This window comes from Microbacterium sp. SS28 (genome assembly GCF_022761035.1).
Taxonomy (GTDB): Bacteria; Actinomycetota; Actinomycetes; order Actinomycetales; family Microbacteriaceae; genus Microbacterium.
The window spans coordinates 1-57671 of sequence record NZ_JAKWJP010000005.1 but is presented as its reverse complement, the minus strand read 5'-3'; the positions used below and the strand labels follow the sequence as shown (position 1 = coordinate 57671).

The 57671-nt window shown below is 66.3% G+C and carries 46 protein-coding genes and 1 tRNA gene (1 of these 47 running past the window's edge); 39 read left to right on the top strand and 8 right to left on the bottom strand.

Annotated elements, in window-relative coordinates; translation table 11 throughout:
- The 3 genes in view from MJ607_RS14435 to MJ607_RS14425 are tightly spaced (at most 15 nt apart) and all read left to right on the top strand, a layout consistent with a single transcriptional unit that may run on beyond the window.
- Positions 1-1558: the 3' portion of an alpha-L-rhamnosidase gene (locus MJ607_RS14435; RefSeq protein ID WP_243076308.1), read on the top strand. 1010 nt of this gene lie to the left of the window's left edge; only the last 1558 of its 2568 coding nucleotides appear in the window; the start codon falls outside the window, past its left edge; it ends in the stop codon at positions 1556-1558.
- Positions 1555-3084: a glycoside hydrolase family 43 protein gene (locus MJ607_RS14430; RefSeq protein ID WP_243076307.1), complete on the top strand. Its 1530-nt coding sequence runs from the start codon at positions 1555-1557 to the stop codon at positions 3082-3084. Before MJ607_RS14435 ends, MJ607_RS14430 begins: the two co-directional genes overlap by 4 nt.
- A gap of 15 nt (positions 3085-3099) precedes the next feature.
- On the top strand, positions 3100-4830 hold the full coding sequence (locus MJ607_RS14425; protein WP_243076306.1) for a DUF5605 domain-containing protein: 1731 nt from the start codon (positions 3100-3102) through the stop codon (positions 4828-4830).
- Positions 4831-5088: 258 nt separating this feature from the next.
- Here MJ607_RS14425 and MJ607_RS14420 read toward each other — a convergent pair.
- The 4 genes from MJ607_RS14420 to MJ607_RS14405 all read right to left on the bottom strand — a co-directional run bounded on the left by MJ607_RS14420 (position 5089) and on the right by MJ607_RS14405 (position 12260).
- Positions 5089-6016, bottom strand: a protein-coding gene (locus MJ607_RS14420) for an IS5 family transposase (RefSeq protein ID WP_243076305.1) whose coding sequence is annotated in 2 segments (ribosomal slippage) — positions 5089-5643 and positions 5645-6016 — 927 coding nt in all. Because the reading frame shifts where the segments join, the coding sequence is not laid out codon by codon here.
- A 50-nt stretch (positions 6017-6066) separates the two neighbouring features.
- On the bottom strand, positions 6067-8769 hold the full coding sequence (locus tag MJ607_RS14415; protein WP_243076304.1) for a family 78 glycoside hydrolase catalytic domain: 2703 nt from the start codon (positions 8767-8769) through the stop codon (positions 6067-6069).
- A gap of 86 nt (positions 8770-8855) precedes the next feature.
- Positions 8856-10019: a serine hydrolase domain-containing protein gene (locus MJ607_RS14410; protein ID WP_243076303.1), complete on the bottom strand. Its 1164-nt coding sequence runs from the start codon at positions 10017-10019 to the stop codon at positions 8856-8858.
- A 99-nt stretch (positions 10020-10118) separates the two neighbouring features.
- Positions 10119-12260 carry an OmpL47-type beta-barrel domain-containing protein gene (locus tag MJ607_RS14405; protein ID WP_243076302.1) on the bottom strand — a complete coding sequence of 714 codons (2142 nt, stop codon included), beginning with the start codon at positions 12258-12260 and terminating at the stop codon, positions 10119-10121.
- A 422-nt stretch (positions 12261-12682) separates the two neighbouring features.
- Here MJ607_RS14405 and MJ607_RS14400 point away from each other — a divergent pair, with 422 nt between their 5' ends.
- From MJ607_RS14400 to MJ607_RS14335, 15 genes are all read left to right on the top strand, one after another.
- Complete coding sequence (locus MJ607_RS14400; protein WP_243076301.1) at positions 12683-13666, top strand: glycoside hydrolase family 43 protein; 984 nt, start codon at positions 12683-12685, stop codon at positions 13664-13666.
- A gap of 181 nt (positions 13667-13847) precedes the next feature.
- Positions 13848-14252 (top strand): RraA family protein, encoded by a 405-nt coding sequence (locus tag MJ607_RS14395; RefSeq protein WP_243076300.1) that lies wholly within the window; start codon positions 13848-13850, stop codon positions 14250-14252.
- A 23-nt stretch (positions 14253-14275) separates the two neighbouring features.
- The gene (locus MJ607_RS20330) at positions 14276-14464 is read left to right on the top strand and encodes a PfkB family carbohydrate kinase (protein ID WP_374238062.1); all 189 of its coding nucleotides are present in this window, start codon (positions 14276-14278) and stop codon (positions 14462-14464) included.
- Positions 14461-15207: an SDR family NAD(P)-dependent oxidoreductase gene (locus MJ607_RS14390; RefSeq protein ID WP_243076299.1), complete on the top strand. Its 747-nt coding sequence runs from the start codon at positions 14461-14463 to the stop codon at positions 15205-15207. The genes MJ607_RS20330 and MJ607_RS14390 overlap by 4 nt, the downstream gene beginning before the upstream one ends.
- A 346-nt stretch (positions 15208-15553) precedes the next feature.
- A tRNA-OTHER gene (locus MJ607_RS14385) sits at positions 15554-15637 on the top strand.
- Positions 15638-15924: 287 nt separating this feature from the next.
- A complete protein-coding gene (locus tag MJ607_RS14380) occupies positions 15925-17376 on the top strand; it encodes a DUF3375 domain-containing protein (protein WP_243076298.1) in 1452 nt (483 codons plus the stop codon).
- Positions 17373-18032 carry a DUF4194 domain-containing protein gene (locus MJ607_RS14375; RefSeq protein ID WP_243076297.1) on the top strand — a complete coding sequence of 220 codons (660 nt, stop codon included), beginning with the start codon at positions 17373-17375 and terminating at the stop codon, positions 18030-18032. The genes MJ607_RS14380 and MJ607_RS14375 overlap by 4 nt, the downstream gene beginning before the upstream one ends.
- Positions 18029-21382, top strand: a complete 3354-nt coding sequence (locus tag MJ607_RS14370) for an ATP-binding protein (protein ID WP_243076296.1) — start codon at positions 18029-18031, stop codon at positions 21380-21382. The genes MJ607_RS14375 and MJ607_RS14370 overlap by 4 nt, the downstream gene beginning before the upstream one ends.
- Entirely contained in the window at positions 21379-22500 is a 1122-nt protein-coding gene (locus MJ607_RS20245) for a Wadjet anti-phage system protein JetD domain-containing protein (protein ID WP_243076295.1), read from the top strand. Before MJ607_RS14370 ends, MJ607_RS20245 begins: the two co-directional genes overlap by 4 nt.
- Positions 22501-22613: 113 nt before the next feature.
- Positions 22614-23138: an excisionase family DNA-binding protein gene (locus MJ607_RS14360; protein WP_243076294.1), complete on the top strand. Its 525-nt coding sequence runs from the start codon at positions 22614-22616 to the stop codon at positions 23136-23138.
- Positions 23139-23156: 18 nt separating this feature from the next.
- Positions 23157-23750, top strand: coding sequence for a PIN domain-containing protein (locus MJ607_RS14355; RefSeq protein WP_243076293.1), 594 nt, complete (start codon positions 23157-23159; stop codon positions 23748-23750).
- An 828-nt stretch (positions 23751-24578) separates the two neighbouring features.
- Positions 24579-25508, top strand: coding sequence for an ABC transporter ATP-binding protein (locus MJ607_RS14350; protein WP_243076292.1), 930 nt, complete (start codon positions 24579-24581; stop codon positions 25506-25508).
- A complete protein-coding gene (locus MJ607_RS14345; protein WP_243076291.1) occupies positions 25505-26350 on the top strand; it encodes an ABC transporter permease in 846 nt (281 codons plus the stop codon). Before MJ607_RS14350 ends, MJ607_RS14345 begins: the two co-directional genes overlap by 4 nt.
- 92 nt (positions 26351-26442) lie before the next feature.
- Positions 26443-27636 (top strand): histidine kinase, encoded by a 1194-nt coding sequence (locus MJ607_RS14340; protein ID WP_243076290.1) that lies wholly within the window; start codon positions 26443-26445, stop codon positions 27634-27636.
- Positions 27633-28304 carry a response regulator transcription factor gene (locus tag MJ607_RS14335; RefSeq protein WP_243076289.1) on the top strand — a complete coding sequence of 224 codons (672 nt, stop codon included), beginning with the start codon at positions 27633-27635 and terminating at the stop codon, positions 28302-28304. The genes MJ607_RS14340 and MJ607_RS14335 overlap by 4 nt, the downstream gene beginning before the upstream one ends.
- A 269-nt stretch (positions 28305-28573) precedes the next feature.
- Here the strand turns inward: MJ607_RS14335 and MJ607_RS14330 are convergent, their stop codons facing one another.
- Complete coding sequence (locus MJ607_RS14330; RefSeq protein WP_243076288.1) at positions 28574-28876, bottom strand: hypothetical protein; 303 nt, start codon at positions 28874-28876, stop codon at positions 28574-28576.
- Here MJ607_RS14330 and MJ607_RS14325 point away from each other — a divergent pair.
- From MJ607_RS14325 to MJ607_RS14270, 12 genes are all read left to right on the top strand, one after another.
- Positions 28875-30008 carry a glycosyltransferase gene (locus MJ607_RS14325; protein ID WP_243076287.1) on the top strand — a complete coding sequence of 378 codons (1134 nt, stop codon included), beginning with the start codon at positions 28875-28877 and terminating at the stop codon, positions 30006-30008. The two genes, MJ607_RS14330 and MJ607_RS14325, sit on opposite strands and share 2 nt — an antisense overlap.
- Positions 30005-31051, top strand: a complete 1047-nt coding sequence (locus tag MJ607_RS14320) for a glycosyltransferase (RefSeq protein WP_243076286.1) — start codon at positions 30005-30007, stop codon at positions 31049-31051. The genes MJ607_RS14325 and MJ607_RS14320 overlap by 4 nt, the downstream gene beginning before the upstream one ends.
- A gap of 239 nt (positions 31052-31290) precedes the next feature.
- On the top strand, positions 31291-32388 hold the full coding sequence (locus MJ607_RS14315; RefSeq protein ID WP_243076285.1) for an acyl-CoA desaturase: 1098 nt from the start codon (positions 31291-31293) through the stop codon (positions 32386-32388).
- 43 nt (positions 32389-32431) lie between these two features.
- Positions 32432-33178: a GAF and ANTAR domain-containing protein gene (locus MJ607_RS14310; protein ID WP_243076284.1), complete on the top strand. Its 747-nt coding sequence runs from the start codon at positions 32432-32434 to the stop codon at positions 33176-33178.
- 217 nt (positions 33179-33395) lie between these two features.
- Positions 33396-34412: a LacI family DNA-binding transcriptional regulator gene (locus MJ607_RS14305; RefSeq protein WP_243076283.1), complete on the top strand. Its 1017-nt coding sequence runs from the start codon at positions 33396-33398 to the stop codon at positions 34410-34412.
- A 62-nt stretch (positions 34413-34474) separates the two neighbouring features.
- Positions 34475-36142, top strand: coding sequence for an ABC transporter substrate-binding protein (locus tag MJ607_RS14300; RefSeq protein ID WP_243076282.1), 1668 nt, complete (start codon positions 34475-34477; stop codon positions 36140-36142).
- A gap of 61 nt (positions 36143-36203) precedes the next feature.
- Complete coding sequence (locus tag MJ607_RS14295; protein ID WP_243076281.1) at positions 36204-37181, top strand: ABC transporter permease; 978 nt, start codon at positions 36204-36206, stop codon at positions 37179-37181.
- Between the two features lie 39 nt (positions 37182-37220).
- The gene (locus MJ607_RS14290; RefSeq protein ID WP_374238066.1) at positions 37221-38234 is read left to right on the top strand and encodes an ABC transporter permease; all 1014 of its coding nucleotides are present in this window, start codon (positions 37221-37223) and stop codon (positions 38232-38234) included.
- Positions 38231-39148 (top strand): ABC transporter ATP-binding protein, encoded by a 918-nt coding sequence (locus MJ607_RS14285; protein WP_243076279.1) that lies wholly within the window; start codon positions 38231-38233, stop codon positions 39146-39148. The genes MJ607_RS14290 and MJ607_RS14285 overlap by 4 nt, the downstream gene beginning before the upstream one ends.
- Positions 39145-40179 carry an ABC transporter ATP-binding protein gene (locus MJ607_RS14280; RefSeq protein WP_243076278.1) on the top strand — a complete coding sequence of 345 codons (1035 nt, stop codon included), beginning with the start codon at positions 39145-39147 and terminating at the stop codon, positions 40177-40179. Before MJ607_RS14285 ends, MJ607_RS14280 begins: the two co-directional genes overlap by 4 nt.
- Complete coding sequence (locus MJ607_RS14275; protein ID WP_243076277.1) at positions 40176-41660, top strand: glycoside hydrolase family 32 protein; 1485 nt, start codon at positions 40176-40178, stop codon at positions 41658-41660. Before MJ607_RS14280 ends, MJ607_RS14275 begins: the two co-directional genes overlap by 4 nt.
- 216 nt (positions 41661-41876) lie before the next feature.
- Positions 41877-43298 carry a glycoside hydrolase family 32 protein gene (locus MJ607_RS14270; protein ID WP_243076276.1) on the top strand — a complete coding sequence of 474 codons (1422 nt, stop codon included), beginning with the start codon at positions 41877-41879 and terminating at the stop codon, positions 43296-43298.
- A 71-nt stretch (positions 43299-43369) separates the two neighbouring features.
- On the opposite strand, the gene MJ607_RS14265 is transcribed toward MJ607_RS14270, so the two are convergent.
- Both MJ607_RS14265 and MJ607_RS14260 read right to left on the bottom strand, forming a co-directional pair.
- Positions 43370-44866, bottom strand: a complete 1497-nt coding sequence (locus tag MJ607_RS14265; protein WP_243076275.1) for an MFS transporter — start codon at positions 44864-44866, stop codon at positions 43370-43372.
- Entirely contained in the window at positions 44866-45915 is a 1050-nt protein-coding gene (locus MJ607_RS14260) for a zinc-binding dehydrogenase (RefSeq protein ID WP_243076274.1), read from the bottom strand. The genes MJ607_RS14265 and MJ607_RS14260 overlap by 1 nt, the downstream gene beginning before the upstream one ends.
- Positions 45916-46048: 133 nt before the next feature.
- Between MJ607_RS14260 and MJ607_RS20325 the strand changes: the two genes are divergently transcribed.
- The 3 genes from MJ607_RS20325 to MJ607_RS14245 are packed head-to-tail and all read left to right on the top strand — an operon-like array spanning position 46049 to position 47131.
- On the top strand, positions 46049-46339 hold the full coding sequence (locus tag MJ607_RS20325) for a hypothetical protein (RefSeq protein WP_374238061.1): 291 nt from the start codon (positions 46049-46051) through the stop codon (positions 46337-46339).
- Positions 46340-46347: 8 nt separating this feature from the next.
- Positions 46348-46782 (top strand): cupin domain-containing protein, encoded by a 435-nt coding sequence (locus tag MJ607_RS14250; protein ID WP_243076273.1) that lies wholly within the window; start codon positions 46348-46350, stop codon positions 46780-46782.
- Complete coding sequence (locus MJ607_RS14245) at positions 46766-47131, top strand: DUF2255 family protein (RefSeq protein ID WP_243076272.1); 366 nt, start codon at positions 46766-46768, stop codon at positions 47129-47131. The genes MJ607_RS14250 and MJ607_RS14245 overlap by 17 nt, the downstream gene beginning before the upstream one ends.
- Positions 47132-47401: 270 nt before the next feature.
- Here the strand turns inward: MJ607_RS14245 and MJ607_RS14240 are convergent, their stop codons facing one another.
- A complete protein-coding gene (locus tag MJ607_RS14240) occupies positions 47402-48361 on the bottom strand; it encodes a LacI family DNA-binding transcriptional regulator (RefSeq protein ID WP_243076271.1) in 960 nt (319 codons plus the stop codon).
- Between the two features lie 125 nt (positions 48362-48486).
- Between MJ607_RS14240 and MJ607_RS14235 the strand changes: the two genes are divergently transcribed.
- From MJ607_RS14235 to MJ607_RS14210, 6 genes are all read left to right on the top strand, one after another.
- Positions 48487-49848, top strand: coding sequence for an MFS transporter (locus MJ607_RS14235; RefSeq protein WP_243076270.1), 1362 nt, complete (start codon positions 48487-48489; stop codon positions 49846-49848).
- 84 nt (positions 49849-49932) lie between these two features.
- Complete coding sequence (locus tag MJ607_RS14230) at positions 49933-52233, top strand: glycoside hydrolase family 3 N-terminal domain-containing protein (protein WP_243076269.1); 2301 nt, start codon at positions 49933-49935, stop codon at positions 52231-52233.
- Complete coding sequence (locus MJ607_RS14225; RefSeq protein WP_243076268.1) at positions 52230-54002, top strand: family 43 glycosylhydrolase; 1773 nt, start codon at positions 52230-52232, stop codon at positions 54000-54002. Before MJ607_RS14230 ends, MJ607_RS14225 begins: the two co-directional genes overlap by 4 nt.
- Entirely contained in the window at positions 53999-56437 is a 2439-nt protein-coding gene (locus MJ607_RS14220) for a glycoside hydrolase family 2 TIM barrel-domain containing protein (RefSeq protein WP_243076267.1), read from the top strand. Before MJ607_RS14225 ends, MJ607_RS14220 begins: the two co-directional genes overlap by 4 nt.
- Positions 56437-57474 (top strand): Gfo/Idh/MocA family protein, encoded by a 1038-nt coding sequence (locus MJ607_RS14215; RefSeq protein ID WP_243076266.1) that lies wholly within the window; start codon positions 56437-56439, stop codon positions 57472-57474. Before MJ607_RS14220 ends, MJ607_RS14215 begins: the two co-directional genes overlap by 1 nt.
- Positions 57461-57671 (top strand): dihydroxy-acid dehydratase (locus MJ607_RS14210; RefSeq protein ID WP_243076265.1); only part of this gene is annotated, 211 nt, incomplete at its 3' end. The genes MJ607_RS14215 and MJ607_RS14210, both read left to right, overlap by 14 nt.

Here is a 57671-nt window from a genome sequence, read left to right as displayed (position 1 = left end):
CGCGTCCACCGCGGGCCAGCAGATCCTCATCCGCCACGCAGAGGTGCTGGAGAACAACGAACTCGGGACGCGGCCCCTGCGGGCCGCCGAGGCGACCGACAGGTTCATCTTGAGCGGCCAGGGGAGCGAGATCCTCGAGCCGCTGTTCACGTTCCACGGCTTCCGCTACGCAGAGGTCACGGGCGTCGATGACCTAGAGGAAGCGGACATCGAACTCGTTGTCCTGGGCAGCGAGCTGCGGCGCAAAGGATGGTTCACCTCTTCAGATGCCGACCTCAACCAGCTGCATGAGAACGTCGTGTGGGGGATGCGGGGCAACTTCCTCGATGTGCCGACAGACTGTCCGCAGCGCGACGAACGGCTCGGGTGGACCGGCGACATCCAGATCTTTGCGCCCACCGCCTCCTTCTTATATGACGTCAGCGGCTTCCTCAGCTCGTGGCTCGCCGATCTGTCCGCGGAGCAGCTGCCGGACGGCACGGTCCCGCACATTATCCCGGACATCTTCAAGAGCGGCGTGTCTGCCTGGCCAGCGGCGGCATGGGGCGACGCGGCTACCGTGGTGCCCTGGGTGCTCTACGAACGCACCGGGGATCGCGGCATCCTCGAGCGCCAGTTCGACAGCGCCCGACAGTGGGTAGATGCGGTGCGGGATCGATCCGGATCCGACTTGCTCTGGCGCGGTGACCGTCAGTTCGGGGATTGGCTCGACCCGACCGCGCCGCCGGATGACCCTTTCCGCGCGAAAGCGGATCCTGACGTGGTGGCGAGCGCGCATTTCGTACGTTCCGCCGAAATCGTCGCCAGAATGGCAACGGTGCTCGGCCGCGCTCACGAAGAAGCGCTCTACTCTGACCTCGCTGCAGCAGCCCGCACGGCATTCATCCGGGCGTTCGTCGAACCCGGTGGCGCCGTTCACTCCGACTCGCAGACCGCGTATGCCATGGCGATCCTCTGGGACCTCCTCCCCGACGAGAAGGCGAGGGATGCCGCGGGGGAGCGCCTTGCCCAGCTCGTCCGAGACAGCGACTGGCGCATCAGCACGGGATTCGTCGGCACGCCGCTGGTCTGCGACGCGCTCGAGATCACCGGTCACATCGACGACGCACATCGACTGCTGTTCCAGTCCGAGCTGCCATCCTGGCTCTACCCCGTCCGGATGGGCGCCACCACCATCTGGGAACGGTGGGACAGCATGTTGCCCGACGGCACGATAAACCCGGGCGAGATGACCTCGTTCAACCACTACGCGCTGGGCGCGATCGCAGACTGGATGCATCGCAGCGTAGCCGGTCTCGCTCCCGCCGCACCGGGATACCGCGCGATCTCCGTCCGGCCACACCCACCCGCGCAGCTCGACTTCGCCGAAGCCCGACACGGCACTCCCTATGGCGAAGCGATCGTCCGATGGCACCGCACGCACGTCGGCATCGAACTCGCGGTCACCGTACCCGTCGGTACCACCGCCGTTATCGAACCGCCCGGCACCGACGAGATCCACCGCGTCGAGGCCGGCGTCCACCGCTACACCTTGCCGAACAGGAAAGCGCATCGATGACCGCCAGCGAACCTCAGGTCGCGGTTCCCGGACCGCAAGTCGTGACACACGGCAGCGGCGCGGTCCGCCCCATCATTTCGGGCTTTCATCCCGATCCGACCATCTGCCGGGTCGGGGAGGATTACTACCTGGCGACGTCGAGTTTCGAGTACTTTCCCGGAGCGCCGATCTTTCACAGTCGCGATCTGGTCAGCTGGCGGCAGATCGGCAACATCCTTGACCGGCGGTCCCAGTTCCGGCTCGGCAACGGCGGGCCTTCGACCGGCATCTACGCCGGCACACTGCGGCATCACGGCGGACGATTCTGGTTCATCACGACGAACGTGAGCGAATTCGGCGAAGGGCACCTGCTTGTCCACGCCGAAGACCCGGCCGGCCCATGGAGCGAGCCGATCCTCATCCCCGAAGCGATAGGAATCGACCCTGACCTCGCGTGGGACGAGGACGGTACGTGCTACCTCACTTGGCACGTGCTCGATTTCACCCGCGGCGGATATGGCATCCGTCAGGCGCCTATCGACCTCACCACCGGTCGCTTCCTGGAGCCCGCCTACCCGGTATGGCAGGGGAGCGGCATGTCCGCCGCCGAGGGTCCGCATCTGTACCGGATCGGCGAGTACTGGTACCTCGTCCTCGCTGAGGGAGGGACCGAACGAGGCCACTCAGTCACCGTCGCTCGGGCGTCCAGTCCGCGCGGTCCGTTCGAGGCGTGTCCGCGGAACCCCGTCTTCACCCACCGCAGCAGCATTCACCCGGTCCAGAATGTCGGCCATGCCGATCTCGTGCAGGCCCCCGACGGCGACTGGGCGGCCGTCTACCTCGGCGCGCGCACCCGTGGCTCGACCCCGGGCTTCCACGTGCTCGGGCGGGAGACCTTTCTCGCCGGTGTCGACTGGTCAGACGGCTGGCCTGTCTTCGATGAAGCAAGATTCGACGTTCCCGAAGCGGATTCGGGATTCACAGACCGATTCACTCATCCGCGCCTCGACCCGCGGTGGGTCGTACCGGGTGGCGAGCCCAGCGCCGTCGCCTCGATCGACGCCGACGGCCTCCGGCTGCTCGTTCCAGAGCGAGGTACGGCTCTCCTGTGTGCTCGCGTGCGGGACCTCGCCTGGTCAGCCGATGTCGTACTCCACGGTTCGGGACGGTTCTCTCTGCGTGTGGACGAACGCCATTGGACAGGACTCACCTATGACGGCAAGAAGGTGGTGGCGGAAGTACGAATCGGTCAGATGCACCAGGTGCTCGCCACAGCCGATGTGCCGCCCGGCGAGGTGACGCTCCGCATCCAGTCGACCACGCCTCTTTCTCCGCCTGTCCCGATCGGCAACGCCGGGCCCGACGACATCGTCCTGTCCCTACTCCGCCTCGACCGCAACCAGGAACTCGCTCGACTGGACGGGCGCTACTTCTCGACCGAAGTCGCGTCCGGATTCACGGGACGAATGCTGGCGTTGAGTGCCGTGCGAGATGACAGCCGAGTGCGCCAAGTCAGCTACCGCCCCACGATTTCTGTCGTTGACTAATAGGAAGGATCAATGATGGCAACTTTCCACTCACGCTCCGCACTCAAGGATGTGCTTGCTCAGGCAGATTCGCGCGCTGTCGTCGGAGAGATCGCACCGGAAGTGCTCGACTCGCCTTTGGCGAGCGGCGATTCCTTTCCCCTCCGGTCGATTCTGGGCGTGATTCTGGAGCCTTCGGACCCCCGTATCGCGCAACTCCTGGGTCACCTGACCCAGATCGAGGATCTGACCCCACGCCCACAGGAAGTCTCGCCGATCGTGCCGCCCGCTGATTACGAGAGCGCGGAGACCGCGCGAGCGAGCGCCTCGGTGCTTCTCCCGTCCGGTGCCTCCGCGAACCGGATGCTGGAAATCGCCATCGCCGGCCCGTCGCACGGCAACCCCTTCACCGACGTCGAGCTGACAGCCCGATTCTCTAGGGCCGGCCAGAGCGTCGACGTGGGCGGGTTCTACGACGGCGACGGACGCTATGCGTTGCGGTTCCTTCCCGCGGAGGCAGGGACGTGGGAGTTCGTCACGAAGTCCAACGCACGGTCACTCGACGGGTTGGCCGGCTCCGTCGAGGTCGCCCCGTCGGATGCTCGAGGTGCTGTCCGCGCCGACGGGTTCCACTTCTCGTTCGCCGACGGCACACCGTTCACTCCGATCGGCACCACTGCTTACGCGTGGACTCACCAGGACGACGCGCTCCAGCAGGAAACCCTCGACTCTCTCGCGAAGACATCATTCTCGAAGTTGAGAATGAGCCTGTTCCCCAAGCATTTCCTCTATAACGCGAATGAACCGGACCGGTTCGTCTTTCCTCGAACGCATGACGGCTGGGACCTGGAGCGTTTCGACCTGGCGTACTTCCGGACGCTCGAGCAGCGCCTCGAGCAACTCGCCGCCCTCGGAATCGATGCCGATCTGATCCTCTTCCACCCGTACGACCGCTGGGGCTTCTCTCATCTCGGAAAGGCGGCGGACGACCGGTACGTGAGCTATGTCGTGCGCAGACTCTCGGCATTTCCGAACGTCTGGTGGTCGCTCGCCAACGAATACGACCTGCTGCTCGACAAGAGCCCCGAGGACTGGGACCGAATCGGGCGGCTCGTGCGTACCAACGACCCCTACGGCCACCCGATCTCGATTCACAACTGGGTGGAGATCTGGGACTACGCATCCGAATGGGCGACCCACTGCAGCATCCAATGCGGAGAAGGCCTGGGCGGTCTGGTCCGTGAGTGGCGCCGGCGATTCAATAAGCCGGTCATCATCGATGAGTGCGGGTACGAGGGTGACCTCGATCAGGGATGGGGCTTCCTCACGGCCGAAGAGCTCGTCAGCCGTTCCTGGGCTGTCGCGATGAGCGGAGGCTACGTCACCCACGGTGAGACCTACTACTCCGACGACGAGACGGTGTTCTGGGCCAAAGGTGGACGGCTTCGCGGTGAGAGTCCAGCACGGCTCGCGTTCCTGGGACGGATCATCGAAGAGTCGCCCACCGGCCGGATCGACCCGTTGCCGTCGGACTTCGATGCCCAGCACGCCGGCGCGCGCGGGGAGTACCAGCTCATCTACTTCGGCGCCGGGCAACCCTCGTTCCGCAACGTTGTAATCCCGCAGGGTATGACGGCGCACGTGGATGTCATCGACTCCTGGAACATGACCGTCGAGCGACTTCCCGGCGAGCACAAAGGGACCGTCCGGTTCGATCTCCCGGGCCGCCCGTACTGCGCGCTGCGACTGGTGTCGGTGGATCGCTGATGGAAGCCGCACTGCGACGCCCGACAACTCTGAATCGGCTTCGGACGCACGTCCGCATCTGCGCTCGCTGGGTCACTCTGGGCCCCACGTTTCCGAGCTGTGCATAGGGACCAGCAGCTCTGCAGTTCTCTACAAGGGATAGACGGCCAGTTCCACTGTGGTGGGCGTTTCCTCGCCCGCCCGGGTTATGGAAGTCGTGCACAACAGCGCGACGCCGATTCCCTTCGAACTCTGGGCTGAGCTCGAGGAAGTTGTGAACTAGGGTGTGTCTCCTATATGGCGTAGCCAGGTGAGGATGGCGCTGAGGGTGACGGCGGCGCGGTAGGTGATCGCGAGCTTGTCGTAGCGGGTGGCGAGGGCCCGCCATTGCTTGGCGAGAGCGAACGAGCGCTCCACGACGTTGCGGCCGCGGTAGGCGTCGGCGTCCAACCCGGGCGGCCTTCCGCCGCGGCGGCCGCGGCGTTTGCGACCCGCGATCTGGTCGCTCTTCTCCCGAATGACGGCCCGAATGCCTCTGCGGCGCAACGCGGTCCGGGTCACCCCGGATGTGTAGGCCCGGTCGGCGATGACCGCGTCGGGGCGGGTCCGTGGACGTCCCGGACCAAGCCGGGGGACGTGGATCTCGGCGAGCACGTGAGCGAGCATGGCCCCGTCGTTGCGCTGCCCGCCGGTGATCACCATCGCCAACGGCCGGCCGCGACCGTCGACGGCCTGGTGGATCTTCGTGGTCAACCCGCCGCGCGAGCGTCCGATGCCGTGCCCGGCCGGTTCAACCTCGTGCCACGGCAGCTTCTTGTGATTCGATCCCGCCCCCCGTGTCCTGCTCGGGGCGGGTCGTGTTCGTCGCATGTTGATGCGCACGCGCGATCGTCGCGTCCACCGACACCGACCAGTCGATCTTCCCTGCCGCGTCCGCGTCGGCCAGGATCCGCACCAGTACCCGATCCCAGGTGCCGTCACCGGCGTATCGGCGGTGCCGCTTCCACACCGTCTGCCACGGCCCGAACTCCTCCCGCGGCAAGTCCCGCCACGGGATTCCCGTCCGGTACCGGTACGCGACGCCCTCAACCACGCGGCGACTGTCACCGAACGGGTGGCCGCGCCGGCCCTCATTCGAGGGCAACAACGGCGCGATCCGCTCCCACTGCTCGTCCGTGAACACTCGATGCCGCGAATCCGCTCTCACCCAATCAGACTGCCGCGGACCTCACCATCCATATGGGAGACACGCCCTAGTCAACCCCGTACGGGATGCTCGCTACGCGCCCGATGATGGTGATGCTGGCCAGGACCCAGCGCTATGGTTTCGCGGCCATGTCGGACCCGGGCGGTGCTGTCCGGGGGCACGTCAATGTCAATGTCAATGCCTTCGGCGGTGCGCCTCCACGCGAGGGCTGCCTCGCCGGCGGGTGTGATGTGCCGGATGCTGGCGCGGGCGACTCGCGGGTCGTCAACAGGATCGATGTCAATCACCTCCCAGCCTGGTGCCGCCGCGCGCATGCCTCCGACTCTCTGGTGCACCCAACTCAGCGCGCCGCCGAGAAAGTAGTGGTTGCGAGACCGGGCGCTGGCGTCCCACGCCTCCATGAGGGTCTGCTCGCCGGCCGCGTACCAGGCTCCCCACCCCGGCGCGCTCTGCTGGGTCAGTACGTCCAGCGCGAGGTCATCGCGGTTGATCAGGCTGAGTGCATCCGGAAGGTAGCGTGCACCCACTGCGCCGGTGTCGAGGTGACCTAGGGTTCTCTCCTCTATGTCCGCGGCCAGGCTTTGTGCGACGCTGGCCCGGCATCCTTCTGGTACGACGTCGAACAGGAGCGGCAGTGCGTTCATCGTCTGCCGGTACCCGGCATGCCCAGCGGTGTAGAACCCTAGCTCAGGATCGAAGTAGCCCGAGTGATATGCCTTGGCTGTGCGGCGGGCGGCGCTGGCGAAATGATTCGCCGTGTCAGCAGCTCCCAGGGTGCTCATGATCTTGGCAGCGTGCTGCAGCACCGTGACCATCATGAGCGTTCCCGTCGGCGCCGTCCCTTCCGGAGGGATTTCGTAGCCGGGTGCCAACCAGTCGCCCCAGCTTCGAGAGGGCCACACGCCGTCCCCGGCGATGCGGATCAGTGCCTCCGCATACCTCTCCACCATCGTTGCGGCTTGCTGCAGGTGCTCTATATCGCCGTACTCCCAGTACAACTGCCAGGGGATGATGACGGCGGACCCGCTCCACGCGGGATCGGCGGCTTCCCCGAATCCCGGGGACGGGACGATCTGGGGGATTGACCCGTCGAGGCTCTGGGAGTCCGCGTGGTCCTGCATCCACTTTCCGAACAGCGCCCGCCCATCCACATGCTGCAAGGAGGCTTCCATGGCCAACATGGCATCGGCGGTCCACCCGTTCTTCTCGTACACCGGGGTGTCCGTGGGGTATCCCTGGAGATTGTTCAGGAGCGTTCTCCTGAAAGCCGCGTCTGCCCACCGCAACACCGGCTCGTCGGTCTCGAACGTGCCCGCCTGTGCGACGTCCGTGTGCATCACGACTGCGACGGGCGCCGCGGCCGACGAGTCGCCGTGGGTTTCGACTTCCACCCACCGGAAGCCGCGGTACCCGAACTTCGCCGACCAGCCGGCCACCGCTGCGGCCGTGTGGAAAGTGTGGGTGTCAAGCTGCGGCACGTCAGCCACGAGGGGGTTGTGCACCGTCACCCGACCTTCAGACGAGACGTTCTCGCCGTACCGAACAGAAACGCTGCTGCCCGGCGGGCCCTGGATATCGACGATCACCTTGCCTGCCACAACAGTGCCGAAGTCGTACAGAGTGCGCTCAGCGGCAGAGGACCGAGCCGAGGCGGGCGAAATGCGCCGGATCTCCCGGACCGGCGGGAGGGCCGCGGGGGTGAGGGTGCCGCTGGGCCCGGAGACGACGGTGGCGGTCTGCCAGTCAGGCTTGTGCGCACTGGAGACGGAGTGCTCGCCGCCGTACAGCGTCTCTCGCAGTGTGGAACCAATCGCTGCTTCCCACTGGCGGCTGGTCCCGTCGCTGTGAATGCGATCGCGATCCTGCCACTGGAGAAGAAGGCGCGTCATCGGCTCGGCGTGCCACGGGGCGACGTGCCAACCCCACACGTTGGCGCCGCGCGCTCCGAACATTCCGCGGCCTGCCTCTACCTCGATGGTGTTGCGTCCTAGCCGCAGAAGATGCTCGACGTTCCAGGTCCGATACAAAACGCGAGCGGTATAAACCGTAGGAGCAGGGTCGAGCATTTCCGGTCCGACCGGAGTGCCATTGATGGTGATGATGCCGTTGCCCAGGATGGTTCCTGAAAGAAAGGCGTCAGAGGCGCGCCGGCTCATCGTGAACCGTCGCCGGAAGACGGGATTGGGGGAGGGGTCGGTCTCCACGGCCATACAGCGTGTGCCAGGCGCGGGCGCCCCACCGATGAGCGCAGTGCCAAGGATCGGCAGTGGCGAAACTCCGTCGTCGCCGGCCGTGGCCGCGCGCCTCCGTCGGTACCAGCCCAGGCTTCCATGCGTCACGGTCAGCCGCAGTTCGTAACTGCCCGCCGGCGCCGGCGGGTTGATCGGAACGAAGTGGAGGTGACGATCCCACATGTGCTGCGGACCGTCGACGGTGCGACTGGCGACGATGCGGCCCGTGGTGGAGATGACATCCAGCGTGAACCCGACGTCGGCGAGCAGCGGTCCTGTCAGGTCTGCGTGGACTGCGCTGAAGGGGCCTTCGGCCGTGAATACCTGTCCCAGATTCGAGTCCTGCGCCCAGTCGATCTCGTCTCGTTGCGTTTCGCGGAGGGCTCGAGAAGCGGCTGGGGTCGGAAGGGCGATCCACTCTGAATGCAACCCACTCTCGAAGGCCCGTGCATTGGTCTCAGCGGTCAGCATCTCCGGCGGCTCGGCGCGGCGCGGGCGGTGGACTGATGCGCGGTGAGTCATGGTTGTCCTCGGCGCGTCTGCGTTTCGGGGGATGAGAGCGGCGTGATTCGGCTGACGTCCGTCGTCTTCGTAAGCAACTGCCCCGGCTATCCGAGTGCGTCGCGAAGAGCGTTGATGACGCTGATGCCGCGCTCCATGTCGACGAGCCGATTCGTCACGTACGCGAACCCGACCCGGGCATCCAGGTCGGCGAATGCCACCTGTCCGCCGGCACCGTCGTGGCCGAATGAGGCGTGGCTCAGGTATGGGTCCCATCCCGAGGGAATCATCACGCCCGCGCCCCATGCCTGGTAGGGCGGCGGGCCGCTGTCGAAGAACGGGGTTCCCACGCTGCGTGGCTGGGCGAAAGCTCGAGCCGTCTCCGTGTTCCACAGCCGGACTCCACGGGTTTCCGCGACGGTTGCAGACCAGATGCGAGCAAGCCCGGTGGCGCTGGATATCCCTCCGGCTCCGCCGATCTCTGCGGCATGCAGTTCGCGATGGTTGAATCCCAATCCAGGCGCCAGGAGGTTCTGCGGCAGGGCGCCACCGAGGGTGACCGCGCGTTCCAGCCAGGTCAGGTCGGGGTTCGTGTCGGCGGGCGGCGCAGGTGGGGCAGGCTGACCCTCGATCATGTAGGCGACTCGCGGCTCGTGTTCGACCGGAAGTCCGATCCATGTGTCGGCCTGGAGCGGCCGCGCGATCTCGTCGGCCAAGAACTCGCCGAGCGAACGGCCCGACAGGCGAGAGATTATCTGAGCGCTGATCGCTCCCACGGTGACCGCGTGATATTGGTGTGAGGTTCCCGGCTTCCAGAACGGCTTCTGCTCGGCGATGATGCGAGCAAATGCCGCACCGTCGAGGAGCTCCGCGATCGTGACGTCTGTTGTGGGCGCCGAAACGCCAGCGCGGTGTGCGAGGGCGTCGCCGACCGAGACGCGGCCCTTGCCGTGCGCAGCGAACTCCGGCCAGATCTCCGCGACGGGGATCTCGAGTGAGGTTAGAACTCCGGACTGGAGCAGACGTCCGATGGCGATCGCGGCCAGACCCTTGGTACAGGAGAAGACGACCGCGAGCGTATCGGGCTGCCACGCGTCGCCGGTGCGCACATCGGCGGTACCGCCTCGCGCCTCGATCACCGGCTGCCCGTCCAGCCACACCGACAGCGCCGCGCCGCTTCGATCCGTTTCGTCGAGCGTCTTGGTGAACGCGTCGATGACCGGGGCGAAGCGGCTCTCCGCCAGCAGGTCCACCGTGGTGCCGTGCGTCATGGGCATTGTCTCCTCATTCTGGGTGCTTGCGCGTGTTGTCGGGGAGCCAAGGCGGCCGCCGCACAAATCTTCGTGCCGCGGCCGCCATGCCTCTTTCAGTCAGGCACGCGCCGCGATGACCTCGGTCTCACTCGTCTTGCCGGAGTTGTCCGTGGCGCGGTATTCGAGAACCGCCTTGGAGTCGGTCAGCTTGACCGGTCCGGTGTACGTCTGCCAAGCGGACGGCGCAGCGCCGGGCTTCTTGATGATGCGGTACTCGATGGAGGCCACTCCCGAGTAGTCGTCGGTTGCATCCAGAATCACTGTTCGGCCTGTGGACCTCTCGGAGGTGACGACAGGTGCGGTGCCTTCGTGCACGACAATGCGAACCCGGTCCAGATTCAGGAGCTGGGCGTTGGGATCCCCGATGTTGCCGTTGCGGTTCGCGGCTACCTGCGCGCCGGCGAAAACGGTGCCGACGGTCGTGTAGGTGTGCGTGGCAGTGGTCGTCACCTCGTTCGCGGGGTCTCCGAAGGGTACGTCTTCGAAAGCCCCGATCCCGAGATAGTCGAACCAGGTCTGCACTACCTTGCCAAGGCCATCGGGTGCGTCGGCGGTGAGCATAAAATTCACGGACTGACCGGTCTCGACTTCGGCCCGATCCGCGCCGTTGATGGTCAGGGCCGCGGTGGGCTGAATTCCGCCGTGAGTGTCGGCGTCCTCCAAGCGGACGACGACCTGCGAGTCCTTCATGTCATACTCCGTGGATGCGGGCGCAGGGACGCCCTCCTCGACCCAGCTCGCCATGTCCCGAAGAGCTTGCTCGATGATCCCGTTATAGTCGACGAGACTTGCCGCGCGATCTCCGACGGTGCCGGGCAGATTGTGGTCGGCCCGATCGTTGAAGTAGACCCGGTATGAGTCGGCCGCGGCGGCGCCAAGGCTCTGTTCGACGCGCTTGCGGTACCAGTCGGTGTGCAGCGGCAGTGCGTCGACGTCGTACAGGTTGGACACGACGATGACCTTGCCGTTGACCGAGCCGTCGAACGCCGTGTCGCCTGCCACCGCATTGAAGCGCGGTGGTTCGAAACGCTCAACGGCGCGCTGCGGGTAGAGCGGGGTGCCGTCCGCCTTGCGGAACTGGTCCAGCGCGATCCATCCCTGGTCTGCTGTGGGGAGCTGGTAGCGGTACGCGAAGCGCTTTGCGATGTTCCAACGGTGTCCCAGGGTGTCGCCCATCTCCACCAATTCGGCACGGACCCTTGCACCGAGTGCAGAGTTCTCGGTACCGAGATATCCTGCCGCATTCCAGAAGTCATCGACGTAAGTGGGGTCATAGGTCAGGGGTGCGTCCGAGTCCAGCCCGGCGCCGTAGAACCTGCTGTCGTTGCCCAACAGGTAGTCGGGGTTCTCCCACGCTTTCCAGGGGATGCCGAGCAGGTGCAGTTCCGTCAGCATGGCCCGCTCGGCCTCATCGAGGGTCGCGTATGGGTCGCCGCTGCCGCCGGGCAGCAGAGCATCTCGGATCTCCGCGGCCTTATCAGTGAGGATCAGTTCGGCCGCTGATCGGCCATTCGTGGGGTAGCTGTTGGGCTGCGGCACCGCCTGAACGACCGGCACGAAGCCTTGCCAGACGCCCTTGACGTTCTCAGCGGCGCCGACCGTCTGAAGGGAGCCGCCGCTCAGCCCGTACAGGTAGCCGAAGATTTCCCGGTCGGTCCCGTAGTAGTCCTTCGCGACCTGCTCGGCGAACTTCGCAGCAGCAGCCGCGTGCCGGTAGCCCAAGGACAGGAAGGTGTTTCCGGCCTGCACGGTGTAACCCCCGCTCGCGAAGCCGAATTCGATCGCCCGGTCTTTGGCTTGCGACAGGTTCTCTCCCGGCGTGAAGGTGATGGGATACGTGTACTGGAAGAAGCGCCCCTCCCACTTGTCCTTGTCGGCTTCGGGGTGCAGGTAGATGTTGAACTGAATGTTCGTGCCCTCGAAGTGACCCGAGACGCGGTGGTGAGGGACGGGCGCCGTCTCGTCGGTCTCGGCATCGATCACTGGCTGCGTGTACAGAGGATCGATGCAGTCGGCGCTGATCTGCCAGGCGCCGCGCGCGTCGGGCGCACACTGCTGAGGTTCGACCGCCACTGCGGGTGAGCCGGTGAAACCGGCAGCGACGAGCGCGACCATGATCCCGGCGATGACGGCGAAGGGCCGCCGGTGTGTGGGTCCAGCCGCCCACGTTGTGCGGGGCGGGAGGTTTGCCTGGTTCACGTTGATTCAACTTCCTCGTTGACGGTAGAAACACCCGCGCCGCATCGGAAGGATTCCAACAGGCGGAACCCCTTTCTGGCAGGGGTTTGTTGATCGTATTTCTCGACCTATTCAGTGGCAACCGTTCCGCTCCGCCTTGCGCAAAAACAGCGCCGATTGAAGTGTCCCGTCGCAGGCAGAGTCGAGAATGTCTTCACTGATGTGCGACCGTCGCCGCGCTCGAGCCGGTTCACGTGGGGTCTATCTTCCCGCCGAAGCCGTATGGACGGACCGGGCCAGTGGCGACAGTTACGATGACGGACGAACGCTCACTGTTCCCACGCCGATCTGACGATTCAGGTGTTTGCGTTAGGTGAAGTCCTGCGAGAGCCCATCGTCAGCATGTTGGTAACACACGAAGACCCGCATGGATAGGAGAACACATGAGCACTCGCAACGACACCCGCGAGCCGGTGCATGCGGGCTATCTCTACGTGCATTTCAAACGTGAGACTGAGAACGGGGAGCAGATCTACTTCGCACTGAGCGACGGCGACGATCCCTTGCATTTCGAGGACCTCAACGACGGCCGCCCCGTTCTCTACTCCACGCGGGGCGAGCGCGGAGTCAGAGATCCGCACATCGTGCGGTCGCCGAAGGGCGACCGGTTCTATCTCGTCGCGACGGATCTGCGCGTCTATAGCAGTGACGACTGGGAGCGCCTCCAGCGACACGGCAGCCGCTCCATCATGATCTGGGAGTCGCAGGATCTCGTCGACTGGGGAGAGGGCCGCCTCGTCGAGGTCGCACCTCCGGAGGCCGGCAACACGTGGGCTCCGGAGTCCATCTGGGACCCGGAACAGCAGGCATACCTCGTGCACTGGTCCTCGACGCTCTACGACAACCCGGAGCACGAGGGTCAAAGCTACAACCGCATTATGTATGCCACCACGCGCGATTTCCGCTCCTTCTCGGAACCCCGAGTATGGATCGACCGGGGGTGGCAGACGATCGATGCTACCGTCACCGAGCACGACGGCCTCTACTACCGCTTTGCCAAAGATGAGCGTCCCCGCGGCGAAGGCGCACCCCATGGCAAGTCCGTCTTCTCCGAGACCTCTACATCATTGGCAGCGCACGGCTGGACCCCCCTGGCCGAGGGCATCGGTCTGGGTGCGATCAGCCAAGGCGAGGGTCCACTGGTCTATAAGTCGAACAGCGAGCAGAAATGGTTCCTCTGGATCGACGAGTTCACTCCGGAGCGTCGATACGTGGCATTCGAGACCACCGACCTGGCCAGCGGCGAATGGACCCCTTCACGGGACGTCCGACTGCCGCGCGATCCATGTCATGGCGTCGTGCTGCCGGTTACCGCAGACGAGTATCACCGGCTCAGCTCCGCCTGGACAGACGCCCCGCGACGCTAGAGCGCCGGTGGGAGTCGTGCCTCAACGATCCGGCGCGCCCGTACATGAGGCCTATGAAGACCTGGGCGGCATGGGACCTTGAAGCCGTTACCCCTGCGAGCTTCATGAGCGTGCTGTCAGTATGGTGGCGGAAGCGTACCCGAGTGTCTCAGCGAGTACGCCGCGACTCCCTGTGGCTAACATGCTCGAGATCGGGGCTCCGGGGTATCGCTGCGGAGAGTCGGCAGTCGACCGCGTGCATCGCCCGCGGGGCGCGGGAGCGATCACCGACGGGCGGGTGCGGGACACCAGGCAGGTGCGCGAGCTCGGGTTCCCCGTTGTGTCCGCGGGAACAATTCCCTACGACAGCATGGGTGGCCACGAGCTCGCCGAGCATCGGGTACCGTGCTCGATCGACGGTGTCCGCATCGAGCCGGGCGACTTCATCGTTGCTGACTCCGACGGGGCCGTGGTTGTTCCTGCAGCCCTCGCCCGAGACGTGGTCGATGCTGCGTTCGCGACGCGTGCCAGCGAAGTCGAATTCCGCAGCGCCGTAGCGAACGGGATGCCCGCAACCGAAGCGTTCCGCCCTTTCAGCGTCCTCTGAGTCGAACACCGGTGGCCGTCGGAATGAGCCTCGCCCTTGACACGACCGGTGCGGGGGACAGCTTCAATGGTGCGTACCTCGCTTCGCGACTGGCCGGGATCGACCCGTTGAAGTCCGCGCGGCTCGGCAACAGTGTCGCCGGAGAGGTTGTCGCACAACCCGGCGCGATAATTCCAGTCGCCGCTATGCCACCACTTTCGGAGGAGATATGACGACGGAACTGCTTCCCCTCGCCGGCCGACGCGCCCTCATCACGGGCGCGAGCGCCGGAATCGGCGCGGCGATCGCCCGTGCATTCCATCGTGCCGGCGCGACCTGCGTACTTCACGGCCGAGACCAGTCGAGGCTCGAACAGGTCGCCGCCGACTTGGACGCGCGCATCATCGTGGCAGACCTCACTGACCGCGATGCTCCGCAGCGTGTGGGAGCAGAAGCGGCGAAGCTCGGCGGGCTCGACATTGTCGTGAACAACGCGGGTTTCGAGGTGGACGCCACGGTGGCCGAACTCGGCTCCGATCTGTTCGCGGCGCTGCTCGAAGTGAACCTGATCGCGCCTGTTGCGCTGCTCCGCGAATGTCTGTCTGCGCTGAGGGCGAGCGGTGCCGCGTCGGTGATCAACATCACCTCCATCCACGAATCGGTCCCTGTCGCGGGCAACGGCGGCTACGCCGCCGCCAGGGCCGGCCTTGCTTCCCTGACACGGACAGCCTCCGTCGAGTTGGGGCCAGACGGCATTCGGTTGGATAGCATCGCGCGAGGGGTCATCGCGACGAGCATGAATCGGGACAAGATCGCCGAGGTCGGCGAGGACCGGTTTGCCGAGTGGATCCCGCTGGGGTACGTCGCCGACGTCGACGATGTCGCTGACGTCGCGGTGACCTGGCGAGCCTCGCCGCGCGGTACATCACAGGAACGTCCGTCGTCGTCGACGGTGGGTATAGCAACCACCTCGTGAGGTACACGGAAACCTGGTCCCGGCGAGCGCCTAATCGACTCTGCGCGGTCTGGAAGCAGCAGGGAAGCAAGGGTTGTGATCATCGCCTCGGAAGCCGCCCGGGCCGTCGCGGTGTACTGCGCCACGGGCTTGTCGACACCGACCAGTCGACTCGCCAGCGTCTTCGATGCCCTTGCGGGCGGCCCCGGCCAGGTGACCCCCAAGTGACCCCGGGCATTCCGAGGATGCCGGCTTTGGGCGATTCTCGAGTGTGTCGCGTGCATCTCGTGGGACCAGTTCGAGTCGGCGGTGACGACCGGAAACAGCCGCTGACCGGTGATTTCATTGGTGCCGGGCGCTGGCCATAGAGTCGTCAGGCGGTCGTCCGAATCTACCCTGCTAAGGTGGAGTCCCCTCACGGGGACCGAGGGTTCAAATCCCTCCGTCTCCGCATAAAAACCCCAGGTCAGCCGGGGGTTTTCTTGTTACGAATCTGCGCCAGTTCGACGTTCCGCGCTGGTAGAAGTGACCCCCAGGTGACCCCGCGGGGGTCACTTGGGGGTCACCTGCGGGCCAGCGGCTCTACTGCTTGGCCATTCGTCTGTGAGTTCTGCCGCGCGATTCCGCGGAATTCGCCCGACTCAGGGGGTGGGGTGCGCCACCCCTCCACATGTGGTGCACCGCACCTCAGAAGTGACGAAGTGACGTGATGTCGGCGCGGTCATTCACAATGGACGCGTGCCCGCAGTCGCCCAGGTTCTTGAGCTCGCGCAGCTCGTACAACGAGACGCCGCTTGGAAGCTGCTTCGTGCCGACAGTGCGCCAGTGATCGCCGGCCTGCTCAGCACTCATCTGGGGGGTGATGAGCGTCGTGTCGATGCAGAAGAGCTTTACGAGCGGATCGACGTTGACCTCGACAGACTCCGCGCTCACGGGGTACCTCTGCCTTTGACGGCGAAGGGCTATTGCGCCGAGTGGCGCTCGGCTGGGTTTCTCGTACGGCGGCCGTCTTCCGAAGCACGTGGTGAGACGCTCGAACTCTCCCCAGATGCGATCGCCGGTATTCGCTTCCTCCAGGGCCGTGCGGCCCCCCGCTCAAGCGTGACGGAGTCAAGGCTCGCGAGTCTCGCTGCACAGGTACGCCGTCTCGCGATTGACACGGATCCTGACGCGTCCGCACGCATCGCGCTGTTGGAGGAGGAGATCGAGGGGATCGAGCGGCGCATCGAGGCTCTCCGCTCCGGTGATGAGCTAGCGATCGAAGAGGATCGAGCGCTCGAGCGGGTTCGGGATGTTCTTGCTCAGGCGGCCGACGTGCCAGACGACTTTGCGCGGGTGAGTGCGGAGTTCGAGACGCTCAATGCGTCGCTGCGAGCCAAGATCGTCGAATCCGACGTCTCCCAGGCCGCGGTGATCGATGAGGTGTTTCGCGGGGTCGACCATATCTCCGAATCGGACGCGGGCCGCAGCTTCGCTGCGTTCGCGCAGCTCGTTCTCGATCCCGCGCTCGGCGCGGCATTCGAGGCGGACATCCGTCGCATCCTCGATCGAGGGTTCGCCCGCGATCTGACGCCCGAGGAACGACGAGCATTGAGGTCATTCTTGGCGACACTCAAGGGTCGCAGCGCTGAGATCCAGGACGCCATCACGATGTTCGCCCGGGCATTGCGCCGCTACGTTCAGTCCCAGGACTACCAACGCGACCGAGTGCTGCGCACTCTGCTGCGTGAGGCTCAGCACGCCGGAGTCGAAGCCGCCGCATATACCCGGCCGTGGCAGGCCACATCCCTCACGCTGGATCTGTCTGCGGTGCCCTTCTCGAGCGTGGGAGCCATCGAGCTTTACGATCCGGCCGAGTTCGATGCCACGGGCGAGGTCCTCTCGCAGCAAGCCTCTGTCGCGAGCCTCGAAGAACTGCGTGCCCTCGCACGCGAGACCGAGATCGACTTCGACGAACTCAGTCGCAATATCAACGATCTGCTCGCCGAGGCGCCGTCCTGCACGGTCGGCGAAGTTCTCGCGCGATATCCAGCCACGCAGGGAGTCGGCAGCGTCGTCGGCCTGCTCTCAATAGCGGCCGAGCAGGGAACTGTCGACGATGCGCCGGAGGTACTCGCCTGGTTGGGTGCCGACGGGGTCGCCCGCGCGGCGCTCGTTGCCGTGCACCGATTCACAGGAGCAGTGACATGACCGATATGACCACGACGGATGTCGCGGCCGAGGATGTGGCGGGCTTGTGGCGGGGCGACGCCGGAGAGCTCCCGGATCGGACGCGACGCGTGCTTCTCCGTCTCGTGCGTGGGCCTTACCTGTCGGGTGCGCGGGAAGCGCAGCTGTGGGCGGTGCTGCTGACCGACGAGGCCGTCATCCGCTCCCGGCTGGGCGACCTCTTCCTCGAGTTGGTGGTCGATCGCGAGAACGAGTTCGCATTCGTGCGAAATGCTCCAACTGAAGATGTGCCGAAAGCAGTGCGTTCGGAGGCGTTGACATTCCTGGATACGGCGATGCTGCTTGTCCTCCGGCAGACGCTGTTGAGTGAGGAGGGTCGCGGGCGCGTGATCGTGGGGCAGTCCGAGGTGTTTGAGCAGCTCGCTGTGTTTCGCACCGTCGATCGTGACGAGAAGGACTTCACGAGCCGGTTGAACTCCTCGTGGAACAAGATGCAGAACAAGCTTCGCGTGCTGCACGCCGTGGGCGATGACCGCGCCGAGATCTCACCGGTGCTCCGGCTGATCCTCGACGCCGATCAGATCCGCGCTATCACTGCCGAGTACCACCGGATCGCGCAGGAGGGAACCGGCGAGGTCGCCGCCGCATTGACGGATCCCGAGGATGAATCGGAATGACGATGCTGACCTTCCCGACCGACGAGCCTGAGGTCGATCCCACCCGGCCCGGGCAGTGGCGTCTCGCGCAGATGGAACTGGTCAACTGGGGCACCTTCTCGGGCCATGTCACCGTCGACATAGCCCGGCAAGGGCACCTGTTCACGGGAGCATCCGGATCCGGCAAGTCCTCGCTGCTCGACGCGATCGCTGCCGTCCTCACCCCCGATCGCTGGCTTCGGCTCAACGCTGCGGCACAGGATGGCACCTCCCGGCAGAGCGACCGCACTCTCATGAGTTACGTGCGCGGAGCATGGAGCAAGGAAGCGGATGAGACCGCAGATCGAGCCACGACGACGTACCTGCGCCCCAAGGCGACGTGGAGCGGCATCCTGCTGAAGTACGACAACCTCAGCGACGAACCGGTGACGCTGATGCGCGTATTCCACGCGCCTGGCACTCGCACCGAGACGACGGCCCTGAAGGACGCGCGTATTTTCGGTCGCGGAGGGCTCGGTCTGCTCGGGCTCAAGGCTCACATCGAAGGTGGCATCGATGCCCGACGCATGTCGAAGGCGTTCCCTGATGCGCTGATCACGACCGGCGGTCGGCACGGCCGCTTTCATGAACGAGTCGTCCGACAGTTCGGCTTCCGCGGTGACGCGACCCTGCAGCTGCTCCACAAGACTCAGTCAGCCAAGAACCTGGGCACACTCGATGCCCTCTTCCGCGGATTCATGCTCGATCAGCCGAACACTTTCGGGCGTGCCGATACCGCAGTCGAGCAGTTCACCGAGCTCGACGCTGCGCACAAGCACGTCGTAGATCTCCGCAAGCAGGCCGACGCGCTCCGCAAGGTTGACGACGCCATCACGGCGTTCGACCTCGCCGGTGCCGAGATGGCTGGGGCGGCCGCTCTGCACGATGCGGTCGAGCCGTTCACCGCGATGCTCAAGCTCAAGCTCGCTCGGGAGGCCGCTGGTCCAGCGCACGCCTCGCTCGCCCGGGCCGAAAGCGAACTGAGTGACATTGCGCGCGAGCAGCAGCTTGCGGCCGAGGCGTTGGAGACGGCGAAGGCTCGTGTGCGGGACGAGGGTGGCGCTCGGGTAGAGCTGCTGCAGGAGCGGATCGACAGCGCGCGGCGTGCCGAAGAGGTCGTCGAAGAGTATCGCGCACAGCTTGCCGGAGAACTCGCACGCATCGGGGCGCCGATGCCTGAGGACCCAGCTCAGTTCGCGGAGCTGCTGGCTGCGGCGGTCATCGAGACCGCGCGAGATGTCCCGGCCGTGTCGTACGAGGTGCGCGATGCTGCGAGCCAGGCCCGCAGATCCTTGGATGAGATCGCCCGACAGCTCCAGTCCCTCCGCGACCACCGAAGCAACCTCGACGGAAGGCTTCTCAACGCACGAAGACTTCTCGCTGCCGATATCGGTGTCCCCGAATCTGCCCTGCCGTTTGCCGGTCAACTCGTGTCGGTGACTGCTGAGAACGCCGACTGGCGGGGAGCGATCGAACGCGTCTTGGCGTCGTTTGCGACGACCCTCCTCGTGCGCGACGAGCACTTGATCGCCGCGCGCCGGGCGGCTGAGTCCCGTGCGTTCGGCGTCCGTCTCGTGATCGAAGCGGTGCCGCATTCCGTCGATGAGCCACGCCGCCCCAAGGACGCCCGCTCCCTGGTGCATCGCGTGGCAGTCGCGAATGGGCCGTTCGCAGCCTACGTTCGTCGGCGCATTGCAACGGAGTTCGACTACGCGTGTGTCTCGCACCCTGACGAACTCGACGATGTCGAACGTGGCGTCACGATCGGTGGGCTGGTTAAGCGCAACTCGCGACGATATGAGAAGGACGACCGGTCCGAGGTGGGCGATGCCGCCCGATGGGTGCTCGGCGGAGATACCGAGACGCGCCTCGAGGCGCTGCTTGAGCGTCGTCGGGAGGCGGAGGCGGCAGTCGATCAGGCCAACGCGACGGATGCACGGGCCGACGCTCAACGCCAGGAGGCGCTGAATCGGCGTGACGTGTTCCGCAGGGTCTCGACGTCCACGTGGGAGCGGGTGGACATCGCTTCGGCCGCTGCTGTGACCGCTGCTCGACGGGACGAACTTGGGACGCTCACGAGCGGGTCAGGCAGCCTTCGCGACGCTCAGGGCGCTGCAGAGAGGGCGACTCAGCGGCTCGACGAAGCCAACACGAAGCACGCGAGCGCGCTCGGGGAGCGAGCAGTCGCTCGCAACCGGGTGGAGAGCATCTCTTCTCAGATCGCCGAGCTCGAATCGGTTTCGCCTCCCGCGGTCGACGAGTCTCTCCTGAGCGCACTCGACGCGCGATTCCGGGGCGAGAAACGTTCGGTGAGCTTGGAGACGGTGGATGCTGTCGCCCGAGCTGTGCAGTCCGCGCTGTCGAAGGAGAAGGACGCCGCGTCCGGTCGCGCCGCCGATGCGGAGGCGCGCTTCGCCGGATACGCAGCGGAGTTCCGGTTTGGTTGGCCTGCCGCATCCGCCGAGCTGACTGCGGAGATCGGCGATCGCTATGGGTACCGAGAACTGCGGGAGGGGATCCTGGCGCGGGGTCTGCCGGAGAAGGAGAGCCAGTTCCGAAAGCTGCTGCGGGAGCGGTCGCAGGATGTGGTCGCTCACCTGCTGAGCGACCTGCGGGACGCACCAGGGCTCATTCGCGAACGCATCCTACCTGTCAATGCATCCCTGGGGAGGTCCCCGTTCGAGGGGACAGACCGGTTCCTGGAGATCGATGTGAAGACGGCTCGCACCCCGGAAGTCGACGCGTTCCTCACCGACTTGCGACGGATCGTGGAGGGCAACTGGGCTGATGAGTCGCCGGCGGGAGCCGACCAGCGTTTCGAGGTGCTTCAGCGGGTCATCGGGAGGCTCGGGTCGAGGGATCGCGTGGATACGGACTGGCGTACTCGGGTTCTCGACACTCGACTTCATGTCAGCTTTCTCGCGCGCGAGAAGAATGCGAGCGGTCGAGTGATGCGCGTCTACGACTCCGCCGAGGGTCTGTCAGGTGGGCAACGGCAGAAGCTCGTGATCTTCTGTCTCGCGGCCGCGCTGCGGTATCAGCTCACGGAGGAAGAGGATGACCTGCCGCGGTTCGGGTCGATCGTGCTCGACGAGGCCTTCGACAAGGCCGACAGTCGGTACACGCGAAACGCGATGGATGTGTTCGGTGAGTTCGGGTTCCACATGATCCTCGCCACACCGCAGAAGCTGCTACAGACGCTGGAACCTTACGTCGGTGCCATCACGTCCGTCTCGAATCCGGATCGCAACGCCTCGCGGTTGGCGAACGTGGTCTTCTCAGCCGGCGCACCAGAGGTCACCGTCACGGCTCGGGAGGAGACCCGCGCGTGACGAGTCCCGTGACGCCAGACGATCTTCGCGTCCGGGCGAAGAAGATCTTCGACCGCGATGCTCGGGCATGGGCGGCCGAGCGGCGCCGAGACGTCGTGCTCGTTGTGCCGTTGAATCCGCCGACCGAGCGTGAGGCCTTATCCGATCTGGATCAGGTTCGGCGTTGGGTCGGGTCCTGGCGGGAGGCGTACGACGCAACCGAAGTCGAGCTCGTGTGGGCTGTCCGCAACTGGTCGCGTATCGGTTCTCAAGAAATTCCTGTGCGGGCGACCCTGCGCGGTCCAGAAGCGATTGCCCGGGTGGCGGGAGAGGCTGCGGCCTGGGGAGTCCTCGTCAAGCGACTTGATGTCCTCCGTGCCCTCGCGGGTGCAGAGGGCGACGGCGTACTCCGGTCTCATGCGCGCGCGATCGCCGACCTCGACGACGCTGACTTCGACAGGCTGGTCGATGTGACCTTCTGGTTGCGCGAGAATCCAACATCCGGGCGACTCATTCGCGAACTGCCAATCCGCGGGATCCACACCAAATGGATCGAGAGTCGAAGGGGCCTCGTGGAATCCCTCCACCGAGCGGGCACTGGAGCGTCAGGACTTGGCTTGCACGAGCCGTCGCCGCTGGTCCGGATGCGTGTGCTAGATCCGTCATTCGCCTTACATGGCCTGGTCGACGTTTCCGCGCCAGTCGACGACCTCGCTGCCATATCGATCCGACCCGACCGCGTCTTCGTGTTCGAGAATCTCGCTACGGTGCTCGCGATGCCGCAGATGGCCGGCGCAGTCGCCATCCATGGTGGCGGCCACCGCGTCGATCTCATTGCTCGACTGCCATGGGCACACCAGGTCACCTACTGGGGCGATCTGGACTCGCACGGGTTCGCCATTCTTCATCGACTGCGAGCAAGCGGAGTGGTCGCAACTTCCGTGCTGATGGACACGCAGACGGTGCTGGATCACCGCGATCTCTGGGGTCATGATCCAAATCCGAATACCAGCGTCCTCCCCTTGCTCACGATTCACGAGAGCACGACGCTCCGGCTGCTCAGTGCTCAGGGCAACGTTCGCCTCGAGCAGGAGCGCGTTCCCTGGGATTACGCTCTCCCGCAGCTCGGCGTGGAATGACATGATTCGTGGATGCGTCGTGGGTACCTGCTCCTATTAGTCTGTCGGCGCCGCGTGGTACCCTAATCGCAACAAACGCAAACTGTTGCGTCTACGTGTATTGAGGTGATTCTGTGTCTCGCGCTGCGGTCGTTGAGGAGACGTACCTTCCGAGCAGGGGTGACGAGCTTGCCCCAATCATGGACTTTCTCGCAGCCCATGAGGCCGCTGGCCGAGCCGTGCCGGAGCCCCGATATTTCCTCGCGGGAGCGAGGCCAGGAGATCAGGTTGAGCTTCCCGAAGAGGTCTACTTAGCGCTTCGCAAAGTGGTGGATGCGATGCGGAGTGGGCTGGCGGTTTCCGTCGTGCCGCAAACGACTCGTTTGACCACGCAGCAAGCGGCTGATCTGCTCAACGTGAGTCGCCCAACGGTGGTGAAGCTCCTCGACGAGGGCGAAGTCCCCTTTGAGAGGGCTGGAACGCACCGTCGCGTTCTGCTCGCGGATCTGCTCGACTATCGAGAGCGCCGGCGTGAGAGTCAGTACGAAATGCTCGCTAGGACCCGCGACGCCGTTGATGAGGACAACGTCGAGCAGACTCTTGAGCACCTGAAGCAGGCAAGGAAGGCAGTCGCGTCCAGGCGAGCTGCTCAGGAGTAGCTCTTCGCGACTGCCATTATGGGGGTCGTGTTTACGGCGACTCTCGACACCAGCGTGCTGTGGCCGAGCCTGCAACGAGACTTCCTTCTTTCCTTGGCGATCGAAGGTGCGTACCGCCCTACGTGGAGTTCCGCGATCCTCGCTGAACTTGAGTTCCACGAGGAAGCCAAGTTCGTAAGGCGGGGAGTGTTGCCTGAGGAGGCGGTCGAGCGGGCCGTCGGGCTCGTCGCGGCGATGCGTCGAGCATTCGCCGACGCTGAGGTCGAGGGCTGGGAACCGCTGGAAGGCACGTTCGGCCTTCCAGATCCGGATGATGAGCACGTGGTCGCCGCGGCCGTCATCGCTGGCGCCGGAGCGATCGTCACGGAGAACATCAAGGACTTTCCCGCGGCAAAGATCCCGTCCAGCATCCAAGTACTCACCGCGCGTGAGTTCGCGAAGAACACCGTGGCGCTCAATCCCGCACACGCGTTAGCCGCAGTAGGGGAGATGTCAAAGCGGTCCGGCCGCCAAGGCCCCGCGCTCAACGCGCAGGACATTCTCGACATCCTGCGCGATCGATACGGTCTGATCGAAGCTGTCGACATGATGGTCGAAGCGGCCGAAGGATGAGGTTGCGGCGACGTGCTCGCTGCGCCAGATCGCTTCTAGCGGCCCGCGTGAGTGACTCGGCACCGAGTCCGGCGCCGGGTGACCCCCAGGTGACCCCGAGCATTCTGAGGATGCCGATTCGCGTTGATTCTGGGGTGTGACGCGTGCGTGGCGTGATTGCAGCCTCGGCATCCCCATTGATCCGAAACCGCCGCTGATCTGGGACTTACGCTACACAGGAACATGAACACGCCATACGCGCGGCCGCTCGAATCTACCCTGCTAAGGTGGAGTCCCCTCACGGGGACCGAGGGTTCAAATCCCTCCGTCTCCGCCACGAAAATCCGCTGGTTATCGCGATTGTTCTTGCGCCGGATGCTTTCAGCACCATGTCGCTAGAAGAGGAATTTTCGGCGTCCAGGGGTCCCCCAGGGGGACCTTTTAGGGGGACCTCTGCGGTGCGCCCTCTCACCACGTTCCTGCGTTGGAGTGCCCAGCAAGCGCATGATTCCGCGGTTGCGAACGGCGAAAGCCGTTGCGGGGGCTACACCCCGCACAGGTGGCGTCCCTCCAGACGACTTGAATGGTTCCCGATCGGGTTTGATTGACGCACTGCATCGGGAGCTCTGTCGGGCGCTCTATCGGGCGGGACATTCGAACTCACCGAGAATGATGCTCTGGCGCGACGTCGCGATGACACTCACCGCAGCACGGGGGAGGACCCCCTGACTGGCGCGCCCATTGCGTGGGACCAGTACCTGGGTACTGGCGAGCGGCAGAGTGTGTACCACCGGCCGATGTGCATGCCGAGTGCCCCCTTCTAGCGTGATCGCGAGGAAAGGGTTCGCAATGATTACTGCACATGCGCTGACCAAGCGTTACAGGGAAAAAGTGGCCGTCGGTGGCATCGACTTCACCGTGAGGCCGGGTCGAGTGACCGGTTTTCTCGGCCCCAACGGGGCCGGAAAATCGACGACGATGAGGATGATCGTTGGTCTTGACCGGCCGTCGGCTGGCACAGTCGAGGTGAACGGGCGGCCCTACGCCGAACACGTCGCGCCCCTGCGTGAGGTCGGCGTGCTGCTCGACGCGAAGGCGGCCCACAAGGGCCGCACGGCTTATCGGCACCTGCTGGCGATCGCCGCCACCCACGGCATCGGTGCAGCGCGCGTGCGCGAGGTCATCGGCATGGCCGGGCTCGACTCTGTGGCGGGCAAACGCGTGGGTGCGTTCTCGCTCGGCATGGGCCAGCGGCTGGGCATCGCGGCCGCCCTGATCGGCGACCCGGGCACGGTGATCCTCGACGAGCCAGTCAATGGACTCGACCCGGAGGGGGTGCTCTGGGTGCGCACACTCATGCGGGGCCTGGCGGAGGAGGGGCGCACGGTTCTGCTCTCGTCGCACCTCATGAGCGAAATGGCGCAGACCGCCGATGACCTCATCGTGATCGGCCGCGGCAAGATTCTCGCCGAGGGCCCTATCGGCGACGTCATCGCGGGGACGACCCGCTCGGTGATCCGGGTGCGAGCGCGAGAGGGCGCCGCCCTCACCGCGGCCCTCGCGGGCCCCGACGTCGTCGTAACGACGCTGGCCGACGGCGCCTTGGAGATCTCGGGACTCACCTCGGAACAGGTGGCCACGACCGCCGCGAACGCCGGCATCGTCTTGCACGAGGTCGTTTCGCGGACAGGCAGCCTCGAAGACGCCTACATCGCCCTCACCGCCGGAGAAGTCGAGTACCGCTCTGCCGCCGCACCCCGAACAGGAGCAGACCAATGACCGTTTCCGCCATGCAACACCACACGCACGTGCTGAGCCCCGACCGCTTGCGCTTCACGCACGTCGTGCGATCGGAGTTCATCAAACTGACGAGCCTCCGCTCGACGGGTTTCCTTCTCGCCTCGGTGCTGATCTTCGGCATCGGAGTCAGCGTGCTGTTCGCGCTGACGCTCGAATCCGCCGGTGTTCCCTCGGTCGGTTCGACCGCATTCACGCTCGACTCCGTCACCTTGGGGACGCTGGTGTTCGGTCAGATCATCGCAGGGGTCTTGGGTGTGCTCGCGATCAGCTCGGAGTACTCGTCGGGCACGATCCAGCCGAGTCTCATCGCGGTTCCGCGGCGCACCCCCGTGCTGGCGGCGAAGGCGCTCGTCGTACTCCCGGTCATGACGGTAACCGCGCTCGTCTCGGTCTTCGGATCGTGGGCTCTCACCTACCCGATCTACGCCGCGTGGGATCTCCAGACGGCACTGACCGCCCCAGGCATGTCTCTGGCCCTGGCCGGCGGCGCGGTCTACGTCGGGCTGTGCGCTGTGTTCGGACTCGGCATCGGCAGCCTTCTGCGATCGGCGGTGGGAGGATCTGTTGTGGTCTTCTGTACGACTCTGCTCGGCCCAGTGCTGTTGTCGGTCCTGCCGACGTCGGAATTCATCCGCACGATCCGGCTGTACCTGCTTTCGCACGCCGGTGACTCGATGGTGCGCCTTGGAGATGCGCAGCTCGGTTTTGCCGACGCCTGGCAGCAGTACCTGAGCCCTGCAGGGGGCTGGGTGACCGCCTTCGCCTGGGCGATCGCTGCGTTGGTGGCCGGCTGGATCGCACTGCGCAGGAGGGATGCCTGACCTTGATATCGATCGGGTCGGGCGGCACCCCGACCCATATGCCGCCCGATCCAATACTTCCGCAACCGGAACCGAGACCGAGACGAACAGCCATGCGACGACGATCATGGACGGTGCGGGCCATCATGCCCGCGATCTACTTCGCCGTTGCGGTGCTCCTGGCACTCGTCTCGCTGGAACCGCGATTCGCGACGCCGCTGTGGTCGACCGTCGCGCTCGGGGCAGCTGGTCTCGCCGCGCTCGCAACGCGGGCCCGGTACCCGCTGCCGGCACTGGGTGGGGCGCTGGTTGTCGCTGTATTCTCACTGGCCGTCGGCACGGGAGCCGAGACGATCGTGGTGGCGATCGTGCTGTACGGCATCGCGGTAGGGTGCCGCGGGTTCGTCGCGTGGGCCTGCTTCGCCGTTGCGCTGGCCTTCGGCGCCCTCGGAGCCTGGGTGTTCACGGCTCGCCTGGCGAACGGGCCGTCGCTCTGGGGTTCTCCACCCGTCAACCCGAGGGACGTGACAGCTGATTGGATCTTCGCGTTCGCCGTTTTCGCCGTCGCGCTGCTGGTGACCACCCTGCTCGGCACGAGCGCCGGACAGCGGCAACGTCACGTGCGCACACTCCTCGAACGCGCCGAACAGCTCGCACACGAACGCGACCAGCAGGCTGAGATCGCCGCTGCGCGAGAACGCGAACGCATCGCTCGCGAGATGCACGACGTCATCGCACACAGCCTCTCGGTCATGATCGCGATATCGGACGGCGCGCACGCCGCCGCCGACGAGCGACCCGATGAGGCGAAGGTCGCGATCGCCAGGGTGTCCGAGACGGGGCGACGAACCCTCGGCGAGGTGCGCCGACTGCTCGGTGGCGTACGGCGTGTGCCCGAGGGCTCGGGGTCGGTGTACTCACCGCAACCCGATGCGACCCAGCTGCCCGCGCTCGTGGAGCAATTCACGACCGCGGGGCTTCCGGTGCGGATGACAGTGACAGGGTCACCGACCGACGATCCGGCGGTGGGCTTGACCGTGTACCGCATCGTGCAGGAGTCACTGACGAACGTGCTCCGCCACGCTCGCGACGTCACCGCGGTACTGGTCGCCCTGACCTGGACCCCCGAGGAGGTGGCCATTCTCGTCGAAGACTCGGCCTCGCCCGCAGCTGCGGCTCAGAACGCCGGCCGGGGCCTCGTCGGTATGGCGGAGCGGGTGGCGATGTTCGACGGCTCGGTCGAGTCGAGCCCGCGGGCCGGCGGCGGCTGGCGGGTCAAGGCACACCTGCGGTGGGGAGACAGATGACAGCGACCGAAGATATCCGAGTCCTGCTCGTAGACGACCAAGAACTCGTTCGCTATGGACTGCGCCTAGTGCTGGAGGCGGCCCCCGGGCTGACGGTCGTCGGCGAGGCCGCAGACGGGCTGCAAGCGATCGGAGCGGCTCAACGACTGAAACCCGACGTCGTGCTGATGGATGTGAGGATGCCCGGCATCGGCGGAATCGAGGCAACAAGGCGCCTCAGCAGAATGCTGCCCGACTCGCGTGTTCTCGTGCTCACGACATATGACCTCGACGAAGCTGCGTTTGATGCGCTTGATGCCGGCGCTGCCGGATTCCTGCTCAAAAACGCGCGTCCCGATGACCTGGTGGTTGCTATACGCGCGGTCTTCTCCGGCGACGCGGTCGTATCGCCGCGCATAACGGCAAAGCTCATCGAGATCGCCGCCCCGCATCTCGGTGCGAAACGTCATCTCGACTCCAAAGGGGCGCTGGCAGAGCTCTCAGCCCGCGAACGCGAGATCTTCGTTCTCATCGGGCGGGGTCAAACGAACAGCGAGATCGCTGCGGCTCTTTATCTGAGCGAGTCGACGGTAAAGGCCCACGTCGGCCGCGTGCTCTCGAAACTCGACCTCAGCAGTCGAGTGAATGCGGTCATCCTGGCCTATGAACTCGGAGTCGTTGGATCCTGAGTCTCACACCGCTCTGGAGCGGCCACCAAGCAGGACCTGACCACGCGACTGGCATCCGCCCGTACAACGCCGTGACGCGCTCGATCGCATCGATGCGTGACACACCGCGTGCCACCGGAGGATGGCGGAGACAGGGCACCTCGCGAGTTTGTGCAGACCCGCAGTGGTGCGCCGAGGCGTCCGGCCATGGGCGCGCCGAAAACGAGGCGCCACAGTAGAGGCGACGCCCCGCTTCTGCGCCGATCTTCGGTTGCGGCCCGTTGCTCGCGCTACTGTGCGATGAAGGCGAGCAGATCCTGCCCGAACTCGGTCCGGAATTCGCCATACATGCCACGCGGCGCCCCGGGGTAGACCTTCAGTGTCCCGTGGTTGACCAGCTCGGCCGACTGCTCGGCCTGCCAGGAGGCCTCGCAGGAGGGTGGTGTAGGGTGCGGAACACAGCGCGGCGGGTTCGGCCCGACGTGTAACCGGACCGCGGCGATGCAGGCGTAGTTCCACGAGGGATGCCGTTGGCAGACGTCTCGAAGAAACTCGGCGTCGCCTGACTCCGGGCCGACAGAGATGGTCACCATGACCCACTTCGGCTTCCTGTCCACGTATCCGCCTACCCGCTGCGGGCTTGCCACCTTCACGGAAGCGCTGGCCCGCGAACTCGCTGCAGATGATGCCCGCCAACCCACCATCGTGCGGGTGCTGGATGTCAGGGACAGCGGCCCCGGTCCTGTGGTGATCGGCCGCATCCCAACCGCGACGGAGCTGATAGGGCGCGATCGGGTGACCATGCGCACAGCCGTCCGCGCGCTCGACGCCTGCGATGTCGCGATCGTCCAGCACGAGTACGGCATCTACGGCGGACCCGACGGCGACGAGATCATCCCGTTGCTTCGATCCTTGTCGACGCCCGCGATCGTCGTGCTCCATACGGTGCTCATCGCGCCCACTCCTCACCAACGAGCAGTGCTCGAAACGGTGTGCAGGCTAGCCGACACCGTCGTCGTGATGACCGACAACGCTCGCGACATCCTCAACCGGACGTACAACGTCAAGCCATCCAAGGTTCGCGTCATCCCCCACGGCGTTCCAGTTCCTCGCGCGGCCGCCGCGACGAAGCACACCGCTTCGAAGCGGATTCTGACGTGGGGACTCATCTCACCGGGCAAGGGGCTCGAGTGGGGGATCCGCGCGATCGCACAGCTGCGTTACACCGTCCCCTCCGTTGAGTACGTCATCGCCGGCGAAACCCACCCGAAAGTGCTGGCTCATGAGGGCGAGCAATACCGTGAAGCGCTGCAGGAGCTCATCACCGACCTCGACTTGGGTGACATCGTCACCCTCGACAACCGCTACCGCGACGCCGCACAGCTCGCGGAACTGATCGCCGACGCGGACGTCGTTCTGCTCCCATACGACTCGCACGACCAAGCAACGTCGGGGGTACTCATCGAGGCTGTGGCGGCAGGAATCCCCGTCGTCGCGACCGGATTCCCGCACGCGGTCGAGCTGCTGGGCCGTGGGGCGGGACTTATTGCAACGCACCAGGACGCGGAGTCGATGGCCGCGGCACTCGGCGCGATCGTTGGGGCAGAAGGCCTCGCACAGCAGATGCACGATGCCGCACTGCGCGATACCCGCCATTCCTCGTGGCCCGCGGTCGCCGACCAATACCGCGCGATCGCCGATCGCATGATCTCGGTCGCAGCATGACAGGACGCGAAGAAGGATTCGGCTCCGAGGGCGTTCCATGCTTCGCGCATCTCCTGGCGCTGTCCGACGAACACGGAGTCTTCGAACACGCCCTCTTCGACGTGCCGCGCCGTGATCACGGCTACTGCGTCGACGACGTCGCTCGAGCGCTCGTCGTCCTGCTGCGTGAGCCTGAGCCGGCTCCGGCGCTTCTCCGGCTCACGGACACGTGTCTTCGGTTCCTGGAGGATGCCGTCGACGTCGACGGCCGGGTGCACAACCGCATGGCAGCCGGCGGCGGCTGGACAGACGAGACCGCGCTCGGCGATTGGTGGGGTCGAGCTGTACGAGCCCTCGGCGCCGCGGCCGTCCACGCCTCAACCGAGCAGACTCGCGATCGCGCGCTGACCGCGTTTCATCGCGGGGCTTCCGCCCGATCGCCGCACGGCAGAGCGATGGCTTTCGCAACGCTCGGAGCCGCGGACGTGCTGGCAGCAGACCCCGAAGACCTCTCGGCTCGTGCTCTCGTGTTGGACGGGATCTCGTCGATCGCGACCCCGCCGGACGGAGACTGGTACTGGCCAGAATCGCGGCTCCGCTACGCCAACGCGGCGCTCCCCGAGGCCCTCCTGGCCGGGGGCAGGGCAACGGACAACCCACGCGCTGTGGCTCGGGGCCTTTCGATGCTGCGGTTCCTCGTGGATGTCGAGACAAACCGCGGGCACCTGTCCGTGACAGGGACCGGCGGACGTGGCCCCGCACAGAGGTCGGCCCAATTCGATCAGCAGCCGATCGAAGCGGCGGCCATCGCCGACGCGTGCGCGCGCGCGTTCGATCTCAGCGGAGAACCCTCGTGGCGAGCTAGCGTCGCCTCAGCCTGGTCGTGGTTCACAGGTGACAACGACGCCGCCACCGCCATGTTCGATCCCCGGTCCGGCGCCGGCTTCGATGGGCTCGAAGTCGACGGACGCAACGAGAACCGCGGAGCGGAATCGACGCTCGCGGCGCTGAGCACGTACCAGCAGGCACGGCGCCTCGGCGTGCTCGAACTGGTGCGGGCGTGATGATCCGCGCCCACTCTGCGCACCTCGAGCACGATCCGACGCGCGTCGTCGCCAGATCGGCAGCGGCCATGCCGGCGGCAAGGTCGTGCTCGTCTCGCAGTGAACGGGCGGGCGGCTGTGAGATCGCCGCGAGGGCGCACTCCCGTCGCGGCATCGGCGTAGCCTGAGCAATAGGACGTCCCAGACCCCGACATTCCTGGCGCGCACATCGCTGCGGCCGGACGATCGGAGCGGGGCACATGGCCGACCAACTCACATCCGCTGTCCGTCCTGTCGTGCCGCGGGGTGAGCGCGGGACGAACGACTTCACCGAGCTCGCGAAGGTCATCGGCGCGAGCGGCCTCATGCGCCGCCGGTACGGCTACTACTGGAGCAAGCTCATCGGCGCCGTCGTCGTCCTGGCGTCCGCGCTCGTCGGCTTCGTCCTCATCGGCGACACGTGGTGGCAGCTGTTCACGGCGGCGGGCCTGGCTGTTTTGTTCACCCAGATCGCGATGCTCGGTCATGACGCCGCGCACCGGCAGATCTTCGTCTCGGGCAAGTGGAACGACTGGACGACTCTGGTGATCGGCAACCTCCTGGTCGGCATGAGCTATGGCTGGTGGCAGCACAAGCACACCCGCCACCATGCGAATCCGAACAAGATCGGCTCGGATCCCGACATCGAGCTGCCGGTCGTCGCTGTCACGCCCGATCAGCTCGAGCGGCGCACGCGCAAGTACGGGCCCGCGCTCGGGTGGGTCATGGCGCACCAGGGCCTCTTCTTCTACCCGATCCTCCTCTTCGAGGGGCTGTCGCTCCACGCGTCGAGTGTCCGCCGAGTCGTGTCGAGGGAGCCTCTGCGCCGCCGCACGGTCGAGATCGCCTTCCTCGCGGTGCGAATCGGCGGCTACCTGACGCTCGTCTTCTTCGTGCTCTCGCCGGGGGTCGCTGCCGCCTTCCTCGCGGTGCAGCTCGGGCTGTTCGGCGCGTACATGGGCCTCTCGTTCGCCCCCAACCACAAGGGGATGCCCCTCGTGCCCGCCGGCATGCGGCTCGACTTCCTCCGGCGGCAGGTGCTCATGAGCCGCAACATCCGTGGCAGCCGGATCCTGGACGTCGCGATGGGCGGGCTCAACTACCAGATCGAGCACCACCTCTTCCCCTCGATGCCGCGCCCGCACCTTCGGGCGGCGTCGCGGACGGTCGAGCGCTACTGCGCCGAGCACGGGGTCGCTTACACGCAGACGGGACTGTGGGAGTCGTATCGCATCGTCACGCGCTACATCAACCGCGTCGGTCTCGGTGAACGCGACCCGTTCGAATGCCCCATGCTCCTGCAGCGTCAGACGGTGTGACCGCTGTCGCGACGACGCTCTGCGGACGTAGAATCCCGGCCAGATGGATCCCAGCCGAGAGGGCGCCCTCGTCGACGCATTCGTGAGTCTGGCCGACACGCTCGTTGCAGAGTACGACGTCGTCGACCTCCTCAGCACGCTCTCGGAGCACAGCCGCGACATCCTCGCGGCGACGGATGCCGGCATCCTGCTGACGGGCGCCGACGGCCGCCTCGAAGTCGTCGCGGCGTCGAGCGAGCGCAGCCATCTCATCGGCCTCATGCAGCTCGCGGCCGACGAAGGGCCGTGCGTTGAGGCGTACCGCTCCGGTGAGATCGTTGCCGTCCGCGGGTGGGCGACCATCTACGCGCGCTGGCCGCGGTTCGCGACCTCGGTGCGCGAACTCGGCTACGAGTCGGTGCTCGCCGTCCCGATGAGACTGCGCAACGAGCGGCTCGGGTCGCTCAATCTCTTCTTCGACCGCGACCTGGCTGCCTCCGCCGAGGATCGCAAGGCGGCGCAGGGCCTCGCGGACGTCGCGACGATCAGCATCCTGCACGAGCAGACGCTCAAGGAGCAGACCGTCGCGCGCGCCCAGCTTCAGCGCGCGCTCGACAGTCGCATCCTCATCGAGCAGGCCAAGGGCGTCATCGCCCACGCCGAGAACGTCGACATGGACGAGGCCTTCCGGCGGCTGCGCGTCAGAGCCCGCGACAGCCGCGCGCGCATCTCGGAGGTCGCGCGCGAGCTCATCATGGGATCCTCCGGCGACGCCGAGAGATCGGAGCGCCCGGGTGACCCGTCGTTCTAGCGGCCGCCTATGGCGTCTTCGGCGGTCGAGTGCTCGACTGTGAGCCCGTGTCGCCGAACGTGCGCGTGACGTAGGCCTGCGGGCGGCTCCGGAGGATCCGCATCGGTCTGGGGCATCCCAGATTCACGCTTGACGTGTCGGCTAACGCGGGTTAGTGTGAACTTCACCCGCTCCTAACCCGCGTTAGTTCAATCCTCAGCACACGGAAGCACCGCTCATGTCGAAGACGACTCGCCGCCCGGTCACCATGAAGGACGTGGCGCTGCACGCGGGTGTCTCGCGCACGGCGGTCTCACTGGTACTGAATGGTCGGGATTCCGTTGCGCTCGCAGACGAGACGCGAGCCCGCGTCCTGGCGGTCGCGGCTGAGCTCGGCTACCGGCCGAACGCGGGTGCCCGGGCTCTCGCGAATCAGCGGAGCGACTGGTATGGACTCGTCACCGAGATCGTGACGGCGCCGTTCGCGGTCGACATCATCAAGGGGGTCCAGGACCGCGCGCTCGTCGATGAGAAGTACTTGCTCATCGCGTCGACCGAGTCCGACCCCGCGGCCGAGACTGCGGTCATCGAGCGCCTGCTCGAACAGCGGGTCGAAGGTCTCATCTACGCGGCGACCTGGCACCGCGCCGTGACGATTCCCGAGATCGCCCGTGAAGTGCCGACGGTGCTCGTCAACTGCTTCGATCGCGAGGGCCGCTTTCCCGCCGTGATCCCGGACGAACGCGCCGGCGGCCGCCGTGCGACCGAGCGCCTCCTCGCGGCGGGACACCGTCGCATCGGCTTCGTCAACCTGGACCCCGACATGCCGGCCGCCGTCGGTCGACGTATCGGCTTCCACGAGACGCTGCTCGAGGCGGGAATCGCACCTGACGAGAGTCTCGAGCTTTACGGACATGCAACTGCCGACGGCGGCTATGCCGCAGCATCCGCTCTTCTCGACCTCACCGACCCGCCCACGGCGATCTTCTGCGCCAACGACCGCATGGCGATGGGCGCGTACGACGCGATCAAGGAGCGGGGACTGCGCATCCCGAAAGACGTTGCCGTCATCGGATTCGACAATCAGGAGCTCATCGCGGCCTACCTGAGACCCGGCCTGACGACGGTTGCCCTGCCCTTCGACCAGATGGGCGCCACAGGCGTGGAACTCCTCGCCGACATCATCGCGGGTCGGTCGACCGTCACGGAAACCGTGACGGTCGACTGCCCGCTCCTCGAACGCGCGTCGGTCTGACTGGACATCTCCGCCGACACGCAGCCCCTTCGGCTTCAACGAAGAAAGGAACACCACCCATCATGACAGTTCACAGGAAAGCGGTGCTCATCGCCGCCGCTCTGGCGGCGTCGGCGGCACTCGCGCTGACCGGCTGCAGTGCCGGCGGAAGCAACTCCTCCGACCCCCAGGACGGCACCCAGCTGCTGACGATTCCCCGCGAAGACATGGGGACGTTCGACCGCAACTTCAACCCGTTCTCGAACCCCGAGTTCCCGATGACGCAGCAGGCGATCTACGAATCGATGCTGATCTACAACCCGGCCGACGGCTCCACGACCCCGTGGCTGGCGACGGAATGGGAGGTGGCTCCCGACAGCACGGGCATCACTTACCACCTGCGCGATGGTGTGAAGTGGTCGGACGGCGAACCGTTCACCGCCGACGACGTCGTACTCTCGTTCGACCTGCAGCGTGAGATCCGCGGCGGCTTCGACTACATCCAGTCCGTCACCGCGGTCGACCCGCTCACGGTGCAGTTCGACTTCAACCAGCCGTTCTCACCCGCACTGCTCGACATCGGGCAGCAGGTCATCGCCCCCGCCCACATCTGGAGCGACGTCGAAGACCCCACGAAGTTCGCCAACGAAGAGCCGGTCGGCACGGGGCCCTACACCGAGGTCACGAATTTCCAGTCGCAGTCCTTCGACCTGGGGAAGAACCCCGAGTACTGGCAGCCCGAGAAGCAGCAGATCGAGGGCATCCGCATGCTGGCATTCGCGGGCAACGACGGCGCAAACCTCGCCGCCGCCAGCGGCGACGTGGACTGGGCGCCGCAGTTCATCCCGAACATCGAGGAGGCCTACGTCGCGAAGGACCCCGAGAACCGGTTCTACTGGTTCCCGCCCACCGGCTCGATGATCAACTGGCAGTTCAACACGACCAAGGCCCCGTTCGATGACCCGGATGTTCGCAAGGCGCTGTCGATGGCGGTCGATCGCGAGCAGGTGACCGATATCGGGATGCAGGGCTACACCTATCCCGCCGACTGCACCGGTCTGAGCGGCTCATATGACACATGGCGCGACGACACGGTGGTCGAGGCGTGCACGTGGACGGACCGTGACCTCGAGGGCGCGGGGGAGCTGCTGGATGACGCGGGCATCACCCTCGGTGCAGACGGCAAGCGCGTCCTCCCCGACGGCACGCCGTTCGCCTTCGACTTCTCGGTCGGCTCCACCTCGAGTGACTGGGTTTCGGTGGGCAACGTCATCTCGCAGAACCTCGCTGAGCTCGGTGTGACGGTCACCGTCGCGGCGAAGGACTGGGGCGATGTGGTCGCCGGCTACGAGAACGGCACGTTCGATTCCGGCATCGTATGGAGCGCCAACGCGCCCACGCCGTACCAGTTCTATCGCGGCGTGATGGGGACCGAGACGGTGAAGCCGGTCGGCGAGCAGACGTTCGACAACTATCACCGCTACGGCAGCCCTGAGGCCGATGCGCTGCTCGCAAAGTTCGCCGCGGCATCCGACGAGGCCGCGCAGCACGACATCGCGAACCAGCTGCAGGCGCTCTTCGCCGAGGAAGCCCCGGTCGCTCCGCTGTTCCCCGGCCCCGAGTGGGGGGCGGCGAGCACCGAGCGGTTCACCGGCTGGCCCGCTGAGGACAACCCGTACGCGACGCTGTCGACGCGCTCGCGGACGACAGTGCTCGTCCTCACCACCCTCGAGCCAGTAATCACCGACTGAGAAACAGTTCGTCCTGCTGCGTCGCCGACGCGACGCAGCAGGACGAACTGGGAGGCACAACATGGCCTACATGCTGCGACGCTTCGGGTTCTACCTCGTCGCGTTCTGGGTGTCGATCACCCTCAACTTCTTCCTCCCCCGCTTCATGCCCGGAGACCCGGTGTCGCGCATGGTGGCGCGCCTGCAGGGCCAGCTGCGCCCCGACCAGATCGAGGCCTTGAAGGAGTCGTTCGGACTCAGCGACGCCCCCCTGTGGGAGCAATACCTGCGCTACCTCGGTCAAGTCTTCACCGGCAATCTCGGGTTCTCGATTTCGAGGTTCCCGACGCCGGTGGTCGACGTCATCGGAAGCGTGATCGGCTGGACGCTTCTCCTCGGCTTCGTGTCGCTCCTCATCGCCGTCATCATCGGCAACGTTCTCGGCATCCTCGCGGCGTGGCGCCGAGGCGGAGTCCTCGACTCGTATGTCCCGCCCATCCTCATATTCATCGGCTCGTTCCCCTACTTCTGGCTGGCGATGGGGCTGCTATACGTGTTCGGGGTGGTGCTCGGGTGGTTCCCGGTGCGGCATGCATTCGGCGTCGGTATGACTCCCGGATTCACCCTCGCCTTCATCGCCGACGTCGCCTACCACCTGATCCTGCCCGCCACCTCGATCGTGCTCGTATCGATCGGCGGCTGGATGCTGGGGATGCGCAACACGATGATCGCCACCAACGCCGAGGACTACATCGTCATGGCCGAGGCGAAGGGTCTGCGTCCCAACCGCGTCAGGACGAACTATGCGGCGCGCAACGCGCTTCTCCCGTCAGTCACCGCGTTCGGGATGTCGCTGGGCTTCCTCGTCGGCGGCGCGCTCCTCACCGAGGTCGTCTTCGCGTATCCGGGGATCGGCTACACCCTGCTCTCGGCGGTGCAGAACCTCGACTACCCCCTCATGCAGGGGATCTTCCTGACGATCACCACATTCGTGCTGATCGCCAACTTCCTCGTGGACATCGTGTACGTGCGGCTCGACCCGCGCGTGCGCGTGAGCTGAACGGAGCGACTGATGTCTCTCGCACAGAATCCTCAGGCGATGGCCGAGCTCGGTCTCGGCACCGCGCCCGGCCCTGATGGCCAGCCTCAGGTTGCACCGCCGCCGACCCGCAAGCGCGGCGGCGGAGGACTCCTCCGGGGGGTCATGGGCAACACCAAGGCGGTCGCCGGAATCGTGATCCTCATCATCTTCCTGCTGATCGCGGTCTTCGCCCCCGTCATCTCGCCGGGAGATCCTAGCCTCATCACCGGATTCGGCTCCCAGCCGCCCTCGCCTGAGCACTGGCTCGGCACCACGGCCAAGGGCCAGGACGTCCTCGCCCTGAACATCTGGGGTTCACGCTCGTCCCTTTTCGTCGGCTTCTCGGTCGGGATCCTGGCATTGCTCGTCGGCCTCCTGGTCGGTCTGGCCTCGGCTTATCTCGGACGCTGGGTCGACAACCTCCTGTCGCTCGTCACCAACGTGTTCCTGCTCCTGCCCGGCCTGCCCCTGCTCGTGATCCTGGCGACGTTCCTGCCACAGGGGCTGGGCACCGTCATCCTGGTGCTCGTCATCACGGGATGGGCAGGGTCGGCGCGCGTGCTCCGCTCCCAGGCGATGTCTATCCGGGGAAAGGATTTCGTGGGTGCCTCGCAGGTGACCGGCGAAAGCGGTCTCCGCATCATGTTCCGAGAGATGCTGCCGAACATGGCGTCGATCGTCATGAGCACCTTCCTCGCGTGCGTCATCTTCGGAATCGGCGCGCAGGCGGGCCTCGAGTTCCTGGGCCTCGGCGACATCAGCACCGTCAGCTGGGGAACGAACCTCTACTGGGCGAGCAACGACGGGGCGCTGCTTACCGGGGCCTGGTGGGTCTTCGTCCCTCCCGGCGTCTGCATCGCGCTCGTCGCGTTCGCACTCGCCCTGGTCAACTACGGCGTCGACGAGACGACGAACCCGCGCCTGCGCCGGCCCCGCCGCCGCACCACACCTGATGAGCCCACGCGGGTGGCGGCATCCGCGAAGAACAGCACAGTGCAGGCCGCCGTGTCACAGAAGGAGCACACGCCATGAGCACTCCCTTGCTCGAGGTCGATGATCTCAGCGTCGAGTACGTGACCGAGGCTCGCACCGTCCGCGCGGTCGACCGGGTCACGTTCTCGATCGCCGAACGCGAGGTGTTCGGCTTGGCCGGCGAGTCCGGCTGCGGAAAGTCGACGATCGCCAACGCGATCCTGCGCCTGCTGCGCGACCCCGCCGTCATCGCGGGCGGATCCATCCGATTCGCCGGAACCGACGTTCTGGCGTTGAATGCTGACGAACTGCGCGACTTCCGCTGGCGTCAGGTGGCGATGGTCTTCCAGAGCGCGATGAACTCGCTGAATCCCGTGATGACCATCGGCGACCAGATCGCCGACATCTACACCACCCACGAGGGCGTGTCGAAGAAGACGGCCATCGCTCGGGCCGGTGAGCTGCTGGATCTCGTCGGCATTCCGCGGGACCGCCTGCGGTCCTACCCGCATCAGCTCTCGGGTGGAATGCGGCAGCGCGTCGTCATCGCGATGGCGACGGCCCTGCGGCCGCCGCTGTTGATCATGGATGAGCCGACGACGGCGCTCGATGTGGTCGTGCAGCAGGAGATCATGGCGCAGATCAAGGATCTGCAGCAGGAGCTGGGATTCGCGATCCTCTTCATCACGCACGACATCTCGCTGATGGTCGAGCTGTCGGACCGGATGGCGATCATGTACGCGGGCCGCTTCGTCGAGACCGCGCCCGCGAAAGAGATCTTCGACTCTCCGAAGCATCCGTACACACGCGCGCTGATGAACGCGTTCCCTCCCATGGCTGGTCCGCGCACGCGTCTTCAGGGCCTGGGTGAGGGCGTGAGGTTCCGCGACATCCCCGACCTGGAAGCGGTGACGCCGAACCACTGGGTGGCGCCGAGCACCGACGACAACCTGATCACGGAGGCCATCTCATGACCGACCACGACACCCCGGTGCTCTCCACGCGGGGACTGCAGAAGACCTTCACGATCGGCGGGTCCTTCTCTCGCAAGCAGGTGCGCGCCCTCGGCGGGGTCGACCTCGACATCGCCCACGGTGAGATCGTGGCACTCGTCGGTGAGTCGGGAAGCGGCAAGTCCACGCTCGCACGCTGCATCGCGCGGCTCGAGCAGCCGTCCGGAGGGACCTTTCTGTTCGAAGGCGAAGACATCATCGCCACCTCGAAGCGACGCGCGACGCGCGAATACCGTTCGGCGGTGCAGATGATCTTCCAGGATCCGTTCGGCTCGCTGAACCCGGTCCACCGGATCGGACACTTCCTCGAACGCCCGCTGCGCATCCACGGCGCCGCCTCAGGCCGGGCCGCGATCGAGCAGGCGAAGCGCCGGCTCATGGCGAAGGTGGGGCTGCCCGACGAGTTGCTCGACCGCTACCCGCACGAGCTCTCGGGTGGTCAGCGGCAGCGCATCGCCATCGCCCGCGCCTTGGCGGTGAACCCCCGACTCCTGCTCGCGGACGAGCCGACGTCGATGCTCGACGTCTCGGTGCGGATCGGGGTGCTCAACCTCATGCGCAGCCTCTGCGAGGAGCAGGGCATCTCCATGCTGTACATCACGCATGACCTCGCGTCGGCGCGCTATCTCGCAGACCGCATCGTCGTGATGTTCGCCGGCGAGTTCGTCGAGGGCGGAGACGCGATGGAACTGCTCGCACAGCCCGCCCATCCGTACACCCGGCTTCTCATCTCGGCGGTTCCCGATCCCAAGCGGACGGATCCATTCGATGCAGTGGAGCGTGCGCAGCTGCGTCGCGAGGTCTTGCAGCCCACCGAGTGCCGGTGGTCGGGAGAGGCAGCCGAGCCGTGCTCTGCCGAGAAGCCGGTCTTTCACCGACTCAGTGAGAGGCCGGAGCACTGGGTGCGCTGCGGTCTTTACGCACCGCCGGCGGACGCGCCCGGAACCGCACTGGAACAACCCGCAGACCAGCAGGGGAACGACGCCGCATGACCAGCCACACGTCCGCCCGCCCCGACGCGGCAGCGACTGATCTCGCGGCGCGAGCTGCACTCGACCCGCACCGCCCTGCGTTCCACTTCGTCGCACCGGCAGGCTGGTTGAACGACCCCAACGGACTCACGCAGCGGGACGGCTGGTACCACCTCTTCTACCAGTACAACCCGTTCGCCGCGGTTCACGACCGGATCCACTGGGGACACGCACGCAGCACCGACCTCGTGCACTGGGAGCACCTTCCGATCGCACTGGAGCCCGGCGACGGCCCCGACGCGGACGGCTGCTGGTCGGGTGTGCTGGTTGACGACGACGGCGTGCCCACGCTGGTGTACTCGGGCCGTCACGACGGCATCGAACTGCCGTGTGTCGCCACAGGCTCGGCTGACCTGCTGGAGTGGACGACAGATGCCGCGAACCCGGTCATCCCGGCTCCGCCGAGCGACCTCGACATCGTCGCCTTCCGCGACCATTGCGTGTGGTGGGAACCGGGATCGGACGCCGCCGCGGGGCGCTGGCGTCAGATCGTCGGCGCCGGCATCCGCGGGATCGGCGGGACCGCGCTCCTCTACGAGTCCCGCGACCTTCGCTCGTGGCAGTACATCGGACCGCTGCTCGTCGGGGACGCGAATTCTCAGCCGTGCACAGCTCCGGATTGGACCGGGACGATGTGGGAGTGCGTCGACCTGTTCCGCGTCGAATCCGAGAAAGACACGACGGACGTGCTCGTCTTCTCCGCATGGGACGAGGGCGTGACACACCATCCGCTCTACTGGACGGGCGACTACCGGGGCGACCGCTTCGAACCACGGGCGCTGCATCGCCTCGACCTGGGAGGCCGCTTCTTCTACGCGCCCCAGTCGATGCGGGACGAGGCGGGCAGGCGCCTCATGTTCGGATGGATGCAGGAGGGAAGGACGGATGCCGCGGCCGTCGCCGCTGGATGGTCCGGGGTGATGTCGCTGCCGCGTGTGGTCTCCGCGAGTGCGGACGGATCGCTGCACCAGGCGCCGGCGCCGGAGGTCGATGCCCTGCGTGCCGACCTCCTCTTCGACGGTGACGCAGCTGGAGTGAGCCCTCGCGCGCTCGACGGCGATCAGCTCGATCTCGAGCTTGAGGCGACGCTCGCTCCGGGCGGCTCGGTCGAACTGACGGTGCGCGCCACACCGGACGGCCAGGAGCGGACCGTTTACCGACTGCGCCGGGTCGGCGGCGAGGCGGAGCTTACGCTCGACCGGACCCGGTCCAGTCTCGATGAGAGCACCGACGCAGAGCTGCTGTCGGGACGTGTGCCGCTTGACGGCGACGCGGTGCGGCTGCGCGTTCTCGTGGATCACTCCGCGCTCGAGGCCTTCGCGAACGGCGTTCCGCTCGCCGCCCGCGTCTACCCGACACGTCAGGACTCGACACGCATCGCCGTCGATCTCGACGGCGCCCGAGCTTCGCTGCGGGCCTGGCGGGTCGCATCCGTCCGCTGACGTCTCAGCCCCACCCATCGGCCGCAGCCACGCTGCCCGGACTCGAAGGTGACCTGTGGAGAACTCACCCGTGGTATCACGTCGCACACTCTTCGCCGGGGCCGGGGCCGGGGCTCCAGCTCTCGGAGGCGCGCTCGCCGTGGCGGGAGTCGCCGCTCCTGCCTCGGCCGAGTCCCTCACCGCCGAGACCGGCGCTGCCTGAAAGGACGCAACCGCATGCGGCCCACTTACCACTTCAGCGTTCGCGACAACTGGAAGAACGACCCGCAGCGCCCCATCTACCTCGATGGCGAGTACCACTACTACTACTTGTACAACGCCGACTACATCGACGGCGGCGGAGGCACGTCATGGCGCCGCGCGACGACACGCGACCACGTCTCGTTCCGCGATCGCGGCGTCGCTATCCCGAAGTTCAGCAACGCGAACGGCGACTGCTGGTCAGGATGCCTCGTCGTCGATGAGCGCAACACCGCCGGGTATGGCGAAGGCGCGGTCATCGCCCTCCTGACGCAGGCGCCCGAGGGGAAGCAAGCGCAGTATCTGTGGTACTCGACGGATCGGGGACGGTCCTTCCGCCCCGGCGGGGACGCGCCGGTCCTCCCGAACCCGGGAGTGCCGGACTTCCGCGACCCGAAGGTGATCTGGGACGCCGACCGCCGGCGGTGGTTCATGGCGAACGCGGAAGGGCAGAGGATCGGGTTCTACATATCGGCCGATCTGCGCTCGTGGGAGCGCGTCGGCGAGTTCGAGCGCACCGACCTCGGCGTGCTGGAGTGCCCCGACATCTTCCGCATGACAGCGGACGACGGCAGCTCGCATTGGATACTCGGCACCAGCGCCAATGGCAAGGGTCGGGGTCTGCCGGCGACCTATGCGTATTGGACCGGGGCATTCGATGGCGCGTCATTCGTTCCCGACCATGGCGAGCCGCAGTGGCTGGACTACGGGTTCGATTTCTACGGTGCGGTGACGTACCCGGATCACGACGGCTCGGGGGCTGAGGATGCGACTCTCCGCCGCGCAATCGGCTGGGCCAACTTCTGGGACTACCCGCACAACACACCCACGCTCGCAACCGACGGCTACAACGGCGACGACATGATCGTGCGCGACGTCCGGCTCAAGCGGGGGATCGGCGGGTACTTTCTCGCCTCGACCCCGACCGCGGCGCTCGAGCGGTACGCGACGAAGACGCACCGACTGGGCGATGTCGTCGTGAGCGGCACGCGCGATCTCGATGTGCGGTCGCTCGCTTACGACCTGTCGTGCGAACTGGCGTGGGACCCGGCGGCCGCTCCCGCGAATGTCGGGATCGAGGTGTGCCGTGCCTCCGGCGGGGGGCGCCACGTCGCGGTGGGCGTATACCTGCGCGGCCCATTCGTGTACGTCAACCGTCGTCCGACCGTCAACCCCACCGGTGGCGAGTCGCAGACTCCTATCGACCCCTCAACCGGGCGCCTGATGATCCGCCTCCTTGTCGATCGCACGAGTGTGGAACTCTTCGTCGGAGACGGTCGCGTCGTGCACTCCCACCGCGTGTTCCCGCTCGAAGGCGACGACCGCCTCCGTCTCTACGCCCACGATGGCCAAGCCACCTTCCGCGGACTCACGATCCGCGAACTGTCGATCCCATGAAGGCGGCCGTTGGATCGATTGTGGGGTCAGACATGTGCACATCCCTTCCAGATCGTGATGTGTACCGCCGCTCACGCGCCAACGGTAGGTCGAGCGTCGGCGCGCAGGGAGGGGCTGGCGGAACCCCCCTGCGCGGCGTTGCGTCGCCGCGCCGCCGAATCTCCCGGCGCGATGAGGATGAGCGCGATGAGCAGGCTGAGGCCCAGGAAGATGCTCGCTCCGGTCAGCGCGGCGGTCGCCTCTGCCCTGATCGTCGCAGCCGCGCCTGTGGTTCCCCCCGCGGCGGCACCCGCGACGGCGACGAGGATGCCGAGACCCAGTGACGAGCCGACCTGGTGGAAGGTGTTCACGACACCCGATGCCGCGCCGGCATCTGCGGGCGCGGCGCCGGTGATTCCGAAGGTGGTCATGGGTGCGAACGCGAGCCCTTGTCCGGCGCCGATCAGCAGCATGGGGAGGGCGACGGCGGTGACGTAGTCGCTCGTCGGCGTGATGTGGCTGAGCCAGAACATGCCGCCGAGCGTGAGTGCGATCCCTGCGATGAGCGGCACGGTGTTGCCGATTCGGGCGGTCAGCCGGGGTATCGCCATTGCGACGACGAAGTTCACCAGGGTCATCGGCAGGAAGGCGAAGCCCGCCTGGATCGGGGTGAAGCCAAGCGCCTCCTGCAGGTACTGGCTGGTGAAGAAGAAGAACCCGATCATCGCGCCGAGGTAGAGCAGCCGGGTCAGGTAGGCGCCGGCCCGCGTCCGGCTGGCGAACAGCCGCAGCGGCATGATCGGCTGCGAGGCCCGCGCCTCGGCGACGACGAAGACGGCGAGGACCACGGCCGCGACCCCGAACCCGGCCACCGTGGCGGGGCTGGTCCACCCGTTCTCTGCGGCGTTGAGGATCGCGAAGACGAGTGCACCGACACCGAGGGTGGAGGTGATCGCCCCGACGAGGTCGAACCGACCGGGCAGAGCGGGCGTGCGGGGGAGGAACCGCGGTGCCAGGAGCAGCATCGCGAGCCCGATCGGGACATTGATGAAGAACCCGGCCCGCCATGAGAACCAGGACGCCATCGCACCGCCCACGACCAGACCGAGGCTCGCACCGATGCCGGCGGTGGCCGAATACCACGCGACCGCACGGGAGCGTTCCCTGCCCTCGAAAGTCGCCGTGATGAGGGACAGCGCCGACGGAGCCACGATCGCTGCACCGATGCCCTGGATGGCTCGGGCCGTGATGATCCACCATCCGGCAGGGGAGAGGGCGATCAGCAGTGATGCGACGGAGAAGACGATGAGGCCGAGGATGAACACCGGCTTACGGCCGAGGATGTCGCCGGCGCGTGCCCCGAGCAGCAGCAACCCGCCGAACACCAGCGTGTAAGCGTTCTGCACCCACGCCAGCTCCGTGCCGTTCAACTGCAGGTCGGCCTGCAGGCTGGGCAATGCGGTGAAGATCACGGAGTTGTCGAGCAGGATCATGAAATAGCTGACCAGGACAATGGCCAGGATCGCGCCCTTGTGGAGCGGGGCTGTCCTGATCGCACCCGCTGCGAGAGGCAGAGATTGCGCGGCCATCAGACCGTGACCATGACCTTGAGGGCTGCTCGGCTGTCCATGGCCCGATACCCGGCGGGCACGTCGGTCAGCGAGATGGTGCGGTCGAAGACCCGGCCGGGGTTGATCGCGCCAGACATTACCTGCGGGATCGCCGCCTCGATGTAGGCGCGGACGGGTGCGGGGCCGCCCGCGAGGCGGGCGTTCTTGCCGAACAGCGACCCGAACCCGATACCCGCCTCCTCATACTGCGGGACGCCGACGCGGGAGATGATGCCGCCGGGACGGACGATGCCGTGGGCCTGCTCGTACGCCGGCATATGCCCGACCGCCTCGAGGACGATGTGCGCGCCTTCCCCGTCGGTCAGATCCATCACCCTCGCGATACCGTCCTCGCCGCGCTCGGCGACGACGTCGGTTGCGCCGAACGCGACGCCCAGGTCGGTGCGAGCGGTGTGTCGTCCCATCAGGATGATCCGCTCCGCGCCCAGCTGCTGGGCAGCGAGCACGGCCGACAGGCCGACGGCCCCGTCCCCGATCACCGTGACGGTCTTGCCGGGCTCGACGTGTCCCATGTGGGCGGCGTGATATCCGGTCAGATACACGTCGGACAGGGTCAGCAGCGACGCGAGCATGCCCTCGTCCGCCGTGGCAGGGTCAAGGTCCGGGACCTTCACGAGGCTGCCGTCGGCGAGCGGGATCCGGGCAAGATCTGCCTGAAGGCCGCCGGTCTCCGCGCTGCCGTACCAGCCCCCGTGTACGCAGGAGGTCTGGAACCCCTCGCGGCAGAACACGCAGGTATTGTCCGAGAATGCGAACGGAACGATCACGAAATCGCCAGGCTTCACGGTGGTGACGTCGGAGCCGACCTCTTCGACCACCGCGATCAGCTCATGGCCCATCGGGCTGCCCTCGCCGGAGTTCTCCATGGAGTGGTAGGGGTGCAGGTCGGACCCGCAGACGCACGAACGCACAGTGCGGACGATCGCGTCCGTTGAGTTCTTCAGGGTCGGGTCGGGAACGGTTTCGACGCGGACGTCACCGGCGCCGTACATGAAAGTCGCAAGCATGCGAGAGAACTCCTCGGGGTCGTCAGTGGATGTATGCAGTTGACCCCGCGCGATGCGCGCGTGGCAGTGACGGCCGTCCCCGGTACTGCCAGACCCTCCCAGGCGTGAGAGCGTGCGCGTAGCGTCGAGGATCATGGACCATCGCAGCGAGGTGCGGGAGTTCCTGGCCGGCCGCCTGCACCGCATCACTCCGGACCAGGCCGCTCTGCCCGCGTACGGCGGCAGCAGGCGGGTGCCCGGGCTGGGCCGTGAGGAAGTCGCGATGCTCGCCCTCCGCCGACGCCCTCCGAATGCTCGCGAGCTGGGCAGTCTCTCCCGCGCTGCCGGCAGCCAGACCCCAGAGCACATCCGCCGACGGATAACGCCCACGGTCCTCGACCGCGTCGACCAGATCGTCTCACCCGGCGCCACCCTCACTCCGTAGGAGATCCGATGAACATCGAACCCGTCCAGCCCACCGCGAAGAACCCGCCGGACAAGTTCGCCGGCGACGTGTGGCTCGACACCATCGCCACCCCCCATGAAGCGGATCAGCGGATGACGGTGGCCACGGTACGGTTCGCGCCTGGCGCCCGCACCGCCTGGCACTCCCATGCCCGCGGCCAGTACCTGCGGGTCACGCAGGGTGTCGCGCGCTTCGGCCACCGGGACGGCACGATCATCGACGTGCCCGCCGGGCAGACGCTGTACACCCCGCCAGGAGAGGACCACTGGCACGCCGCCGCGCCGGGATGCTTCATGGAGCACATCGCGATGCTCGAAGCGGGCGACGACCCGGCCACGACGACGCTCTGGAAAGAGCACATCACCGACGCCGAATACAACGGCTCCGCGAAGAAGGGAGACGCCGATGACCGGATGGACTGACACCGAGCTGCGCGAGCTCGACCGTTCCGGCGAGGTGAGGGTCGCCGGGCGTCGTGCCGACGGGACCAGCCGCACCCTCACGATCGTGTGGCACGTCGTCGTCGACGGGAAGCTCTACCTGCGGTCCGTGAAAGGACCGGGCGGCGAATGGTACAAGGGCGTCGCCCGCCACTTCGAGGGCTTTCTACGCTGGGGCGCCAACACCCGCGCCGTCGCGTACACCCTCGACCCTTCGCACGACGACGCGATCGACAAGGCCTACTTCGCCAAGTACGGCAACGGATCTCCCAGCCGCTCGATCACCAGCCCGCTCGCCAAGCAGACCACGCTGCGCGTCGACCCGCGGTGACGTGATGCGGACGCGATTGCGCGGCAAATGGAGCCGGAGATGGCCTCCAGCTGCCGGGCATGCAAGCCAAAGAAGGGAGGCGCGGGAGGTCTGCTGATGTTTCGCGTCGAGGGTCCACCGAGGGGTCCCCGAGCATCCTGCCGTGCTTCCTCGAGCGAGCCGTTCGAGCTCACAAAGATGGTGCCCTGCGAACCGACCCGGGATGACTCTGCGGCTAGCTCGACACGTCGGAGCCTCGCTGGAGGAGACCGAATCCGAACGGTGCCCGGCCTAGGTCGTCCCGCGCTGGATGAGGCTGAACGCCGGCTCGAGAATCGGCCGCTCGTCGACGGGTTCGCCGATGCCGACCAGTGTCATGGTGATGAGGTTGTGCGCGGCGGCTTTCACGTCGTACCCGATGGTTGTCAGGGGCGGGTAGGTGACTGCAGACAGGGGCGTGTTGTCCATCCCGATGATCCCCACGTCTGCGGGGATGCGCCAGCCGCTCTCGGACGCCGCCGAGACCAACGCGGTTGCGACGTCATCGTTGTAGCAGGCGATGCCCGTGCCGCGATCAATGGCTTTGATCGCGCGCAGCGCGTCGGCGGAGTTGATGCCGAGTTGCAGTGAGGCGGGTTCCGCGAGGCCACCCTCCCGGCAGACTTGCCGGACGCCGTCCTCCCGATCCATGCCGAACGGATCCTGGCGCGAGTCCCGCAAGTGCGCGAACGCGAGCTTCTTGTATCCCCGGTCGATGAGGTGACGTGCCTGGAGGCGGCCGATCCCCGCGTCGGCCTCAGGTCCGGAGCCGGTTGTCACCGGATCGAACGATTTGACACCTCGTTCGCTCAACAGCGTCAACTCCTCTTCGGTGAAAGGTGTGAGTGACACCACCGCTCGGGGCTTCATCCCCGTGATGACTCGATCCAACGGCGCGGTCGTGGGTGTCGCCAGGTGCAGCAGGAGAGTCAGGCCGTGCGTGGCGAGATCCTCCGCCGCCGTCTGGAAGATGTCTTGAAGGTTGCCGCCGAACGTGGTGTTGGGAAGCACCGCGAGCACGATGTCGCTTGAGCCTTTCGCCAGAGTGCGTCCGGCCTGCGAGGGCTGATAGCCGAGTTCGGCGGCCGCGCGCCTCACCCGGTCGCGGGTTTCACTTGCGAATCGCTGACCCCGGCCATTCAGGATCTGACTCACGGCCCCGCGTGAGACGCCGGCAAGCCGTGCCACGTCTTCGCTGGTAGTCGTGCTCATGGTTCACATCCTAAAGCTGTTGACGCGCGATACCTAGATGTGGTTTCATAGGTAACGCGCGATACCTACCCGATCGTGCCGGCAAAGCAGCCCGTTCCCGCAAGCCTTGACACAGGAGTCGCCCCGTGGAATCAGCAGAAGACAACATCGAATCGATCGCAGGTGTCGCAGCGCCGCTAGCAGGTCCCGTGGCCGCCGAGGCGACAGCGAGCCTCGCGGACGCGGAAGGCATCGATGAACTGGGGAGCGACCAGCCGAAGGTGAGCCGCGGGTGGATCACCCTGCTCTTCTTCGGAATCTTCGGCGTCTACCTCGCCTACGTCACGCCTGTCGCGATCTCCCTGTCGATCCGCGTGCAGGACCTTGCCGCGGATCACGACGAGTATCTCGGTCTGATCATCGGCGTCGGTGCCCTCGCCGCGCTGCCCCTCGGGCCACTTGCCGGCCAGTTGAGCGACCGCACACGTAGTCGGCTGGGCCGACGCCGCCCGTGGCTGATCGGCGGAACGCTCGGGGGTGTGCTGGCGCTGGCTGTGATGGCGTTCGCTCCGAACGTGTTTGTCCTGGGCCTCGGGTGGGTGCTCGCGCAGATGACGTTCAGTCTGGTCGTGAATGGGTTCGTGACCATCCAGGCGGATCGTCTTCCCGCTGTTCAGCGCGGCCGGGTCGCCGGCATCACCGGCACGGCGCAGCAGATCGCCCCCGTCGTTGGCGCCGTGATCGGCGGTTCTCTCGCGGCGAACCCGTACCTGATGATGCTCATTCCAGGTATTTTCGCGGTCCTACTCGTCGGGCTGTTCGTGATCTTCTACAAGGAGCCCGACAGCAGGGGTCTCACCTTCGATGCGCCGCTGTCGGTGCGTAAGGTACTCGCCGGGTATGTCTTCAATCCGATGGAGAACCGCGACTTCGGGTGGAACTGGCTCGCACGACTGTTCTTCTTCTTCGGCCTGACCCTCAGCTCGACCTACACGGCGTTCTTCTTCGCATCCAAGCTGGGACTGCAGGTTGCTGAGGTCGGCGGGTTGATCGCCACGGCTGGGCTCCTGGGCATCGTGGGAACGATCGGGGGCGCGCTCGGCGGTGGATTCCTGACAGACAAGCTGCGTCGTCGCAAGCCGTTCGTGCTGGGCTCAGCGATCATCTTCGCCGGCGCCACAACCCTGATGGCGTTCGCCCCCAACCTGCCTGTGCTTCTCGTCGGCAGCTTCCTCACCACGCTGGCGATCGGCATCTTCTCGTCGGTGGATCAGGCGCTGATGATCGACGTGCTGCCTGCAAAGGAGACGGATGCCGGCCGGTTCGTCAGCATCACCGGCTATTCGATCGCCATTGCACAGGCAACTGCGCCCTTCCTCGCGTCGGGCCTGCTGCTGATCGGCGCCACCGGTGCGGGTGGACAGAACTACACCGTGCTCTACATCGTCGCCGGAATCTTCACCATCATCGGTGGCCTGATCGTGCTGCGCGTCAAGTCGGTCCGGTAACCCCGGCCGACCCCGGGCACGACCTCCGAAGAGCAGCCGGGGAACGTAGCGACAGCCACCTCTCCGCGAACCATGAAGGACAAAATGACCGACCTGCCATTCCGTCGATCCGATCTTCCCATCGACGAACGCGCCGCCGACCTCCTGTCGAGACTCTCCCTCGAGGAGAAGGTCGGTCAGCTGACACAGTTCTTCCACCTCGGCATCGAGGTACCGGAGGGGCTCGACCTCGACCAGCTGCCACCCGAGCAGCGGGCGTATGCCGAGCAGCCCGCCATTGTGGCAAGATCCATCCGCGAGGGGACGACCGGGTCGATCCTTTTCGTCAAAGATCCGAAGACCGCGAACCGGATGCAGCGTGCGGCGGTCGAGGAGAGCCGCCTCGGCATCCCGCTGATCCTCGGCTTCGACGTCGTTCACGGTCTTCGCACGATCTTCCCGGTGCCGGTCGCGCTGGCCGCCACCTGGTCGCCCCAGATCATCGAGGCCGCCCAAGCGGCGGCAGCGGGGGAAGCCCGGGCGGTCGGAATCCACTGGTCCTTTGCGCCTATGGTCGACATCGCCCGCGACCCCCGTTGGGGTCGGATCATCGAGGGTGCGGGGGAGGACCCGCTGCTCGGCGCGGCGGTGGCTGCTGCGCAGGTGCGGGGGTTCCAAGGAGATCTGGGCCCGAAGAGCATCTTGGCGGGCCCGAAGCACTTCGTCGGCTACGGATCGGCGCGAGGCGGGCGCGACTACGACGACGCGGAGATCTCCGATTCGGAACTGTGGAACGTTTACCTTCCCCCTTTTCGCGCGGCGATCGAGGCCGGTGCGGCCAACGTGATGACCGCGTACATGGACTTCAACGGCGTTCCGGCGTCGGGCAATCGGCGCCTGCTCACCGACATCCTTCGCGGTGAGCTCGGCTTCGACGGCTTCGTGGTCTCCGACAACAACGCCGTAAGGTCACTCGAGACCCAGCATTTCGCGAAGGACCTCACGGATGCCGCCGTGCGGGCGGTGACCGCGGGCGTCGACATCGAGATGTGCATGTTCGATCCCGCGTATGCGCGGCTCGCCCAGGCGGTTCGGGACGGCCTCTTAGAAGAGGACGTCGTGGACGAGGCCGTGCGTCGAGTCCTCACCGCGAAGTTCCGGCTGGGACTGTTCGAGAACCCCTATGTCGACGAGGAAGCCGCAGCAGAGGTCCTGGACTCGGTGCAAAGTCGTGATCTGTCGCGTGCAGCCGCGGAGGCATCCATCGTCCTGCTCAAGAACGACGCCGGAACGCTGCCGCTGAACGCCGCGGCACTGAGCTCCGTCGCCCTCATCGGGCAACTGGGAGACAGCAAACGAGACACGCTCGGCCCATGGGTGTTCGATCACGACACCGACGAGACCGTCACGATCCTGGAAGGGCTTCGCTCCCGGCTCGGCGACCACGCCAAGGTCGAGTTCGCGCCAGGAGCCGGCATCCCACGTCGCGTGTTTCCGTCGATGTTCGACCAGATGGACCCCACCGTCGCGGCCACTCCGGAGGACTACGACGAGGAAGCGGAGACCCGACGAGCGGTGCAGCTCGCGGCCGACTCGGACCTCGCGGTCGTGGTCGTCGGCCAGCGGCAGAATCAGATCGGCGAGAACGCGTCGACCTCGACCCTCACCCTTCCTGGTGCGCAGGAGGACCAGTTGCGGCAGATCGTGGCAACAGGGACACCGGTCGTGCTGATCGTCATGTCCGGCCGGCCGCTCGACCTGCGGTGGGCGGATGAGAATGTTCCGGCCATCCTGCAGGCGTGGTACCCGGGGACGAAGGGTGGCGACGCCGTCGCCTCAGTCCTCTTCGGTGACGCCTCGCCCGCGGGACGGTTGCCGTTCACCTGGCCCCGCCACGTCGGCCAGGTGCCCATCGGTTACGCGCACAACCGTACGTTCGCGCCGCAGGACCAGGGAGCCCGGTACTGGGAGGAAGAGAGCACGCCGCTCTACCCATTCGGCCACGGCCTCTCCTACGCCTCGTTCGAGTACGGCGAGCTCGTCCTGGATCGCGCGACCATCCCGGTCGGCGAATCGGTCGACGTCGCCGTCGACGTGTCGAACACATCCGGCCGAGACGCCGACGAGGTCGTTCAGCTATACATCCACCAGCGCTACGGCACCTCGTCACGCCCGGTCCGAGAGCTGAAGGCGTTCGAGCGCGTCACTATCGCCGCCGGTGAGACGCGGACGGTGCGCTTCGCTCTCGGCTCTGACCAGCTGCGGTACTGGAGTGCGGCCACGGGCGGGTTCGTGCAGGACGCCACCACTATCGACATCTGGGTCGGTGGAAGCTCGGCCGCCGACCTCGCGACGGTCCTCGAAGTCGCCGATGCCGGAGCATCCCACGATGGCGGCACGCAGTGACGCAGTCCCGGATCGTCTGCAATCCCGTCGACCTGCCCTATGCCTACTCGCACGTTCGCAGTCTGACCGGCAAGCGATCCCTCTCCCGCGAAGCAGCCGACCCCTCGATGGTTCTCTTCAAGGGGACGTACTTCCTGTTCACGTCCATGACGCCAGGATTCTTCTACTCCCACGATCTGGTCACGTGGTCACTAAGGCGCAGTGAGAACTTCCCGGCGTACGACTACGCACCGGATGTGCGCGAGGTCGACGGCGCGCTGATCATCTCGGCGTCACGACGCGGCAAGCCGTCGCCGTTCTACCGCACGACCGATCCTCTCGCCGATGACTTCGTCGAGATCTCGCCCGGCAGCTTCCCTTTCTGGGACCCGAACCTGTACCAGGACGACGATGGCCGTATCTATCTCTACTGGGGGTGCGATGCCCGTGTCCCTGTCCAGGGCGTGGAACTGGATCGGACCAGCTACGAACCCGTCGGAGCGCCCGTCGAACTCATCGCGAGCGATACAGCCGCGCGAGGGTGGGAACGCAACGGCGAGAACCACGACCCGAAGAAGAACAGCCTGCTCTCCAAGATCATCTTCGGCGGCAAGCCCTTCATCGAAGGAGCCTGGCTCACCAAGCACGGCGGCACCTACTACCTCCAGTACGCCGCCCCCGCCACCGAGCTGAACACCTACGCCGACGGGTACTACACCGGACCCAGCCCGCTCGGACCGTTCACCTACTCAGCGGACAGCCCCTTCTCTGCCAAGCCTGGCGGCTTCATCACAGGTGCCGGGCACGGCAGCACCTTCCAGGACAGTCACGGTAACTGGTGGCACGCCTCAACCATGCGTGTCTCGGTGAACCACACCTACGAGCGCCGGGTGGGACTCTTCCCGGCCGGGTTCGACGAGGACGGCACGCTGTTCTGCAACCAGAACTTCGCCGACTACCCCATGGTGATTCCCGACGGCCCCTTCGACGCGTGGAACGACACCTTCGCAGGGTGGATGCTGCTGTCGCACCGCAAGCTCGTGACGGCGTCCTCCTCGCAGCGTGGCCATGAGCCGGCTCTCGCGGTCAACGAGAGCGTCCGGGATTGGTGGGTCGCCGCGAGCAACGACGCAGGCGAGCACCTGACAGTGGACCTCGGCGACACGCTGTCGGTTCACGCCGTCCAAGTGAACCTTGCCGATCACCAGCTGGACAAGATCGCTGCGGCGCCGCGCACGTCCCTTCGCCAACTGGAAGGGCATCGCCGTCTGATCGAATCGACGGACCACCCGACGGAATACGTGCTCGAAGCGTCCGTCGACGGCGACACGTGGACTGTCTTGTGGGACGGGCGAGGCACCGGGGCGGATGCACCCCACAAGATGGTCACGATCCAGGACGGCATCGCCGCCCGGTACGTTCGAATCACGGGCTGCGCGATGCCCTTCGACGCACCTCTCGCCGTCAGCGGCCTGCGAGTGTTCGGAAGCGGTACGGGGGTCCCACCCGCGGCCGCCGACACGACGGCCCGCCGGCTCGATCCGCTGACAGCCGCGCTGTCGTGGCAACCTGTCGCCGGAGCCAACGGGTACAACGTCAGGTACGGCCGGGACGCGGAGAAGCTCTACCACAGCTGGCTCGTCTACGACCAGACCGAACTGAACCTCAGTTCCCTCAACGCGGGGGAGTCCTATTGGGTCGCCGTTGACGCGTTCAACGAGAACGGCATCACCCCCGGGGCGGTTTCGTCCATCTCCCGGCAGCCCCATGAGACGGCGAGGACGAGATGACATCCGTCCTGTTCACCGACGGGTGGACCGTCGCCGCGCGTGGCGAAGCGCCGCGCCCGGTGACGCTTCCGCACGACGCGATGATCACCGAGAAGCGGACCGCGGATGCTCCCTCCGGCGCGCACGGCGGATACTTCCCCGGCGGAAGGTACCTGTACAGCAAGACGTGGGCGGCCCCGTCGGAAGCCGGCGAACGGCAGTGGCGTCTCTTCTTCGAGGGCGTGTACGGAGACGCGACCATCCGACTGAACGGCGAAGTGGTCGGCCGCAACGTGAGCGGCTACCGGGAGTTCACCGTTCCCCTCGAGCGGGTGATCGCCGGCGGGGACAACGTGATTGAAGTGGATGTCGACAACTCCACTCAGCCGAACAGTCGCTGGTACTCCGGGTCGGGGATCTACCGAAAAGTCTGGCTGGAGGACGTCGGCGCCATCCACCTCCCGTACGGAGGGATCGGCTTTCGCACGATCATGCTGGGCAACCCGGCGACACTTGAAGCTGTTGTCCACCTTGCACCTGCCGCACTGGGTGCCGAGGTCACCGTCCGTCTTGACGACGACGGCGTCACAGCCGCGCAAGCGAGCGCCGTCGTAAGCAGCACTCAGACGACCGTCACCCTCGACGTCCTCGACCCGAAACCGTGGTCGGAGCGGTCGCCGCATCTGTACACCGCCGTGGTCAGCCTTGTGGCCGGCGGTGAGATCGTCGACGAGCAGGCGGTGCGGATCGGCCTGCGCACCGTTGAGGTCGACCCTCGTCGAGGCCTTCTGATCAACGGTGAGAGAGTCCTTCTCCGCGGTGGATGCGTCCATCACGACAGTGGCCCGCTCGGAGCGGCGACATTCCGGACGGCGGAGCATCGCCGGGCGCGGATTCTGAAGGAGAACGGGTTCAACGCCATCCGCAGCGCTCACACCCCGATGTCCCGCGATCTGCTCGACGCGTGCGATGAACTGGGCCTCTACGTACTGGATGAGCTGACCGACGTCTGGTACCACCCGAAGACGGAATTCGATCTCGCGTCGCGGTTCGACGAGATCTGGCCCGACGACGCGCGCGCCATGGTCGCGAAGGATCGCAATCACCCGTCCGTGATCATGTACTCGATCGGCAACGAGAACACCGAGACCCGGACGCCGAAAGGCGTCGAGACGGCCCGGGAGATGCGTGCGTTCGTCCGCACACTCGACCCGGATCGGCCCGTCACAACAGCAGTGAACTTCCTTCTGAATCTCATGGCCGGCGGCAAAGGTGGGGCCCCGTCGGCAGCTCCCGCGCCTGCCGCATCATCGAAGAAGCGTCCGTCGGCGGTCACCAGCACCGCCGCGAACATCGTCGCGGACCGGCTGGGCAGCATCATGCAGCTGGTCGCCCGCGCACCGGGCACCGACAAGGCAACCCGCGATGTCATCGGCACGCTCGACGTCGCTTCCTACAACTACGCCTGGGGCAGGTACAAGGGCGACGCGAAACGCCATCCCGATCGTGTGATCCTCGGATCGGAATCCCTGCCCGGCGACATCGCGCGGCTCTGGCCGAACGTTCAGAAACTCCCGAACGTGATCGGTGACTTCGCCTGGACCTCCTGGGACTACCTCGGAGAAGCAGGGGTCGGCACGTGGGCGTACGGAGAGGACTCGCTCACCGCGGGACTGTCCAAGCCCTACCCTCATCTGACCGGAGGGCCTGGGGCGATCGACATCACCGGCGTCGCCGGCGCGCCAGCGCTGCTCAGTCGCGCCGTGTGGGGCCTGCTCCCTGAGCCGGCGATCACTGTGCGGCCACTGGACCGAGCGAAGGAGAGGGTTCGGCGCACAGCCTGGCGCAGCACCGACGCGGTGAGCAGCTGGTCGTGGGCGGGCGCCGAGGGCCGCGAAGCCGAGCTGGAGATCTATGCCGGCGACGACGAAGTCGAGGTCTTCCTGAACGGGAGATCCCTGGGCCGCAAACGCGCCGGCGTCAAAGCCGGGTACGTCACCCGGTACCGCGCAGCGTACGAGCTCGGCGAGATCGTCGCCGTCGGGTACCGCCAGGGTGCGGTCGTCTCGCGCAGCGTTCTGCGATCGGCGCAATCCCCAACCCTGCGCGTCAACCCGGAGACGCCCGACCTTGCCGCCGATCGGCAGGAACTCGCCTTCCTGCGCATCGAGATCGCCGACGACAACGGTGTGGTCGAGATGCTCCAAGACGACATCGTGACGGTCGAAGTCCAAGGCCCTGCGACGCTTGTCGCGCTGGGCAGCGCCGCACCCGCGACGTCGGAGTCGTTCGCGGCTGGGCAGCACAGCACGCACTACGGGCGCGCGCTCGCGATCATCAGAAGCGATGGCACACCTGGCCCGATCATCGTGCGGGCCTCGAGCCGGCGTCACGGGACGGCCGAGGCGCAGGTGACCGCCCGACTGGCGCAGGTGACCGCCCGAGAGGATGCCTGATGCGCATCGGCGTGCTCGGTGCTGCCCGTATCACTCACGGGGCCCTCATCGCTCCGGCATCACGCGTGTCCGGTGTGAGCGTCACGGCGATCGCCGCACGGGAACCCGGCAGAGCGCGAGCCGCCGCCCGCCGACACCGCATCCCGCGAGTCCACGACACGTACGCTCACCTCCTCGCCGACGAGTCCCTGGACGCGGTCTACATCCCGCTTCCGGCGGCCCTGCACGGTTACTGGACACGAGCGGCACTGAGTGCCGGCAAACACGTGCTCGTCGAGAAGCCGTTCACCGCCAACGCGGCCGAAGCTGAGCAGGTCGCGGCGGCGGCCGCCGCGAGCGGGCTCGTCGTTATGGAGGCGCATCACACCACCCACCATCCGTTCACCGCACGAATCGCCGAAGTCATCACCTCCGGAATCCTCGGACCGATCGAATCCGCACGCGCCACGTTCTGCGTCCCAGTCCGCCCCGGCCGCGACATCCGGTGGGACTTCGGACTCGGCGGCGGCGGCCTCATGGATGTCGGCTGCTACCCCATCCGCATGCTGCGCGACATCTTCGGCGCCGACCCGACGGTTGATTCTGCCCGGGCGTCGTGCCGAGGCGATATTGATCGGCTCATGACCGCGCAGCTGACTTTCGACGGTGTGCCGGCCACCGTGCTGAGTTCGATCTGGTCGCGTCGCCTGCTCTCCGCGCGACTCGAGCTGCGCGGCGCGCACGCCCGCATGCGAGTGCGCTGGCCGTACCATCCGCAGCAGGGTGCGCGTCTGCTCATCGACGGTCCCGGCATCCGTGTCCACGAGAAGGCAGATCGCCGCTCCAGCTATGACTACCAGCTGGAGGCGTTCCGTGACACCGTCGAACGCGGCGGCCTGAACATGACCGACGCGAACGCCGGCACCGCGACCATGCGGACCATCGACCAGATCTACCAGGCCGCGGGGATGCGCCTTCGAGTACCACGTGACGCCAGCCCCACCGGGTCACGAGAGAACAACGCTGCGGCTACCGGGAGTGGTGATGACGATGCCTGACCTCAGGAGTTCCGAATGGTACGCGGGTGACGACCGCAACTCCTATATCCACCGTGCGTGGATGCGCCGCGGCGTGCCCGGCTCTGCGTTCACCGGGCGCCCCCAGATCGCGATCGCCAACACGGCGTCGGATCTGACGCCGTGCAACAGTCACCTCGACGAGGTGGCGCAGGCGGTGAAGAACGGCATCTACGAGG

Coding starts and splice junctions, on each gene's coding strand:
- MJ607_RS14265 (WP_243076275.1), bottom strand. CDS start 44,866: ATGGCCGCGCAATCTCTGCCTCTCGCAGCGGGTGCGATCAGGACAGCC.
- MJ607_RS14415 (WP_243076304.1), bottom strand. CDS start 8,769: ATGACTCACCGCGCATCAGTCCACCGCCCGCGCCGCGCCGAGCCGCCG.
- MJ607_RS20330 (WP_374238062.1), top strand. CDS start 14,276: ATGAGCCTCGCCCTTGACACGACCGGTGCGGGGGACAGCTTCAATGGT.
- MJ607_RS14270 (WP_243076276.1), top strand. CDS start 41,877: ATGCGGCCCACTTACCACTTCAGCGTTCGCGACAACTGGAAGAACGAC.
- MJ607_RS14245 (WP_243076272.1), top strand. CDS start 46,766: ATGACCGGATGGACTGACACCGAGCTGCGCGAGCTCGACCGTTCCGGC.
- MJ607_RS14220 (WP_243076267.1), top strand. CDS start 53,999: ATGACATCCGTCCTGTTCACCGACGGGTGGACCGTCGCCGCGCGTGGC.
- MJ607_RS14260 (WP_243076274.1), bottom strand. CDS start 45,915: ATGCTTGCGACTTTCATGTACGGCGCCGGTGACGTCCGCGTCGAAACC.
- MJ607_RS14330 (WP_243076288.1), bottom strand. CDS start 28,876: ATGGTGACCATCTCTGTCGGCCCGGAGTCAGGCGACGCCGAGTTTCTT.
- MJ607_RS14430 (WP_243076307.1), top strand. CDS start 1,555: ATGACCGCCAGCGAACCTCAGGTCGCGGTTCCCGGACCGCAAGTCGTG.
- MJ607_RS14340 (WP_243076290.1), top strand. CDS start 26,443: ATGCGACGACGATCATGGACGGTGCGGGCCATCATGCCCGCGATCTAC.
- MJ607_RS14395 (WP_243076300.1), top strand. CDS start 13,848: ATGCTCGAGATCGGGGCTCCGGGGTATCGCTGCGGAGAGTCGGCAGTC.
- MJ607_RS14335 (WP_243076289.1), top strand. CDS start 27,633: ATGACAGCGACCGAAGATATCCGAGTCCTGCTCGTAGACGACCAAGAA.
- MJ607_RS14295 (WP_243076281.1), top strand. CDS start 36,204: ATGGCCTACATGCTGCGACGCTTCGGGTTCTACCTCGTCGCGTTCTGG.
- MJ607_RS14290 (WP_374238066.1), top strand. CDS start 37,221: ATGGCCGAGCTCGGTCTCGGCACCGCGCCCGGCCCTGATGGCCAGCCT.
- MJ607_RS14325 (WP_243076287.1), top strand. CDS start 28,875: ATGACCCACTTCGGCTTCCTGTCCACGTATCCGCCTACCCGCTGCGGG.
- MJ607_RS14315 (WP_243076285.1), top strand. CDS start 31,291: ATGGCCGACCAACTCACATCCGCTGTCCGTCCTGTCGTGCCGCGGGGT.
- MJ607_RS14390 (WP_243076299.1), top strand. CDS start 14,461: ATGACGACGGAACTGCTTCCCCTCGCCGGCCGACGCGCCCTCATCACG.
- MJ607_RS14375 (WP_243076297.1), top strand. CDS start 17,373: ATGACCGATATGACCACGACGGATGTCGCGGCCGAGGATGTGGCGGGC.
- MJ607_RS14350 (WP_243076292.1), top strand. CDS start 24,579: ATGATTACTGCACATGCGCTGACCAAGCGTTACAGGGAAAAAGTGGCC.
- MJ607_RS14410 (WP_243076303.1), bottom strand. CDS start 10,019: ATGACGCACGGCACCACGGTGGACCTGCTGGCGGAGAGCCGCTTCGCC.
- MJ607_RS14310 (WP_243076284.1), top strand. CDS start 32,432: ATGGATCCCAGCCGAGAGGGCGCCCTCGTCGACGCATTCGTGAGTCTG.
- MJ607_RS14230 (WP_243076269.1), top strand. CDS start 49,933: ATGACCGACCTGCCATTCCGTCGATCCGATCTTCCCATCGACGAACGC.
- MJ607_RS14285 (WP_243076279.1), top strand. CDS start 38,231: ATGAGCACTCCCTTGCTCGAGGTCGATGATCTCAGCGTCGAGTACGTG.
- MJ607_RS14250 (WP_243076273.1), top strand. CDS start 46,348: ATGAACATCGAACCCGTCCAGCCCACCGCGAAGAACCCGCCGGACAAG.
- MJ607_RS14320 (WP_243076286.1), top strand. CDS start 30,005: ATGACAGGACGCGAAGAAGGATTCGGCTCCGAGGGCGTTCCATGCTTC.
- MJ607_RS14300 (WP_243076282.1), top strand. CDS start 34,475: ATGACAGTTCACAGGAAAGCGGTGCTCATCGCCGCCGCTCTGGCGGCG.
- MJ607_RS14370 (WP_243076296.1), top strand. CDS start 18,029: ATGACGATGCTGACCTTCCCGACCGACGAGCCTGAGGTCGATCCCACC.
- MJ607_RS20325 (WP_374238061.1), top strand. CDS start 46,049: ATGGACCATCGCAGCGAGGTGCGGGAGTTCCTGGCCGGCCGCCTGCAC.
- MJ607_RS14240 (WP_243076271.1), bottom strand. CDS start 48,361: ATGAGCACGACTACCAGCGAAGACGTGGCACGGCTTGCCGGCGTCTCA.
- MJ607_RS14355 (WP_243076293.1), top strand. CDS start 23,157: ATGGGGGTCGTGTTTACGGCGACTCTCGACACCAGCGTGCTGTGGCCG.
- MJ607_RS14425 (WP_243076306.1), top strand. CDS start 3,100: ATGGCAACTTTCCACTCACGCTCCGCACTCAAGGATGTGCTTGCTCAG.
- MJ607_RS14275 (WP_243076277.1), top strand. CDS start 40,176: ATGACCAGCCACACGTCCGCCCGCCCCGACGCGGCAGCGACTGATCTC.
- MJ607_RS14280 (WP_243076278.1), top strand. CDS start 39,145: ATGACCGACCACGACACCCCGGTGCTCTCCACGCGGGGACTGCAGAAG.
- MJ607_RS14400 (WP_243076301.1), top strand. CDS start 12,683: ATGAGCACTCGCAACGACACCCGCGAGCCGGTGCATGCGGGCTATCTC.
- MJ607_RS14345 (WP_243076291.1), top strand. CDS start 25,505: ATGACCGTTTCCGCCATGCAACACCACACGCACGTGCTGAGCCCCGAC.
- MJ607_RS14305 (WP_243076283.1), top strand. CDS start 33,396: ATGTCGAAGACGACTCGCCGCCCGGTCACCATGAAGGACGTGGCGCTG.
- MJ607_RS14215 (WP_243076266.1), top strand. CDS start 56,437: ATGCGCATCGGCGTGCTCGGTGCTGCCCGTATCACTCACGGGGCCCTC.